Here is a 57,392-nt window from a genome sequence, read left to right as displayed (position 1 = left end):
CAGGGGATAAGGGATGCCATCAGGTATCAAAACAGGTCTGGAACTTCGTGATGTGCGGATCGGCCTTGACGGACGGGAACTGGTTGCGGTCGACCTTGTGATCGAACCGGGCGAAATCGTGACCCTTATGGGGCCAAGCGGGTCGGGGAAATCAAGCTTGCTTGGCCATATTTGCGGCACCTTGCCCGATCAGTTCAAGGTTGCCGGGCAAGTGATCCTTGATGGACAAAGCCTTGATGGGAAAGCGCCGCAGGATCGACATGTCGGTATCCTGTTTCAGGATGATTTGCTGTTTCCCCATCTTTCGGTTGGCGGCAACCTTGCCTTTGCCTTGTCAACCAATGTACGGGGGAAGGCAAACCGGCGGGCGCGTGTTGAGGAAGCATTGAGGAGTGCCGACCTTGACGGGTTTGCCGATCGCGATCCGGCGACACTTTCGGGTGGACAACGCGCCCGGATCGCGTTGATGCGGGTCTTGTTGTCAGAGCCCTGTGCGCTGTTGCTAGATGAACCGTTCTCAAAACTTGATAGTGACCTGCGTGGCCAGATCAGGTCATTTGTGTTTAACCTGTGTCGCAAGAACGGCTTGCCGACCCTGATGGTGACCCACGATCCCGAGGACGGGATTGCAGCAGGCGGACGGGTGATCAATCTTGCATAGTTGGTTATGAACTATGTCATGTCCGGCGGGTTCAAATTTGCTGGCATTGCGGATTATTTGGCCCTATAGCAGATTACCGCAAAGAATGGTCTTGGGTCTGAGACATTAAATCAAAAGGCCCGTGCGGCATGGAGAGTGTCGTCAATGTTCCCGGAAGAAATGTATGCTGTCGTCCCCAATGCGCTTGATGCGGCAACCTGTGATCGCCTGATCAATGGTTTTGCCCATGAAATGGATGAAGGCGGTCTGGTTCAGGGGCAAACGGCAACCCATATTCGCCGCTCAAAAATCACATGGTTTAACGAGGAACAGGAACCGGTCGTTTCACGACGGATCGTTGATCTTGTCGCCGATGTTAACCGCAACGTGTTTGATTTTGGCCTGACCGACTTTGCCGAGGATGCCCAGATTGCGTGTTATGCCGGGGACTTGCGCGGTCATTATGACTGGCACAGTGACGTCGGTGCATCCGAAGTCGCACGCCGTCGCAAACTGACCATGGTGATCCAGCTTTCCGAACCCGATCAGTATGAAGGCGGGCAGTTGCAGCTTAATCCGGCGGGACATTTCATTGACGCACCGATGGAACGCGGAACGGCGATATTCTTTCCAAGCTTTGTTCTGCACCGTGTGGCCCCGACCACAGCGGGCCTTCGCTATTCCCTGACCCAATGGGTGCACGGAAATCCGTTCCGCTAACCGGAATGAAGGGGTTCTTTGAGATCGGGCCTAATATCTTTCCAGACGATCAAGAAGACGGGGGTTGCCCCATTTCGGCTGACGGTCTTCAAGCGCGGTTTCGTGATGGAACACCTGATCATTGTCAGCCGTTTGCTTGTCCAGACGCAGGCTGATCCAGCGCGGGACAAGCTCGTTGTTGAAATCATCCATCAGAAGCACGGCAGCCGCTTCAAAGCTTTCGAACGGGATGCTTTTGATTTCGGCATAATAATCGGCCAGTGAGTCCGTTTTCAGGATCAGCCGGTCGGGCACATAGCGCAAGGTCATGCGGGCCGGAAAGACATTTTCAACACCGGTCAGGTTGCTTTGCAACGTCACGACGTAATCAACCTGCGGGCCGGGATTTACCTCGGTCAGGATCAGGTTTCGACGTTGATAGATTTCAAGCATGACGTTTAACCGGTTTGATGTTTCTGGATCATTCACGATACGCCTCTGTCACAGGCAGGAAAAGCATTCATTTCATAAGCTTGTTCTGAATTATGCTTCAATTCCATGATGGGAATTGGGGCCGCTACGGTGGCCCGGCGGGGCAATCTGGACAAAGCGTGATCCATCCTGAAACTGGATATGCCCCTTGTAGCCGGAAATCTGCAATGCTTCGCGGAAAATCCCGCGAATATCATCGCGATTATGGGATTGCAGCGGATTTTCCGTGCGAATGATCAGGTCAAACTTGCTGTCTTCTCCTTTGACCAGTCCGTCAAGCTGGGTATGACCCACACCGCTAAAGGACAAATCAAGCAGAAAGCGTGTGCCCTGATCATCCTTTTTGTCGGGATCATTGTCCCGATCTCCGTGGCGCCAGCCCAGTTGCAGCTGCTCGACCTTGCCGCCCATATTGAATGGCATGGCCATCACACGCCAGCCATCCGGGCGTTCGTCTGCGGCCATTGCACGTAACTGGCCAAAGTCGCCCTCCAGCCGTTTCAGGCCGCCGCCATCCGCATCAGAAAGTGACGACAGGCTGTTGGCAGCCCGATCACCGATCCAGCCACGCAGACTTCCGCGTTGTCCAGTCATGGCAGCAAAGAAGAACATCATCGCCGTGGTCAGTTTGGGACCGGGTTGAGGCAGATTGTTCAAAAGCGTCATCGCCGCACCCGGATCATGTTGCTGCAAGGCAGAGACGGCCTTTTGCAAACTGTCCCAGTCATGGGTAAGTGCTGCATTGTGGCCGCGCGCAATCAGCTCGGCCTCGGTCATTGGCATGCCGGTTGGCGCAACCCGGCCACTGGCAGTGGCATTGACGCTAAAGGACAGGGTGGCGCCCGTCGGCGCGGGAACCGGCAATTTGATCCCGACAATACCGGCTGAGGTCCGAAGGGCCGTATAGCCCTGTGGCAACATACGGGCTTCTGCACTGTCAGGCGGCAGAACCGTGCCGGTCAGAAGCAATGTTGGCGCAGGTTGTCCGGCCGTTGTCTGGGCGGCGATTGTCGGTGTGATACCGGCAGTCGGACCAGCACCCCCCGGAACGCTGCCAGGCGCCCCTGTTGCTGCGTTCAGGACGTTGCTGGCCTGCTGTGCGGTGACGGTGCCCTGACCGAGAAAAATGACCTGTGTCTGGCTGCCTGCTGGTAACTGTGTGCCATTTGGCATGGTGAGGATGGTGGTGGTAACCGCATTGAAGGTCTGACCGGGGGTAAGGGTGGTTGCCCCGATATTGCCGGCAGCAAGACTACCACCTGCGCCGGATGCACCCGACGTCAGCGTTTGTGGCAAAAGTTGCAAACGCAGGGCATCGGCAGGGCTGCCCGCCCCGGAAGATTGTGTCGCGGCATTGGATGTCGGCAAGCGCGCCCAGATCAGATCACCCAGACTGGTTGGCAACTGTGTTGGCAGCTTGACCGTAACCTGCCCGAGAGCAGTGGCAAGGGTAAGCTGATTTCCCGACTGGGACTGGATGGATGCCTGTAACAGGGTTTCCACCGGAAGCTTTGCCAGTGCCGCTGCGACCTGTGGCGAAGTGGCGTTGGTAACGGTTGCGGTTACCTGCGCCGGGACCGATCCCTGTGAAGGTTGTCCTGTTGTGCCGCCCGCCGAGGAGGCCTCTCCACCGACCGCGTTTCCGGGCGATATAGGCTGTGGCGGGATCGTCATGACAGGATTACTCCTCGAGAATGATCTGGGCGATGGCCTCTATGTCGTGGGCGGCATCGCAATTGGGATGACGGGTCAAAAGAGGAGTCTGGTTACGGATGCATTCAGATACACGTGCATCCGCCCGGATAACGCCAAGCAAAGGAGGCGAAATCTTGAGGAAACCCTCGCACGCCTTAAGAAGCTTGTTATAGATCGCCTGACCTTCTTTTTTATCCTTGGCCATGTTGATCACCACCCGGATATCGGTTTTCGGGCGGGCCATATGGGTAACCTTGATAAAGGCATAGGCATCGGTCAGTGACGTCGGGTCGCCATTGGTAATGACAATCACCGTATTGGCAAGACTGGTCATCTGACGCACGCCCTGATCAACACCGGCACCAAGATCAATCAGCACCTTGTCATAGGATTTCCCGGTCTGAATAAGATCGTCAGAAAGTGCCTGCAAACGGGTTGCCGGAAGATTGGCAAGGCTGCCCGATCCACTACGCCCGGCAATGATATCGAACCCGCCATCGGGGAACGGAGTGATGGCGTTCTTCAGGCTGATGCGCCCGGCAATGACGCCCCCCAGATCGTGCTTGGGCATCAGGCCAAGCTGAATGTCGATATTGGCAAGGCCCAGATCACCATCAAAGAGAAGTGCCTTGTGACCTTCGAGAACCATCGCATGGGTCAGGGTAATGGAAAACCAGGTCTTGCCCACGCCACCTTTACCAGACGCGACCGCAATAATATTGCGGCCTCTGGTACGCGGGGCAGATTTGGATGCAGCATCAGACTTGGTAGTCATTTCATGACCTCGGAGAAGCTCGGTTTCGCGGTATCAGCGCGATGGGACGGTATCAGAAGCTTTGCCAGGGCAAGGGGACTTAATGCGGTCAGTCCGTCCGCAACCTGGGCTGTCATACTGACATTACAAAGGGAAAGATTTCCTGAATCCGCCCCGTATAACGCACCGCCAAGGCGGGCGGCAACATCAAGACGTGAAATCATGACACGTGTTGCACCACCATCGGCAAACGCATTGGCAATATCGGCCGATTCATAAGCATCAATTCCCGCCGGGTTTACCAGAATGGGTTCACTCGGTATTGCCTTCATGAATTCACAAAGCGTGCCAATCTCGGTTTCAAGATAGGGATTGCAGCTTGCAGTATCGATCAGGATGACATCCGCGGTCCGAACATCGGTAAAGCGCGATTTCAACTCTTCGGGTGATTTCGCCTGAAGCAGGTTGACCTTGAGAATACGGGTAAAGGCTTCAAGCTGGGCGATCCCGCCCGCACGTTTGTAATCGGTTGAAAGAACGGCAACTTTACGCTTTTTCATCACCGCACGTGCGGCTGTCTTGGCAACGGCAAGCGTCTTGCCCGAACCGGGCGGGCCGACAAAGGCCAATGCACGTGGCGTGTTTTTTTCGGGCAAGGGCGAGAAATCAAAAATCTCGTCCAGAGCCCCGGCCAGTAATTGCTGTGCAGATGAAGCAGCCGTTTCGCGTGCCATGATGTCGCACAGACGGATACGCAACCGTTCAGGCAAATTGTGCCGGGTCAATGCCGCCTCTGCAGTATCAAGCTGTTCCTGCAAGGTCGGGGTGTGAGTGATTTCTGTCTCGTAGTCCGGGTCGCGATCAAGGGCAGCCGTCAGGCGCACGCCGCTTCCGGGGATATCCTGTGTCGATACAATGATGGCGTCGGCACCCATATGCTCTTTTACAAGCGCCATGGCTTCGGTCATGGTCGGAGCGGTAAAGGTCTTAAGACGCATTCATCTCCTCCCTGCAAGAATTGACCGCAACACGGGGTTTCTGCATGTATCCGTCATCAGATCTGCCCCAGTGTTTTGAGTTGTGCCTTGGGGTGAATTTCGTTTTGCGACATCACCACCGTGCTCGGACGGAAACGTTCAACGATGGAACGCACATAAGGACGAATACCCGGGCTTGTCAGAAGAACCGGAGACTCGCCCATCATGCCAAGGCGTTCAAAGGTCGTGCGCACCTTGTTGATGAATTCCTGAAGCTGGCTTGGCGGAATGGAAAGCTGCTTTTCCTCGCCTGAGCCAACAAGGCTTTCGGCAAAAATCTGTTCCCATTGCGGGGACATGGTCACCAGCGGAATGACGCCATCCTGATTGGTGTTCACATCCGACAACTGACGGGCAAGGCGCGAACGCACATGCTCGGTCATGAAAGTCGGATTGCGGGTAAAGGCGGTGGATTCAGCAATGCCTTCAAGAATGGTCGGCAGGTCGCGGATGGATACGCGTTCGGTCAACAGATTCTGAAGAACGCGCTGAACGCCGCCAACCGAAACCTGACCCGGTACGATGTCTTCGACCAGTTTCTTCTGATCGTCATCAAGTTCATCAAGCAGCTTTTGCGTTTCCGCATAGGACAGCAGTTCGGGCATGTGATCCTTGATCACTTCGGTGATGTGCGTGGTGATCACGGTTTGCGGATCAACGACCGTATAGCCACGGAACATGGCCTCTTCCTTCATGCCCTGTTCGATCCACATGGCCGGAAGGTTAAAGGTCGGTTCCATCGTCTTTTCGCCCGACAGGGTGATTTCCTCGCCCCTCGGGTCCATTACCAGCAACATGTTCGGGCGCAGATCGCCTCGACCTGCCTCGATCTCCTTGACGCGCAGAACATAGGTATTTGCCGGGAGCTGCATATTGTCCTGAATTCGGACAGACGGCATGACAAAGCCCATATCACCGGCAAGCTGACGACGCAGGGCCTTGATCTGATCGGTCAGCTTCTGACCGCGTTCGGTGCTGATCAGCGATAGCAGTCCGTAACCCAGTTCAAGACGCACATAGTCCATGCGCAGGGCATTGGCGATGGGTTCTTCGGGCGGCGGGCCAGCGGCATCTGCTGCGGCCTGGGTTTCTTTCATTTCCTTCTGGGTGATGGCGTCTTTCTGGCGCTTGCCCATGTAATAGGCGAGATACCCAAGTCCGATCGCAAGTCCCAGGAACCAGATCATCGGAATACCGGGCAGAAGCGACATCCCGGCCATCAGGGCTGCTGCAACACCGAGGGCCGCAGGATAGTTGCTGACCTGACCAAAGACGGCTTTCTCTGTCGCGCCATCAAGGCCACCCTTGGTGACCAGAAGACCCGCCGCAGTCGATACGATCAGAGCCGGAATCTGCGACACCAGACCGTCACCAACGGTCAGGATCGTATAGGTTTCAGTGGCCTCTGCAAGCGACAATCCCATCTGCGCGGTACCAATGATGATCCCGCCAATCACGTTGATGAAGGTAATCAGAATACCGGCAACTGCGTCTCCGCGAACGAACTTGGACGCACCATCCATGGACCCGAAGAAGGAACTTTCATCTTCAAGTTCCTTACGGCGGGCCTTGGCCTGTTCCTCGTTGATCAGGCCCGATGACAGATCGGCATCGATTGCCATCTGCTTGCCGGGCATTGCATCAAGGGTGAAGCGCGCCGCAACTTCGGCGATACGGCCGGAACCCTTGGTGATAACCACAAAGTTGATGATGACAAGGATGGCAAAAACAATGATCCCGATTACGAAGTTGCCGGAAATCAGGAAGCTGCCAAACGCCTCGATCACTGCGCCCGCTGCATGCGTGCCTTCGTGACCATGGCCCAGAATCAGACGGGTGGTCGCGATGTTCAACGCAAGCCTGAGCGATGTCGCCACCAGCAGGATCGTCGGGAACGAGTTGAATTCCAGAGGTTTTTGAATGAACAGGGACGTCATCAGGATCAGTACAGAGAAACTGATCGACAGAGCCAGCATGAAGTCCAGCAACCATGGCGGCATCGGGAACATCATGACGACAAGAATCATGATGAAGCCAAGCGCCATCGCAATGTCGCCACGCTTCATCGCAGAAGCCACACGGGCCTGCAATGCGCCGAAATTTATGCCGCCGGACGCACCGCCACCGGGGCCATCAGAGCCGCCAGATCCGGTCGGTGTGATTTCTTGACCTTCGGCCATGGTGTTTGCTTGTTATCCTGTTGGTTGCTTTGTGCCGTTTGCGCTTTTTGTTGTTTCCCATTGATATGGGGCGCCAGCGACAAGATGTCATGTTCAGTCCTGGCCGTCACCTGGTGCCGGAACAGCCAGACCTTCGTCGGTATATTGACGCAACTTGTTGCGCAATGTGCGGATCGAAATGCCCAGAATGTTGGCGGCATGGGTACGGTTGCCAAAGCAATGCTTAAGGGTGTCAATGATCAGATCGCGCTCTACATCGGCGACTGTGCGTCCGACAAGTGCTGCGGTTATCGAACCGTCATTGCCTTTGGTGCTATCGGATGCCGTGTCCTCGTGCGCACCCGGATCAACCTCGTCTGCGGAGGGTTCCAAAGGTTCGTGTTGGACTGGCGGCTGGGCTGCCGGGGCACCGGACTGATAAGCCGATGAAGCAGCACCATAGGCGGCATTTGCACTGGCATAGGCTGAGCTTGCCCGTGCCGAGGCCGATGACATCGGTGCAACCGGGGCAGGGCTGGGGGCCTGCGGTGCCGGGGCGCGGGCAGGTTCGCTGCTTGCAGAACCCGACAACATGATGGCTTCCGGGCCGATTTCGTCAGGACCGGCAATCAGAACAGCGCGGTGCATGGTATTTTCAAGTTCACGCACGTTGCCGCGCCAGTGATGTGAAAGCAGACGGGTAATCGCAAGCGGGCTGATCGGGCGGACCGGAACATCATTGGCTTCGGAGTATTTCTTGACAAAGAACTCGGCCAGAACCGGAATATCGTCGGGGCGTTCGCGCAGCGACGGGATGTCGAGATTGACGACATTCAGGCGGAAATACAAATCCTCACGGAAATTACCGGCATTGACTTCGGCCTCAAGATTGCGGTTCGAGGTCGCCAGAATGCGAACATCGACCTTGACCGGGCTTTTGCCACCCAGACGATCGATCTCCTTTTCCTGAATCGCTCGCAAAAGCTTGGCCTGAAGGCGGACATCCATTTCGCTGATTTCATCAAGCAGCAATGTCCCGCCATTGGCTTCTTCAAACTTGCCGATACGTCTGGCCTGTGCACCGGTAAAGGCACCTTTTTCGTGTCCGAAAAGTTCGGATTCAAGAAGATTGTCGGGGATCGCTGCGCAGTTCACAGCAACAAAGGGCTTGTCCGAGCGGTTGGACTTGCGATGGACATAGCGCGAAATGATTTCCTTACCCGTACCGCTCTCGCCGGTGATCAGGATGGATGCGGAACTGTTGGCGACCTGTGCTGCCAGACGCAAGGTTTCGGCCATGCGCGCATCACGATGGATCAGCGCGTGGCTCTCTTCGGTGACCGCTTCAAAGATTGCTGCGATCAGATCGGCTTCCGGCGGCAACGGGATGAATTCTTGGGCGCCTGCCTTGATCGCATTGACTGCACCATTGACATCGTTACCGATACCACATGCAACCACCGGCACAATGATACGTTCCTGTACCATGGCATCAATCAGGGCAGCGACATCCAGTGCGATGTCTGCCATCACCAGATCGATCCGGTTGCCGGCACGCAGGATATTAAGCGCAGTTGTTACGCTTTCGGCCAACTGGACCGAAGCGCCGCGCGCCATAGCGATCTTGCTGGCTGCGCCTATCTGTCCGCCCAGTCCACCAACGATCAGTACCTGCATAGTCTCATCTCTTTCCGATCAGTTCCAGTTGGCCCCGGTGACCGGATGAATTACCGGTCATCAGGGCCTTGCGTATTCACGTTTCAGATCAATCGAAATAGCTGACGCGTTTTGACGGCGGCAGGATCGAGTTGATCAGCATTTCCAGACGGCGCGGGTTTTCCTGACGACCGATGGAAACAGCGCCGACCATATAGACAGAATTCAGAAGTTCTTCGTCGCTTGAGTTGCGTTCAAGTTTACCGGCAAGCGGCATGAACACCATGTTGGCCAGAACCGCACCATAGAAGGTGGTCAGAAGTGCGACAGCCATAGACGGACCAATCGATGACGGATCATCAAGGTTGCCAAGCATCTGCACCAGACCGATCAGTGTACCGATCAGCCCCATTGCCGGAGCAACATCACCAGCCTTTTTCAAGATATTGGCACCTTTCTGGTGGCGACCAATGGTAGCGTTCATGTCTTTGCGCATGATCGCTTCGACTTCTTCGGCCGGTGTACCATCAACGACCAGAGACAGGCCTTTCCACAGATATTCTTCACTTTGCAGGCTGTCGAGATGCCCCTGAAGTGAAAGGACACCACCTTTACGGGCGATTTCTGCCAGTTGCAGGATTTGCAGTGCCGCGTCTGCCGGGTTGCGCGATTTATGGAAAATCGTGCGCATCAGAACCTTGCCCGAACCAAGGAACTCGCCCATTGCAAAGCTGACGGCCGTAATTGCCGCCGTACCGCCGATAACAATGAGGACAGAGGGGATATCGATAAACGCGCCTGGCGAGCCGCCAAAGATAATAGCAGCAATCACCAACGCAAAGCCGATGATCAGTCCCCCGACTGTCGCAATGTCAAACGACGTTTTAGTCCCCCCTTCGGCCATAGTCGCAAATCCTCTCTTACGTTAGCTTTTCTCTGATTTGATGATTTCCGTCATGGTCACCCCAAGACGGTCTTCGACAACCACCACTTCGCCACGTGCGACCAGACGGTTGTTCACATAGATATCAATAGCTTCCCCAACTTTGCGGTCAAGCTCTACGACAGCTCCACGACCAAGTTTCAGCAATTGGCTGACCTGCATGGTTGCTTTGCCAAGGACTGCGGAAACCTGGACGGGAATGTCATAGACGGCTTCTAGGTCCTTTGACGTCTTCATCTGTTCGCTGCCAGCTTCGGCAGCGGCAAGAAGTTCTGTCCCTTCGCCCTCTAGTTCGATGTGATCATCGTCGAGTTCCGAAAGTTCAAGATCGTCATCATCAGCCATTTTCGTCTCCTGCGTCTTTGGTTGGTTGCTTCACAGCAGCCATCTTTTCGGCATCGGTCGGGGGCGCGGTCGTTCCATTTGCGGCATTCGCGGTCTGTTGGTTCAGTCCCTGCGATACCGCGGATGCTGGTTGTGGTCCCGGTGATGGTGTTGCTGGCTGTTGTTGCCCCGAAACGCCAGCGGCTGCTGCACTTGGCGTGAGGGAAGCGGTACCAGCAGACCCGGTCTCCTGAGGTTTTGCATCCGTTCTTACGTCGCCTGTCCGTCCTGTTGCCTGTTGTGTATTCTGGGCAGATGCTTTTGCCTGATTTGCCGGGTTTTCCAGTGCGTTGTCAGGTTTTGGCATTGCATCATTTGTCGATGTTTGCACATTCCGTGCGTCGGTGCCATCGCCAACTGCATTACCGGTCCCGGGAGCCGGGGACCGCTGCTGGGGATTTGGGGGTGTAGTACCGGCGGATGGTGTTGGCGCATTTTGGACCGGACGCTGTGCCGGGGGCTGGACCTGTCCGGCATCCGGTGCCTGTTGTGTCTGGGCTGGTCGCTGCTGAGGGGCCCCTGCGCCATTCGATACAACGTCCCGAGGTGCCTGACTTGTGGTGGGTGTTGCCGGTCCTGACGCAACAGACGGTTGCTGTGGTGCCTGTGGTGCCGGCTGCTGTGCTGGTTGCATCGGGGCCTGTGACGCGCCCTGTGCCCGGGAATGAGCTGGCTGAGGTGGGGTGGGATCAGTTTGTGTCGTTGCAGCGGGCTTGGCTGGCGCAGGTGTTTCCTGAACTTTGGGATCGCCCATATCGCTTTTCGGCAATCCATGTTCACTGGCATGCAGGGCAAGGGCCGTTTCGACAATGCCGTTGATTTCCGACCAGAGGCGTGCACTGTCGCGCACAGCGGTGCCATCACCCCAGGAAACCGCACAATCACCAACCGCCACATCCGGCTCGGCCACGACAACAACCTTACCCGAGAACCCGCGCGATTCTGCAATGCGCTGGGTAACATCGGCCAGTTGTTTGGCGAGATCCGGATTGACCTTGATCATGACTTTGGGGGCGTCAAACAGATTGGCCAGACACTGACGGACAATGTCTTCGATTTCGACCAGATTATATTTCTTGGACCAAGCCGGGGCCAGTTTGCGGATGACGCCAAGTGCGACATGGATTGCATCTTCGTTGATTTTGGCATTGGCGCGTTTTTGCTGCTCGTCGATCTGGCCCAACTTCTCGGCAATGACGGATTCAACATCACCAATGGCTTTTTCAACCGACGCCATGACTTCCTGATACCCTTGTTCAAGGCCTTGGGCGTGACCTTCGGCAAGGCCCTGTGCATGGGCTTTTTGTTCGGCTTCGGCCACCATCTGGGCTGCCTGTTCTTCAGTATAGACAGCAGGAGGCGGAGGCGGTGTGTCGTCTTTTTTCTTTTTCTTCTTCTTGCCGAGTTCGTAATGCTCATCGCTATCGCCCGCAGAGCGAATAACATTGTCTGCGTCATCGAAGCTAAGAGCAAAGGTGAACTTTTCAATGGCCGTCATATCAAACCGTTAAACTGCCTTGTGCGACAAAAGGAAGGCAGCCACAGGGCTGCCAGTGAGCCGACGGCTGATCGGAGCGTTAATTCTCCTGATACAGCCAGTTGCGAATGATCGAGAGAGCTTCTTCCGGATGCTTTTCCACGATCTCGCCGATTTTCTTGACCGAGGATGCCTTAACACGACCTTCAACCTGCGACAGGTTGATCAGTTCCTCGCCGTCATCCATGCCCGGTGCCATCGGGACCGGTGCGGGGCCTTCAAGTGCCGGTGTGCCCTCGGCCGTCATATCATCGGCAAGAAGCTGACGTTGTGCCATATCTGCGGCACTTGGCAGCGTTTCGAAAGCACGGGTCAGAAGCGGGCGAACCACCAACAGGATGACCAGAATTGCGACGATGGCCAGTACCAGCATCTCGGCGATGCGGAAGATTTCGGCCTTATCGAGCCCGAGGAAGGTTTCAATTTCTTCATCCGGGAACAGATCGCCAGCATCGGCAAACTGCATGTTAATCACTTCAACCTGATCACTGCGCTGCGGATCATAGCCGATCGCGCTGCGAACGAGGGCGGCGATCTTTTCCAGATCTTCGGGCGAGCGTTCCTGATACTGGCGTTCACCGTTTTCATCGGTTGTGTAAGTACCGTCGACCAGAACTGCTACCGTTACGCGTGAAATCTCGCCAATTTCCTTGACCTGTGTGGTCGTGGTTTTGGAAATTTCGTAGTTAACCGTTTCTTCGGAACGGCTTTCCTGGCTTTGTGCCCCGGCACCGTTTGGATTGCCGAGATTCGGATCGGGCAGATTGTTTTGCAGGGTAACAGGATCGGTGCCTTCGGTCTCGGAATTGGTCGAGTTTTCTTCAATGGTCTGGCTGGAACGTACGACACGTTCATCAGGATTGAAGCGTTCATCCGCAGTCGTGACCTTGTTGAAGTTCATTTCAACGGCTACTTCAGCGCGGACTTCACCGTAACCAAGCGAACGTGACAGCAAATCTTCGATGGTATTGCGCAGGCGGCTTTCGGTACGAATGCGCATTTCATCGGCCGTCTGGGTCAGGAAGGTCGATGATTGCTGTTCGCCATCCCCTCGGGCCAGCAGGCGACCACGTTCGTCAATGATCGAAACCTTGCCAGGTTGAAGTTGGGGAACAGCGGCAGCAACAAGGTGCTGAATGGCGACAACCTGTTCGGGTTTAAGTTCGCCACCGGCCATTTTGACTGCAATCGAGGCGCTGGCTTCCTGTGTTTCACGCGAAAACATCTGGCGTTTCGGCAGTACAAGGTGAACACGAGCCTGCTGAATGGCTTGAATTGAAGCAATGGTTCGGGCCAGTTCGCCTTCAAGAGCACGAACATGATTGATGTTCTGTTCGAAGCTGGTCGCGCCAAAACCATCGGAATTGTCAAAAACTTCATAACCAACCGAGCCGCCAGCCGGCAGGCCGCTTTCGGCCATGGAAAGACGCATGCGGTTGACCTGATCAGACGGGACCAGAATTTCGGTGCCGCCATTGAGAAGCTGATATTGCACCTGCTGGTCTTCGAGGCGGTTTACGATCTGGCTGGCATCTGCAGGAGAAAGATCACGATACAACAGTTCCATGTTCGGGGCAGAAACACGCAATATCAGGAAGGCAAAGAACACAAGCAGCAACACACCCACGCCGCTGATGGCCATCAGGCGCGTAGGTCCAAGACTCTTGAGTGTCTGTAACAAGCCGCCCACTTTCGACTGCTCCGAAACCAATTTAAACCACTGTCCCCGATGCAGGTCGCTCCGTACGGAATCCGACCAGCATCAACAACGAATAGTTCTCCATGCTGAAGAACAGGTTAACAACCGGCAATTTTTGCCCAGTTGTCTGTTTCAATTTCACTAGCGATTTGAGTCATTTGTATCTTTGTTAACCAAGTTGGCCTGCGTTTAATGTAGTGAGTCAATGCGCCAAAAAGAAGCCCGGCACAAGTGCCGGGCGAGTCCCTGTAAACGCAGAACGTTGCAGGACCGGCTAAAGCCCTGCAACAGAAGTCAATTACCGTTTGATCCGGATCAGCTCGTCGAGCATTTCATCGGTGGTGGTAATCGTTTTGGTGTTCGCCGAGTAGGCACGCTGGGTCACGATCATGTTGGTGAATTCTTCACCTAGATCGACGTTCGAGCCTTCAAGGGCAGATGCCACAACGTTACCCGCACCGTTCAGGCCCGGTTCGCGCAGCAGATAGTCACCCGATTCACGGGTCTGACGATAAACGTTACCAGTGTGGTTTTCCATTTCATCAGGTGCTTCGAACGTTGCGATGGCCAGTTTGTAGACCGGACGCTTTACACCGTTTGCGAACTCGACCTGCAGGAAGCCTTCCTCGGTCAGGGCATAGTTCACCATGGTGCCGGCCTGTGCGCCGTTCTGGTTGATGAAGTGGGTGGTATAGTTAACAAGGTTGCCGTTGGCATCCGCACCGGCCGCAAACTGCGTTATGCCGTTGCCAAGACCGATTGTCCCGAAATCAAGAGTGAAGGAGCTGTCATCTGAGCCATTCGTCCATTCTGCCGAGATATTTGTATTAGCGAGGTTGCCGGTCGTACCAACGGTTACAGCGCCAATGGTTGCAGCAACACCGGTGAAGGTCTGAAGGTTACCTGAACCATCAAAGGTGACGATACCAGCCTGGATCAGGCCATTCGGGTGATCCGTTGCGTCAAGTTCTCCCGTGGTGGTGTTACCTGTCAGCTCAAAGCCCCAGCGGTTCTGACCAAGTTTGACAACCTGCAGGTTGACGGTGTGCGCCGAACCAAGAGAGTCATAAATGGTGACCGGCATGGTATTGTCTTCGGCAACGGTTCCTGTGGCAAGGTTACCAGCGACATAGGTTGGTGCAAGAGTGCCCGGAACACCTGGAACGGTGATACCGGTTGCACTGAAAGGCGTACCTGTCACGTTGGCAAAGGTCACACCCTGATCGGCAAATGCAGCGGTGAGAGTCAATGTATCGTTGGTGCCGGTCGTTGTTGTGGTGGCGTTGATGCCCGTGACCGCACTGATAGCCGAGGCCAGATCTTCAAGGGTGTCACCGGTATTGATTGTGATAGTTGTTGTCGTACCGTTATGGGTAATCGAGAACTGGTCACCGTTGTTGATACCGGCAAGCGTGGTCAGGTCGGTGGTGTCATAGTCAATGCCGGTTGTGGTCGAGGTGGCGGTGCCACCGGTCACAGCGGTTTCATCGGCATTCAGGTTTGCGCCGAACTCAATCGAGGTTGTCGATGCCGCCGCCGTCAGGATCGAGTTGATATCGAGAACCTGAAGGTCGGTCACAGCCGAGCTGTTTGACGTGGTTGTGTTACCGTTTGCGTCAAGAAGGGTACCTTCTCGGTCGGTCGCCCAACCCTGAACATAATATCCCGCAGTGTTGCGCAGGTAACCATCGTCATCGGGCTTGAAGTCACCGGCACGGGTAAAGAACAACTCGTCGTTCGTGCCCGGGTTCGCATTGTCGCGGACGATGAAGAAGCCATCACCGGAAATTGCTGCTGCCGTGGTGGACGAGGTTGCCTGAAGCAAGCCCTGCTTGCTGATCAGCGCCGTCGGATGGAACAGCACACCACCGGGTGTATAGCGGGTGTTAGATGCGGACTCAGTCACCAGGGTCGAGAAGCGACCGATGGTTCCCTTGTAACCGATCGTGTTAAGGTTCGAGATGTTGTCCGAAATGACGCCCAGGTTCTGAGACTGCGCGTTCAGGCCGGAAACACCGGAAATCATTGCACCAAAAAGGCTCATTTTTCTTCTCCTGCACTTACAGGGTGTTGATCAAAATCGGAAGAAAGCCCTCAGGCTGCTTCGTCCTGTACGTCACTTCCGGAATCATTTCCGCCATCGGTGGTATCGGTTCCGCTCGCGCCCAGTTTCACGTTGGTGAGGGTCGAGAACGGTACAGAAACATCGCCAATACGGAGATAAATATCGCGATCATCGATATCGACACTATCGACAGAGCCGATGATGCCAATCGCGACAGAGGCAGGTTTGCCTTTGTCTGTTTTGAAGGTGTCACCATTTGCGGCCATCGGTTTGACAACCAGGGTGTAGGCTCCTTCACCCTGTTCAACACCGCTGTTGTTCTTGCCATCCCAGGTGAAGGACTGGAGACCGGAAACGTCGGTGAGTTCTTCGGAATAGATCGTTTTGCCTTCCTGGTCCTGAATCTGCAGTTGCAGACGCGGAACTTCGGGCGAAACGTTGTATTTGTATTTGAGCTCGCCACCTTCTTCGAGCCAGTTGGTATCACCAACAGCTTCGATTTCTGCACCGACATACGAAAGTGCAGACAGCTGACGCTGCTGGCTTTGCATGGCAATCAGGTCTTCAAGGTTCTTGTTGCTCTGAATGCCCTGTTCAACCTGGGCGAACTGGCTCAGCTGGTCAGTGAATTTGTCACTTTCCATCGGCGACGTCGGGTCCTGGTTCTTGAGCTGGGTGGTCAGAAGCGTCAGGAACGTATCAAAGTTCTGCGCAAGCTGACTGGCCGAACTGCTGGACGCGGCGTTGTTATTTGACCCGGCAAGACCAACGTTGGTCAGGGATGAAATGGCCATGGGATTTTCCCTTTACCTTTCTAAATCCGAATATCGACAAGACCATTGGGATTAATCCCATAGCCAATGCCAACATGTTCGGCGAGTTCGGCTCCGCTCAGGATGTCGCCTTCGTCAGGGCTGCTGCCCTGATCGGCGATTACCCGAGATTGGCTTTGGCCTTCCTGACCTTGCCCACCTTGATCTCTGTGTTCAAAGGTGAAGCTCTGACTGTCTGCATTCAGGCCGGCATCCTTAAGAGCCTGCTGCAATGCACGTGAGTCCTGGCGCAACATGTCCAGTGTCTCACGTGTATCTGCCTGAATGACGCCCTGGATACGGCCATCGTGGCCGATCTCCAATTTTACATCCACGCGCCCGAGATGTTCCGGGCGCAGCTGGACAGAAATCTTGTCAACGCCGTCACTGGCGGCGTTTTTGATGGAAACCGCAACTTGCTGCTGGACCTGTTGTGCAGGGGCATGGCGGGCCGTCTGTGCCGTATGTCCACTGGTGTTGGTCTGGTGCAGGTTGTTGGTGGTATTAAGCTGACCGGTGCCAGCTTGCGGAGTGGCATCGGTTGCGCCAGTTGCCGTTACTGTGCCATTGGCAACCGTACTGGCAGCATTATTTTGCATATTCTGTGCACTTGCTGCTGCGGCCATGGCTTGTTGTGCCGCCTGGGCAGTTTGTGCCGGGTTACCCGTCGCAGTCGTTTGTGTTGTCGTTGCGTTCGATGACTGGCTGTTGGCCGTTGCATTGGTAACGCCCGATGCATCGGTTTTGGCTTTGCCGTCGCCACTCATGGAATCAACAAGGCGTGACAGGAACTTGTCAGCGGATGCGTCATCCCCGGTTGCTGCGTCAGCACCGTTCAAGGCGAGTTTTGCCGAAGATGCGGTTGCAGGCTGAGATAGTGCAGTTGAGCTCATAAGGCCGTCAGTGGTGCCGTCAGCGGCAGCACCATTCGTCGCCATGCCGGGATTAGCCTGACCATTTGCTGCTGCGCCGTCCTGAGCAGCATTCGTGCCCGCGATCGACTGGGATGCCACTGCTTTGGCTTTGGCAAGATCTATGGCTTGCTGGGATCCTGGCAGTGGAACGGTTGCTGCAGGCTGGTTCGGGGTTATGATGCCCGGTGCAGCCTGAGCGTTGGTGGCGTCGCTTGGCTCATCATCGGAAGATGCCGCTTTTTGCTGGCCTAAAGATTCGGCTTCGTCATCCGGGGCGGTCGCTACCTCTTCTGCGGAATTTTCGCTGTCGACATGCTGTGTGTCGTTGTCCGACGAGGCTGTGTCGCGGCTGCTATTTTCAACATCGCGCTTGTCTTCAGGCTTCGGATCATCAGTCTCTAAATGATCCTCGTGGTTGTTGCGATCCGCGCGGAGCGGTTCATCATCGTGGCGATCATCATTGCGTGCAGAGCTCTGCGTGTCGGTATCGTCAGTATTACGATTTGAACGCATTTCCGCGCGATGATCGTCCCAAGTGCTCTGGGCAGATTTTGCCGCGTCAATCTTGGTCTGATTTTTACGCTCAGACCAGTTTTCTGTAATTGAGGCCATGACGTCACCAAACCCGGAACCCGCGCTTTCACTGGCGGTTGAGCCCGGAATGGAGACAGTCGGCATAATGCTGTTTGTAATCGCAGAGCTGTTCATGACCTTGGTCCTTTTGGAAACAGTGTCAGAACAATTGCAAGTGCCGGGCCAGTTTTGCGCGTTAATAATTTATACAGGATTTCAGCGCGTTAGGATGTGACGTGCCATTGCTTGAAGCTTCTGGCGATATGTCACGCCTATGGAACCGGGCAAAAATGATCCTGTGGTTGCAAAGGAAAGCGCGATTGTTCCAAGCAAAAAGGCTCCCGCGTTTAAGCAGGAGCCTTTGAACAGGAGGGGTGTTTTGGCGAATGCGCCCGACAGGGGTTAGGCTGAAATGGACAGTCCGGTTTTTGCCGGTGCAGGAGCATTTTCAGCCTCAGAAGTTGTCGTCTGGCTTGCCTCGGCAACAGGAGCAGGGCGGTCTTGCTGGGCAATCATGATTGCCTGACGCAATTCACCTTCGCTGCGTTCGGCCAGCTCGGCCCAGGAATCACGCAGCGGGGTCAGTACCCGGGCAACGTCATCGGCGGCCTTCGGATCATTTTTCCGATCAACATCCATCAAACGGATCAGGCAATGCGCATAGATGCGCTCAAGATTGGCAGCAATTTCGCCACCCTGTTCCATATCCAGCGTATTTGAAAGATGGGCGATCAATTCCTGTGCGCTGCAATTGGCGTTGCAGCGCCCCTGGATATCGTTTCGCTCGATCGCGTTTTTCGCCTCTTGCAAGCGCGACAGGGTCTTTTCAAACAGCATGAACACCATCTTGGCTGGTGAGGCTGTATTTACCTGTTGGTGCTTGTATGTTTGGGCGGCGTGTTCATTCATGCGACACTCCTTGGTATGCGATACGTCTACTTAGTGTGCATGTATGGCATGGAAAAGTTAACTACTATCTTTACCTGCAGCCATCAATTCGTCGAGAGAACTCTGGATATTCTTCATACGTGCAAGGGCCGATTCCATCGCAATGAACTGATCCATCAGGACTTCTCTCTGCCGTGACAGTCGATCATCAATGCGTTCGACTTTTTCGTCATAAGACGTGTTTTGTGTCTCAAGATCGGAAATTGCCTGGGTAAGTGTACCGTTTTCTTCATCAAGAATTGAGTCGAGTTCAAAATAGAACTGCGCCCCGATACCAACAGAAGTTGTAACAGAGGCCGTGTCGTTGGCAGTCGCATCGCCACCGTAAAACAGACGCAGGCCATCGGCAGTACGGATACTGTTGCCCGATACAACGGCGTTTTTGCCCGTCGTCGTCACACCATCGACGGTGATGTCATAGGTCACGCTGGTAATCGAGCCAGCCGATGCATTGATAGTGAAATCATAAGTCGCAGCATTTGTACTGCTGTTGAAGCCGGTCACGGTCACATCAGAGTTATCCGATTTGCCGCGGAACAGGAACAGTTCCATGACTTCGTCAGGTTCGTTCAGAAGTGCAGCATTGAGTGCTGCTTCATCAATCTGGATTGTCTTTTTGACAAGTGGATCTTCGTTAGAGCCATATGCGACGAAGTCCAGACCAATTTCTGCCAGAACCGAATAATCGTCCTCACCTGCGCGGTCGGTTACGCCATTGGCGAATGAGCCGGCGATCTGCTGCAGGGCCGATTCAATGCTTTTAACCGACGTATTACCCAGAAGGATGGCATCTTCGGACGCTTCACCGGTGGTCGGATCGACAAAGGTTTTTTCGTTGATAAAGGTCTGAACCGCGTTATAGGCATCGACGAAATCCAGGATTGCCGTTTTCGCCTGATTCAGGTCCTGCTCAATCTCGATGGTGATTTCGGTTCCAGGTTCGGAATCATAGAGGCTGATGGTCAGGCCATCGATCAGATCGGAAAACTCGTTCGACCCGCGGGTGACAGAAATACCATCAAGCATGATGTTGGCATCATTGCCGTCATCAATCACGTTGGTCGCGTTGATTGTTGTCGCATCGGTCAGAACACCAAGGCTTTGAAGGACAGAGCCGGTATCGTCACTGAACGACATACGGTTATCCACACCCTCTTCGGTCGAGGTGAAGATGATCGTGCTTTCGGTATCAGATACCTTGACCACAGAAGCCTGTACGCCGGTACTATCCTTGACGTTATTGATCTTGTCGCGAATGTCCTGAAGCGTATCGCCAGCAGAAACCGTAATGGTCGAGTTTCCGGCGCCTCCAGTGATGGTAAAGCTGCCGGTGCCAGTGACGCCGGTGATATCTGCGCTTGCCGCAACGGCCTGGGTATCGCTTGAAAGCTTGTGTTTGCTTGCAACGTCGACGATCTCGAACTTGTAGCTGCCGGTCGCGGCAGCATTGGTTGCCGTAACACCCATAAGGGTACCGGCTTCGCTTCCGTTCGAGGAGGCGAAAATCTGTTTGGCCTCGAAGATGTTCTTCGAGTTATCGAAGCTGGTCGCACCGTAAAGGTTCGCCATCGAATCTTTAAGCGTACCGACAAGTGTCTGCAGCTCCTTGAGAGCCGCGATCTTCTCGTCGTTTGCTTCGATACGTTTTTGGAGATTGTCCGCAGGAATGCGACGAGCAGCAATCATCTTGTCGACGGTGTCGACGAAATCGATGTTTGACGAGCCGCCAGACAACTGGACGCGACCGTTGTCGCCAACATAGATGTTATTTAAATTCAAGCTGCTCATTGGTTTAGCTCCTTGGGCCCGCTCGGTCGATTTTACCTAGTTTCGGACTATAACATTCTACGAAATAGCAAAATTCGTGCCTAAGCCTGCCCGATCGTCCCGTTAAATTTCTTCGTCCACAAAGCTGCCCAGATATTCGCGCATCTGGGAAAACAGCTGCTGCAACTCTTTAGACGGAATTTCGCGAAGAACATCGCCGCTCACACGGTCGGTGACTTTGGCTATGACCCGACCTGTGTCCTGATTGAAGTTCAGTTCGACACGTGCAGAACCGTTTGCCACATCGGGTAGATCAAGGTTTGCAAGAGCATCCTGAAGCTTCTGCGAAACCGCAGACGGCTTGCTGGCGGCAGCGACCGCAGTGCTTGCTGCGCTGTTTGCCGCAGTATTTTCAATCTTCGGGGTCGGGGTAGCATAGCTGCCCGTAGAACCTGGTGAACTGTAATTGTTTACGACTTCCATTTTTCCAAACTCCCAAGCCGTCTTCCTGCAATTGCAGGACATCATGTTGAATTAAAGAGGCAATCCAACATGGACATGCCCAAGGTTAATTGAATTGCTTACTGCAACAGACGCAGCAAATTCTGCGGCATCTGGTTTGCCTGTGCAAGCATCGCAACGCCTGATTGGACGAGGATCTGCTTGGAGGTGAACGCTGTCATTTCGGCAGCAACATCAAGATCAAGCAGGGTAGAACGCGCTGATTCAGTGTTTTCCTGTGTGGTTGCAAGGTTCTGACCAGCAAAATCCAGACGGTTCTGCGAGGTGCCCACGGCAGCACGTGCACGCTGCAAGTCGTCAATTGCACGGGTAACGACTTCAACAGCAGATTGTGCTGATGCTGCGGTGCTGATGGCATTGGCACCAAGATCCTGAAGTGAAGTCTGCGTACCCAGTGCGCCGGCACCGAGTGTATCAGAATCAACTGCATTCAGGGTGATTGAAAGGCGGTCGTTTGCGGTGTTGCCGCCCCCAACCTGAAATTCGATGGAACTCTGCAACTCCTGTCCATTGTCCGCAGCCATCGTAACGGTGTTCGCCGTCGAGTTGTTGGTTGCGCCGCCATTGAACTGGGTATCGGTACCGAAGTCGGATGCACCAGTCGCATCAGCGTTGATTGAGTCAACAGAAGCAGTGAAGTTGCTGTTGATCGAAAATGACAGGCCGAGCTCGTCGAAGCTCAGTGTATCCTTGTCACCTGCGCTCATTACTTTGGTTCCGCCAGTGATATAGTCACTGACATCAATCGACTGGGTCCGGTTATCACCATCAACTGTGGCAGCAACGGTCATGATTACCTGCCCGCCAGCAGCATAGTTGATATCAACGGTAAAGCTGTTATCGGTAATGTCTGTATTGGTATCGGTTGCCCAGTAGTTGTTGTCGGTGATGGCAATGGCATCAAAACCGTTAACCGCCGAGAGTGCCGCACCTGTGCCGCCTGCATCGAGATCGGCGAAGTCCAAAGCAACATCACCGCCGTCCCCCAACAGCTGAATGCCGTTGAAGTTCGTTGAGGATGCTATGCGGTCTATCTCTTCGCGTAGCTGGACAAATTCGTCATTGAGGAAGCCGCGTTCAGTATCAGAAAGGTTGCCCGAGGAGGCCTGAACAGAAAGCGTTTTCATACGGACAAGAATATTGTCGATGGTTGCCATGCCGCCGTCAGCAATTTGCAACATCGAATTGGCTTGTCCAACGTTAACAGAAGCGGTTTTCAGAGCTTCGGTCGTTGCATTCAGTCGGGCACCGATTGCCATAGAGGCTGCGTCATCGCGCGCGGAAACAACACGCGTACCAGACGACAGCTTTGACAGAGAGCGTGTTGCCATCGTGTCAGAGGCCGAAAGGTTACGGTGTGCTACGTTCGCAGCATAGTTCGAAATAATATTAAGAGCCATGACGCATCTCCTACTTGGATAGCTCTGAACAACTTCTTGCTGTTCGAAATCCGGCACATCGCCAGAAGTGTTTTGATTACCCTATATGGGAACAAAAACGATATTACAGGTAAGATGAAATATACTTTTAGGTTAGTCCTGAGTCCAGAGAAAAAAACAGGTGGTAAATGTCAATATAAAACAAAAGGTTAACAGAGTCGGAAATTGTGATTGATGGAATTTTCCCTGTATTCTCAAGCGAATCCAAGTGTATGCCGTATGATTTTCTCAATGGCTTCCATATTGAAAATCCATTGGTATAGGTCGTTGATGAGGGGGGCTGCTGGGGATGACTCGTCTCATAGCATTGATATGGAAGCTTCGTGGAGAAGGTGCACCAAATGTGTGTGGCGGAGCTGCATATGATTGAGCGTGCGCAAAAACTGGTGAGTAAAAAACAAAAAAAGGCAGCCCGAAGGCTGCCTTTTGAAGGATTGTATGTCGCCAGAATTACTGGAGCAGACGCAGCAGGTTCTGCGGCATCTGGTTTGCCTGAGCAAGCATAGCCACACCCGACTGAACCAGGATCTGCTTGGAGGTGAAGGCAGTCATTTCAGCAGCCACATCAAGGTCAAGCAGGGTAGAACGCGCTGATTCAGTGTTTTCCTGCGTGGAAGCAAGGTTCTGACCAGCGAAGTCCAGACGGTTCTGCGAGGTACCAACCGCAGCACGTGCACGCTGCAGGTCGTCAATCGCGCGGGTTACAACTTCAACAGCATTCTGGGCAGAGGCCGCAGTGCTGATGGCGTTGGCGCCAAGATCAGCAAGCGACGTGTCGGTGCCGGCAGAACCGGTGCCGAGTGCTTCAGAGTCAACCGAAGTCAGGTTGATCGACAGACGGTCATTTGCAGTGTTGCCACCGCCAACCTGGAATTCGATGCTTGCTGCCAGGGTCTGACCGTTGTCAGCAGCCATCGTAACTGTGTTTGCAGTCGAGTCGTTGGTTGCGCCAGCGTTAAACTGGGTATCAGTGCCGAAGTCGGATGCGCCGGTGTTATCGGCAGCGATCGAGTCAACCGAAGCGGTGAAGTTGTTGTTGATGGTGAAGGACAGACCAAGCTCGTCGAAGTTAAGAGTTGATTTGTCGCCTGCACTCATCTCTTTGCTGCCGCCGGTGATGTAGTCACTGACGTCGATCGACTGGGCACGGCTTGCTGCGCCGTCGATGTTGGTGGAAACGGTCATGATGACCTGACCACCTGCAGCATAATTGATGGCAACGGTAAAGTCGTTGTCAGTAACTCCGCCGGCATTCGTGTCGGTTGCCCAGTAGTTATTGTCAGTGATGGCAATCGCATCAAAACCGTTGGCAGCCGAGATAGCAGCGCCTGTACCAGCTGCTTCAAGGTCTGCATAGTCCAGCGCCACGTCACCACCGTTACCCAGAAGCTGGATACCGTTGAAGTTGGTGGAGGAGGCAATACGATCAACCTCGTCACGCAGTTCGGTAAACTCGTCGTTCAGGAAGCCACGTTCGGTATCGGACAGGTTGCCCGAGGAGGACTGAACAGCAAGTGTCTTCATGCGAACAAGGATATCGTCGATGGTTGCCATGCCGCCGTCAGCAATTTGCAACATCGAGTTGGCCTGACCAACGTTAACGGTTGCCGTTTTCAGAGCCTGGGTGGTTGCGTTGAGACGTGCGCCGATTGCCATGGAAGCAGCATCGTCACGTGCGGAAACAACACGGGTACCAGAAGACAGTTTGGAAAGGGAACGGGTCGCCATCTCATCAGATGCCGACAGGTTACGGTGCGCTACGTTCGCAGCGTAGTTCGAGATAATATTGAGAGCCATATCATATCTCCTACTTGGATAGCTCTAACGGACTGTTCCGCCGAAGGTTACCGACTACGTGTCGGAAATGCCTTTAAGAATCGTCTTGATCACATAAGGCATAACTAAGTTTGCTAATCCTATACTTAGGGTTGGGTGGTTGTCCAGAAAAATCTTAACTGTCAGTTAATCTATATTCTCAATTGCTTAGTGACTATTGTTTGAACTTCTCTGATCTTGCTCGTTGTCAAGGCCGCAAGGAGTAAGAGCAAAATTGATCTGATGGAATATACGATTCGTGCGCGTTGGTTGACCTCGCGTTGCAGAGAGCTCTAGGGCAAAAAAGAAAAAAGGCAGCCCGAAGGCTGCCTTTTGAAGGATTGTATGTCGCCAGAATTACTGGAGCAGACGCAGCAGGTTCTGCGGCATCTGGTTTGCCTGAGCAAGCATAGCCACACCCGACTGAACCAGGATCTGCTTGGAGGTGAAGGCAGTCATTTCAGCAGCCACATCAAGGTCAAGCAGGGTAGAACGCGCTGATTCAGTGTTTTCCTGCGTGGAAGCAAGGTTCTGACCAGCGAAGTCCAGACGGTTCTGCGAGGTACCAACCGCAGCACGTGCACGCTGCAGGTCGTCAATCGCGCGGGTTACAACTTCAACAGCATTCTGGGCAGAGGCCGCAGTGCTGATGGCGTTGGCGCCAAGATCAGCAAGCGACGTGTCGGTGCCGGCAGAACCGGTGCCGAGTGCTTCAGAGTCAACCGAAGTCAGGTTGATCGACAGACGGTCATTTGCAGTGTTGCCACCGCCAACCTGGAATTCGATGCTTGCTGCCAGGGTCTGACCGTTGTCAGCAGCCATCGTAACTGTGTTTGCAGTCGAGTCGTTGGTTGCGCCAGCGTTAAACTGGGTATCAGTGCCGAAGTCGGATGCGCCGGTGTTATCGGCAGCGATCGAGTCAACCGAAGCGGTGAAGTTGTTGTTGATGGTGAAGGACAGACCAAGCTCGTCGAAGTTAAGAGTTGATTTGTCGCCTGCACTCATCTCTTTGCTGCCGCCGGTGATGTAGTCACTGACGTCGATCGACTGGGCACGGCTTGCTGCGCCGTCGATGTTGGTGGAAACGGTCATGATGACCTGACCACCTGCAGCATAATTGATGGCAACGGTAAAGTCGTTGTCAGTAACTCCGCCGGCATTCGTGTCGGTTGCCCAGTAGTTATTGTCAGTGATGGCAATCGCATCAAAACCGTTGGCAGCCGAGATAGCAGCGCCTGTACCAGCTGCTTCAAGGTCTGCATAGTCCAGCGCCACGTCACCACCGTTACCCAGAAGCTGGATACCGTTGAAGTTGGTGGAGGAGGCAATACGATCAACCTCGTCACGCAGTTCGGTAAACTCGTCGTTCAGGAAGCCACGTTCGGTATCGGACAGGTTGCCCGAGGAGGACTGAACAGCAAGTGTCTTCATGCGAACAAGGATATCGTCGATGGTTGCCATGCCGCCGTCGGCAATCTGGAGCATCGCGTTGGCTTGACCAACGTTAACGGTTGCCGTTTTCAGAGCCTGGGTGGTTGCGTTGAGACGTGCGCCGATTGCCATAGAGGCAGCATCGTCACGTGCGGAAACAACACGCGTACCGGACGAAAGTTTCGACAGCGAACGGGTCGCCATCTCGTCAGATGCTGTCAGGTTACGGTGCGCAACGTTAGCGGCATAGTTTGAAATAATATTGAGAGCCATTTTTCATCTTCCTACTTGGAATGCGCAGAATCGATCTGCGAAAAATACGGACCAGAAGTTCTTCTTGAACAACTCTATTTAGTCCAGACCTGCCGATTAGATATTCAAACTACGAATGAGTCCAGAAAAAAAATCAATTCATGTCAAAAAAATGCTGACTGTGGCCTGTGGTCGTTGATATCGTGAGGAAATTTTATTTTAAGATTGGTTGTTGTGCGGTGAAAAAACGACGTCTTTCTTACAAAAGAAGATAAGCTAACTTTTGGCTTGCGAATCCGGTCAAGGTCTAAGATTCGTCGATGAGGTAAACAAACTTTAGTGATCAGAAGGAAATAATCGGTGTACGCATAAGGAAACGGCGGCAAAAATAGTTTGCCGCCGTTGTCGCTGCGATAGCTGCTGCAGCTGTTAGCCCTGAAGCAGACGCAGCAGGTTTTGCGGCATCTGGTTGGCTTGGGCAAGCATCGCAACGCCCGACTGAACCAGGATCTGCTTGGAAGTGAAGGCAGTCATTTCTGCTGCAACATCAAGGTCAAGCAAGGTAGAGCGAGCTGATTCAGTATTTTCCTGCGTAGATGCAAGGTTCTGACCGGCAAAATCCAAGCGGTTCTGATAAGTACCGATATTGGCGCGTGCGCGCTGCAGGTCATCAATCGCCCGGGTTACGACTTCGACTGCATTCTGTGCATTGGCAGCAGTATCAATCGCGTTGGCGGTAAGATCGGCAAGTGATTCCTGTGTGCCAGCAGCGCCAGAACCGAGGGTTTCAGAGTCCACTGCGGTAAACTCAATCGCCAGACGATCATTTGCAGTGTTGCCGGCACCAACCTGGAAATCGACAGTCGCCTGCAATTGCTGGCCGTTGTCAGCGGCCATTGTAACGGTGTTCAAAGTAGAGTTGTTGCCGGCGACACCGTTAAAGGTTGTGTCCGTACCGAAGTCCGAAGCTCCGGTGTTGTCGCCAGCGATAACATCGACAGATGCCGTAAAGTTACTGTTTAGCGAGAATGTAAGGCCAAGCTCGTCAAAGTTCAGGGTCGCTTTGTCACCAGCACTCATGACTTTGCTGCCGCCAGTAACGTAATCACTTACGTCAATTGACTGGGTGCGGTCATTGGTGGTCACAGCACCATCAATATTGGCAGTGACGGTCATAATCACCTGACCGCCCGCCGCATAGTTTATAGCAACGGAGAAATCGTTGTCCGTAACGGTGTTGGTGTTGGTATCTGTCGCCCAGTAATTGTTGTCAGTGATGGCAATCGCATCAAAGCCGTTCACGGCTGACAGTGCAGCACCAGTGCCGGCAGCGGCAAGATCTGTGTAATCCAGTGCAACGTCACCACCATCGCCGAGCAATTGAATGCCGTTGAAGTTGGTCGAGGATGCAATGCGGTCGATCTCGTCACGAAGCTGAACAAATTCGTCATTAAGGAAGCCGCGTTCAGTGTCAGACAGGTTGCCCGAAGAAGCCTGAACAGCCAGTGTCTTCATGCGAACGAGGATGTCATCAATCGTTGCCATGCCGCCATCGGCAATCTGAAGCATCGAGTTGGCCTGACCAACGTTAACCGTTGCGGTTTTCAACGCCTGGGTCGTTGCATTCAGGCGCGCACCAATAGCCATCGATGCCGCATCGTCACGAGCGGAAACAACGCGGGTACCAGAAGAAAGCTTTGCAAGCGATCGGGTCGCCATCGTGTCCGAATTGGTCAGGTTGCGATGGGCGACGTTCGCTGCATAGTTGGAAATAATATTGAGAGCCATTTTTTTCCTCCTACACGGATAAGACAGAATGGCTCAGCCATTCAATCCTTCGGCTACATTGCCTTACGGGACAATAAAGCAATGCGCGTGCCAAATTTACTAGGCAAAAATTACAGGTCGTGCTGCACAGAGTATTTCTCGTTTGGCAGGATATGCTGCCAGGCGACCTGACGGCCGGTATCCACAAGAATTGGTGCACGCAGATTGGTCGACATTGTGATGCCCTGACCACCAGGTGCGCTGCGGATCGTGACAACCATCAGAATGGCCATGTCCGCAGCATCAATTGCGAGACTTTTCTGGGCATTCGTCAGGTCTTTTTCTGCATAAACGCCGCTTTCCATATTATAGGGTGCGACAATAAAGGAGAGGTTCGCGTCCGTCAGGCTCTGATAGAGCTTGAACTGATCCAGTGAGGTATTGGGAATATTTGCCAGTCCGAAGACATGGTGCTCGGGAAAGCCAAGAAGGCCGACCGGCATATAAATGCCTTTGTCCCAGCTGAATTCGATATCGCCAAAGCGTGTTTCCACTGTGACGGATTCAGGGGTTCCGTTTTCGGCGACGTTTTCGGTATCCATTCCCGTAATACTCCGACGGTCGAAAGGTTCTGTCTACTTACACATTTCGCGCTATTAAGCGGACAAAACAGGTAAAGAAGCAATTAAATATGTATGATAATCAACGCAAATAGTTAGCCAATGATAAATCCGAGGCCCGCGAAATGGCAATAAAACTTGCCTGCAGGGCGGTTTCATACTGCGACAGTTCCGCGAGCGTCAGCGGAACATCAACGGTTTCAATGTCACTAATTGCCTGGGCCGCGAAAACCTTGAAGTCTTGATGGCGCGTTTCGAACCGTTCGACGTTTGAAATATCAAGGCCGATCTGTCCCTGAACGTTTGGCAGATCGTTGATGGCGTCGTTGATAAAGCCAAGTGCAACGGTCATTGCGTCCTGGTCTTCCGTGCCTGCCGCAATCCCGAGGCCCTGAACCAGCTTCTGGAAAGCCGGGTTATCGGCAAGAATTCCGTATGAAACGTTATATTGTTCGTCGATACGGACTTCGAGGATCTGTTGATCGCCGTCATAATAATCTGCATCCGGGCGCGGGTTCGGGATCTTTTCCATGCCAAGCTGGGTCAGGAAATCGCCTGCACCGGTTTCGGTAATGGTAATGGACCCATTGCCGACATTTTCGATATTCAGAAGCGGATTTCCATTGCCGCCAAAACCGCGCAAGGAGGCGATTGCGCCATTGGTCGTGACACTGTTGATGGCATCAAGAATGTCATCAATGTCATCTGTTGCGGCATTATAGTTGACGTTGGTCGTCACGCTGTTGCCGTTGACATCGGTGCTGACAATCTGAAGCTGTCCGGTTGTGACCCCGAGGGAGGCCAGTGTGGTCGCACCGGTCAGAGCAACGTCCATGTCGCTCATATAGTTATCCGGTGCGCCAATCTTGTCGAGATCGACAGCCGGTTCTTCGGAACGGCCACCCGCAAACAGATAACGGCCATCAAGGTTCGTATTGAGCAGATTGGCAATCTGCTGCAAGGCCTGTTTGGCTTCGTCCTTGATGTTTACATCGTCGGCCTGCTGGGCCGAGCTTGCCTGAATCAGAAGCGACTTCATCTCTGTTGCGATGGTCATCATGCTGTCGACAGCAGATTCCATGCTTTGCAGACGGAGTTTGGCCTGCGTCGTGTTGCGCAGATACTGTTCAGTTCGGGTATATTCGCCTTCCAGATTAAGCAGGCGCTGTGCGCTGTCTGCAATACCGGCATAGTCGCGCGATTTATAGCCGCTCGACGCCTGATTCTGCAGATCCGTTACCTTTGCCGCGTTCCGGATGGCAAGATCCGAAAGCAGCGTATGGTTCGTATAGGTTGCGACACGAGATACCATGATATCCTCACTTCATAAGCCGAAGTTTAAACTGCATTGAGCAATGCATCAAACATTTCATCAACCGTAGAGATCACCTGGGCCGATGCGGTGTAGGCGCGCTGGAAGATGATCAGATCAGACATCTCTTCATCAAGGTTAACGCCGGCTTCATTCTGGATGCGGGTGGTCAAATCGGTGACCAGTCCTGACTGGAATTCATAAGAGCTTTCAGCAACCTTGGTCTTGGTCGCTGCGGTGGCGACGATGCCTGCTGCAAAGTCCGTCAGGGACGTGCGCTCGCCAGACAGGCCATCGGTAGCCTCGAATTCGATATCGGTTCGCTCAAAGGTATGGCTCATCATCAGGGCAGCACTGTTGTCGCCTTCATGAACGCCAAAATTGATCCCAAGACCAAGAACGGTGGTCAAGGAGTCCGTATTCGGCAGGCCATTATCACTGAAATAGAACGGATCGCCATCGGCGTCTGTCACGCTGAGTTTGTAGCCGCCAATCTGGCTGTCAAAAACCACTTCTGCCGTGATGTTGTTATCGGTCAATGTCGCGCTGTTATTGATCGCATCTGCAATGTCCTGCAGGGTTGTGTTGCTGTCATAATCAATATCGACATCGGTGAAATCACCGCTGACAGTCAGGGTATAGTTGAGCGGCGGCGGAACCAGCGGGCCAAGGTTCGGAATGGCATTGTCCGGATTGACCACGGCGTTCGAGGTTTCATAAGTGTCGGCATTCAGCTGTCCACGCACAATGCGTGACGGATCATTCTGAATAGCGGCCGAAACGCTCATATTTCCCGAAAGATTGGGCTGATCTTCGCTCAGGCCAAGCTTGCTCGACAAGGTGCCGGAATCTGTGACTGTCATATTGGCGTTATAGTCAATGACAAGACGATAACGATTGCCATCCTCGACAATGAACGCGGTTGTTTCTGAATCTGCGACCGTCATGCCGGCCCCTTGCAGGGCGGTGCGAATGTTATCGCGAATGTCTTCAAGAGAGTCCGTAGCTGTGTAGTTGACCGTAACCCCGCCAACCAATACGCCCGATCCCGCTGAAAGCGTAAAGGAGCTGGCGGTAATATTGAGTGCATCTGTCGAGTTGCGTTGTGCCGTGGTTGTGATGGTGTCCGACTGCTTGACTGTCGCAATAAAGTCATTCAGGCCGAAATAGTGGGACATACCCTGTTTGCGGCCATCACCGGTTGTAATCTGGCTGTCCATTTCATTGATCGAAACGCGGTTACCATCTGTGCCTTCGATAACCAGCTTGTTGTCAATCAGTGACGCTGTCAGATAGGTTCCGGCATCGGAGCTGTTGATGGCGTCAACAATCCCCTGAACCGTAGCAGGAGTGGTCGGCAGAGCAATATCGGCCCAGCTGTCGGTCGCAACAAGCTGCCCGTCGGCATCGAGGGCAGCTACACGAAACGCACCGGTTGCGGTGAGGGGATCGCTTGCTGCAACGACGCGGTTGCCTGAAAGGTTGGCTGGCGGCGGGAACGCAGTACCTTTGTTGTGTTCTTCGTTCAGGGCATCACGCAATTCGCCTGCAAGCTCGTTGATCTGATCGTTGATGGCGGGAATTTCAGAATCGCGCATTTCAAACAGGCCCTTAAGAGTGCCTGTACGCAGGGTGGCGGTGATATCTTCGCCATTAAGCGTAATTCCGGAGCCCCCGGTGCCCGGCTCGAAGCCTGCCGTCTGGGTAAAGGTCAGTTTGTTCGGGGTGCGATCAAGAAGGGTGTTTGCACCTGCGGCCGAATAAACCACCATCGACCCGTCACTGCGGGAAAAGGTGGTGATGTCAATGATCTTGGAAAGCTGGTTGAGCTTCTGGTCGCGCTGATCTTCAAGTTCGGTCGTTGGCTGTTCAAGGTTTTTCAGGCGGATAATGCCGGTATTCAGATCTGCGATCTGGCTGAGCAGCGTATTGGCGGTGTTGACCTCGTCGGTGATCTGATCGTCGATGTCATCGCGCATGTCCTGAAGCTGGCTTGAGAGCTTTTCAAAAGACTCAACAACCTGAATAGCGCTTTCAATGGCTTCGATGCGCGGCGAGTTCTGATCCGGGGTAACGCCAAGCTGTTCAAAAGCATCGGCCAGATCATTGATGCGCTGGCTGATGGCTGCATCCGACTGAACCGTACCAAACAGGGTCTGAACACGCTGGAAAAACTCGTAGCGGACTTCTTCACGCCCGGCTTTGCCCAGCTCGCCGCGAACTTCACGCAGGAGGCCTTCATTGACGTTGCGATAGATATCGGCGATCTGTGAACCGGCACCCGTACCGTCAAGTGTAAGGGTTTCTTGTCCGGCAATCTTCTTTGAATAGCCTTCAGTATTCACGTTCGAAATGTTCGAAGACGTGATGGCAATACGTGACTGAGCCGTATTGAGGCCGGAAATTGCCGTATTGAGTGCCTGGGTCAGTGACATGATATGTGCCTTTACCCCTAGAGCGTTTCATTGACGCTAAACGCGCCGCCGGATTTGTTCATCGTACGACCATAGCCGCCAAGGGTTGCCTTGCTGGTTTTGGCCGAGCGATTATAGGTGGTGCAATCTTCCTTGGCCTTGTCATTGACAGCACGGACGATCGCCTGAACCATGCGTTCATTGGTCGCCTTGGCTGCCTGAAGGGCCGTCATGTTGCGACGCGCAGTTTCCTGGAATTCGGCCTGGAGTTCACGTAATTCGGCACGGTCTTCTTCGGGCATAGCGCGCAATTCATCGCCGCGGCTGCGCAATTTCACAACCAGCTGCTCATACTGCATCGACAGGGCAGATTTTTCCGAGATGAACTGTTCGTACTCGCCATGCGACAGGGTGCGCAGGTCGGTCGTTTCACGTTCCAGCAGGGACATGAGGTCGTAAGTGACACTTTTCAGTTCAGTAACCAACTCTTGGGTGGTCATTTTTACCCCTCCTGGATTTTGAGGATTTCGCGTGTGACAGCATCTGCAATTCCGATGCCACCTGCGCGGGTCATTTCTTTGGCATATTCATCAACCAGCATGGAGCGCATCATCGTTTCGCCATGACCACCGCCAAACAACTCGTTGGTTTCGATCCCGGAAAACATGTGGCTCAGCATCTGGCCAAGAAACATGGATTCAAATTCTTTGCCGGCCTCGCGGGCTTCGGCTTCGGTTTTGATGTGACCGTCCGTAAGCGAGCTCATCTTGGCAGCCATATTGTTCTGGGCGCCATATTGTGCGCTGGCTTGCGCCTGTGCCATCAGGGCTGTTGAGCTGTCGGTCTGCATTACATCACCTCGATTTCGGCTTGAAGCGCGCCGGACGTTTTGATCGCCTGAAGAATGGTGATCATGTCGCGTGGTCCAACGCCAAGGCTGTTAAGGCCGTTCACCAGTTCCTGAAGGCTTACGCCGCCATCCATGATGCCAAGCTGATTGTCCTGGTCTTCATCAACTTCCACATTGGTCCGGTCCACTGTTTGGGTCGTGCCGGTCTGCGAGAAGGGCGAAGGTTGGGAGACCTGCTGGCTTTCAGTTACGCGGATGGTCAGGTTGCCCTGGGCAATTGCGACCCGGTTGATCCGGACATTTTCACCCATGACAATGGTTCCGGTATTCTCGTCGATCACAACGCGTGCAATCTGGTCGGGTTCAACGCGCAACTGTTCAATATCGGTTAAAAGGGCGACAACATTCTGATTGTAACGGTCCGGAATGTTCAGGCGAACCGTACCGGGATCACTCGGACGTGCTGCAACTTCGCCAAGATAGGCATTAATTGCTTCCGAGACACGACGAGCGGTGGTGAAATCCGGGTTGCGCAGCACAACAGACATGTCCTGCATCGAGTTCAGGTTAAAATCGATCTCGCGTTCAACAATGCCGCCATTGGCAATACGTGCGGAGGTCGGGACACCTTTGACAATGGTTTCGGCAGCGCCACCGGCAGAAAATCCGCCAACGGCAAGGTTGCCCTGGGCAACAGCATAAACTTCGCCGTCTGCGCCGACCATCGGGGTGACAAGAAGGGTGCCGCCCTGAAGGCTTTTAGCAGTACCAATGGCGCTGATGCTGACATCAATACGGGCCCCCTGACGGGAAAATGGTGGCAGGGTCGAGGTGACCATGACTGCTGCAATATTGTCAGACTCCAGATCTTCAATCTGGTCGCGGACGTTGATGCCAAGGCGTTCAAGCATGGCAACCAGGCTCTGGCGGGTAAAGTCAGCGTCGCCAAGATCATCGCCAGTACCATTCAAACCAACCACAAGACCGTAACCGACCAGCATGTTGTCACGCACGCCTTCGAAGTCGGCGATATCCTTGATGCGTGACTGTGCATGTGCCGGGGCAAGCTGCGTCAGGGCGAGCATAGCCAGTGCGACTGCGACTGTCGCTTTGCGCGCTGATTTGCCAAGACCTGTGATCATATTCTCAATTCCGCTTTGACGTGGGATGCATGGGCATCCGGCAAATGGTGCGATAGAAGACATTAATCGCGTTTGTCATATGGTTTGCGAAAATCATGCCAAGTCAGGCTTTCCGGGGCTTCTTGCGAAAGACGCCAAGGATTCCGCGAAAATGTGCCGTCAAATTCAGATATGGGGCCGCTTCACACATATCGGTGCCGTCTGCCCGGCATTTTTTTCCCGTTGCGCGGTTTCTGCGATTGAGGGAGACTCTTATATCGTAATCGACGCATGATTCAGTTCGGCGAACGGATTGGCATTGGTGGCCATGGGCCATATCTGACAGCTCATCCGTTGGGGATTGCGCAATGATCGTATCATAACGAGACGGAAACAGGTCATGAAGGTTAGCGGTTCCAAGGCAACCGGGACGAGCGGAACATCACGTAAGAAGGCATCTGGCGCATCAGGCGGCAGCGGCTTTGCAGATACCATGCGTTCGCTTGACGGTTCGGGGGATGCTGGCGGTTCGGTTGGCGTTCATAGTACGGGAAGTGTCAGTGCGCTTGATGCGTTATTGGCCTTGCAGCAAAGCGGTGACGCGCTCGACTCTCCGCGCAAGGCTGCTGTTTTGCGGGCCAAAAGCCTGCTTGAACAGCTTGAGTCCATTCGTGACGGCTTGCTGAGCGGGGCTCTGTCTGGGGCACGCCTGCAACAGCTTGTCGGCTTGATGGATCAGCAGCGCGAAACGATTGACGATCCCAAGCTTTCGGCGGTTCTTGACGAGATTGACCTGCGTGCCCGAATAGAGCTGGCGAAACTTGAGGTTTCCGGCCTGATCTAGCTTTTTAATTTGCGGTATTTGAGGGTGAAAGCCGCAGGTTTCTGCCCGTTTCAGGGTAAATCAAGATTTATTTGTTCAATCGGCTTGCACCACCCGCTGGCTCCCTCTATATTGCCGCGCGATCGATGAGTCCTGTATAGAGGGCATACATGACTATCACATTACCACCTGACTATCGTCCTGCTGAGGACGAAGAGTTCATGAACCCGCGTCAGCGGGAATATTTCCGGCAGAAACTTCTGACCTGGCGGGCAGAACTTCTGCACGAATCTTCGGAAACATTAGCGAACCTGCAAGATGGCGGGCTTCAAGAACCTGACCTGACCGACCGCGCGTCGGCGGAAACGGACAGGGCGCTTGAGCTTCGTACTCGTGACAGGGCGCGCAAGCTTATTTCAAAAATTGATGCTGCTTTGCGTCGAATTGAAGACGGATCATATGGTTACTGCGAAGAAACCGACGAGCCGATCAGCTTGAAAAGACTTGAAGCTCGTCCAATTGCGACCCTGAGCATCGAAGCCCAGGAACGCCATGAACGGATGGAGCGCACACGTCGCGACGATTGATCGCGCCGGGTGACAAAATCAGGAGCCGCAAAGTCGGCCCGTGCCATGCAACGATGTGGCCTTGTGGGAGATTACTGGTTAGGGATAACCAAATTCAAAAGCCCGGTCATATGACCGGGCTTTTCCCGTTTATACTGAGGCTCTAAAGAAAAAGACCGTCCGGAGACGGTCTTTTGTCAGGTTTACTGTGTGATGATCTGTCTGACAGGAACCCGGGCAACGGATCAGATCACAGCAGCTCCCTAGAATGGCAGAATGATATCAAGAACTTCACTGCCATAGCGTGGTTGCTGGACATCGGAAATTGTGCCGCGTCCGCCGTAGGAAATGCGTGCTTCGGCAATCTTGTCATATCCGACTTCATTGGCGGAAGTAATGTCGGCAGCGCGAATAACGCCAGCGATCTGAACTTCGCGGACCTCGCTGTTTACGCGAATTTCCTGACGGCCATGGATGACGTAATTGCCGTTCGGCAGAACTTGAATCACGATGGCGGCAACACGCAGATTGATTGCCTCGGTACGATCCAAAGATCCAGCGCCTCGGTTGGACGTTTTGCTGTCCATATCGAACATTGAACTGGGATTGATCGCTTCTGGCAACACCTTGGTGAATTCTGCTTCAAGGCCGAACAGGTTCGGGACCGCGAGATCCTCGGAATTTGTACGAGAACGCGTCGTGGTATTGGCAAGGGCTGCGCTGTCAGACATATTGACAACAACGGTCAGAATATCACCGACCTGATTGGCACGCTGATCCTTGAAGAAGGATCGTGCACCTGCACGCCACAATGAGTTCGGGTTGCTTTCGGCAACTTGCGGTGCTGGCATCGGCAGGCTGACCGGATGATAGTTTTCCGACTGGGTCGGATTGTCGATCGACGACAATTTTGGCGGTTCGCCGACTTCGGAAAGACGTTTCATCGCGTTGCAGCCTGAAAGCAGTACCGTTGCACCGATCAGTCCGCTGACAAGCGCGATACGCCGCCATGAAATCTGTGTGTTTTTACCGGGCATGAATTCCTCCTGGGTTCCTGCCGGTATCTACGCAAGGATCATGCCAGTTGTAGCGTGGAAATCTGGGAAAAGCTTGCCGGGTGCGAAGTGTGTCGTATCAGGCCTGAAGTCACGGGTTATTGTGACATAGCAGGCAGGGCCCGGACTTCATTTTCGGCAACGACTTCAACCTGAATGGTCTTGTTGCTGGTTTGATTGACGACACGGATGATGTCGCCCTTGGATCCGTTCTCAAGGGCTTTGCCGCGTGCGGTTAGCGACATATTGGCGGTGACCAGTCGAACGGTTACCAATGCGCCACGTCGAACGAGAATTGGATTGGTCAGGTCACGGAACAGCAACGGTTCGTTTGGGGTGCCTGCGCGGACAACTTCCTTTCCGATGACATCATTGATGTCCTGAATAGCGCCGTTTGGAACACGTTCTGTTCGGAAATCACGATATTCAACCTGGTCAGGACGAATGATTTGCCCCCGGGCAACCGGTTCAACCAGAACTGGAACGGTTGAAAGCGGGTAATATTTGCCGCTGATGCGATATGTGCGTTGTTGTGCAGTTTGTGCGCCGGTTGTCACGCTGGCGACAAAACGCTGGGTTCTGGAATTGAGTTCGACCGAACTGACGGTGACATCACTGCGAGCATCAACGGGCAAATGGATCTGGAAGTTGTCGCTCGAAAGGTCAATCGTGAAAGGGCGTTTTATCCCGTAATCAACAAGGGCAACTTCAACAGCGTCGCGAATTTCTTCGATCGTGATGATCTGGCTTGCCCGGGTGATCAGAACCTGATCGGCCGTGGTGCGGGGGCGCCAGTTAATTTTGTGCCGCTGGGCAATGCCATAAAGCCAGCGGTAATCAAGAACGACCTGTTTGCCGGGCTGCGGTGCGTGGGCAACGGCAATATCTGCCTGTTGCAGGTCGATGCCAGAAAAAATGTCCCCAAGCGTCACATATTGCCCTTCGATCAGCGCATCAGGTTTCAGCAGGATGTTTTCGTCAACCTGTTGGCTGGTGCGCGAACTGCTGTTCCTTGTCGACTGCGCAAAGGCATCCCCGGTCGAAAGGGCAAAGGACAAGATCGCGAACGAGAGGATTAATTTCTTTATCTTCATGCGCCTACTATACCACGGAACGGTATACATCGCGTAAATACAGTTCGCACAAGTCCGCGATCTTTCAGACCGCGACTTGTGCAAGCGAATAACTGTATTCAGAACGCAGGATTAACGCAGATTGCTGACTGCGCTCATCATTTCGTCGGTGGTCGAAATCGACTTGGAGTTCATCTCATAGGCACGCTGTGCCTTGATCAGGTTGGTGATTTCCTGAACCACGTTGACGTTCGAGGATTCCAGATAGCCCTGCTGGACCGTGCCATAACCGACATCACCCGGTGCGCCGGTATTCGCCTGACCCGAGGCCTCCGTTTCAAGGTAAAGGTTATCACCAAGGGCATCAAGACCGGCCGGGTTGATAAAGGTTGCGAGCTGAATTTGTCCCAGATTGGAAAGGGCAACCTGACCATCGATTTCGGCATAGACCTCGCCGTTGGTGTTGATGGTGACCGACGTTGCGTTGTTCGGAACGGTAATGCCCGGCTGAACGGCAAAGCCGTCCTTGGTGACAAGCGCCCCGTTGGCATCAAGCTTCAGCGTGCCATCGCGGGTATAGGCGGTTTCACCGCTCGGCAGGTCAATCTGAAGATAGCCGCGGCCCTGAATGGCGATATCAAGTTCGTTCTCGGTCAGGGTAAGTGTGCCTTGCCCCATATAGCGGCCAATTGCGGCGGTTTTGACACCCAGACCAACCTGGACCCCGGTCGGGACAATCGTTCCGGTATCAGATGACGGTGAACCGGCACGACGCAGATCCTGATAAAGCAGGTCCTGAAATTCCGCGCGCTGGCGCTTGTAGCCGGTCGTCGTCATGTTGGCGATGTTGTGCGATGTAACGTCCACGTTGGTGGACTGGGCCTGCATCCCCAAAGCGCCGATATCAAGTGACCGCATCTGTCTTCTCCTTCGATTGCGCAAGTTTTGCGCCAAATTTCTGTGGTACGGGTGTCAGCGGCCAAATCAGGCGCGAACATCCCCGAGTTTGCTGATCATGTTACGCATCCGCTCGTTCTCGCTTTCCAAAGAGCGGGTGACGGATTGATATGTTCGCAAGACGTCGATCATCTGTGTCATGGCGCTGATCGGGTTGACGTTGGATTTTTCAAGGGCTCCCTGAACAATACCGGGGTTTTCAACTTGCTGAACGGCGATTTCCTCGTCATCCCCAGCTTGCTCGTTGGGCGCCCGATAAAGCGTATTACCAGTCACGATCATGCGCTGAACATTATCAACCGTGATGACCTGCAATTTGCCAATCTGGCCAATATCAGTGGAAACGGTCCCGTCACCCTTGATTTCAATCTGCCCATCGGCCTGATTGAAAAACATAGGCTGACCGGCGTCGCTCAGGACTGGGTAACCGTCATTGGTGATGAGCTGTCCGCCGGGGTCGAGCGTGAAATTACCGTTGCGGGTATACTGGACGCCCGTTGGTGTCTCGACGGCAAAGAACATGTCGGGCTGACTTAGTGCAACGTCGAGCGGCCTGTCGGTATGCTCAATGTTGCCGACCGTCGTGTTGCGATACTGGGAAATATCCTGAACAAGGGAAATCTCGCGCTCGCCGCGGAACGGGGCGTCCTTGTTCTTCGCGATCCAGTCGGTGAACATCATCCGCTCTTCTTTGTACCCGGTCGTGTTCATGTTCGCCAGGTTCTGCGAAATGTTGTTCATCATGCTGCGAAGCGTCTTCTGACGGGACAGCGCGATATATGAAATATTTTCCATGGTCAGTTTCCCGGTTGGGGGCAATGATTTGCCAACACAAATGCGAAAGCCATGCCAGAACATTCAAGGCATTGAAAATAAACAAAAAATTTTGTGTTCGGCATTTGTTGCCGGGGTGTCTAACGTGGGGATTGGCAGAAACTGCCGCGACGTAAGCCGTTCAAATGGACAAAGTTTTCCGGGTCGGATTTTTCGAGGGGGCGGAGGAATGTCGTAAAATGCAGCAGGGCTATTTCTGCCAGGTCGAGGATCGCTTTGATGTTGTGGGGGAATTTCGTTTCAAGTCTTGGTGGCTGAATGGTCTGAAGGTACGTAAGCTGTCGGAAACGAAACGGATTTTTAACGTGATAGCGTTATGGCTGTTAATCCGGCACAGTGTTTGCTGGAGATGACGACATAACTTCAAGCGCGGGAATTGGCGAAGCTATGGGCGACGATGTCGACGAAATCGAAATGGACGAAGGTGGCGGCGGTCGCAGCAAAAAAATGCTGATCGTGGTCGTGCTGCTTGTGCTGCTACTGCTTGGCGGTGCGGCCGCGGCCTATTTCACCGGATTGCTTCAGCCGGTAATTGACATGCTGACCGGCGGTGATGGCCAGCAAACCGAAGAAGTGATTTCCGAAGATGCGATTGAGCAGGCACCAGGTGTGCCTGAGAATGTCGGGTTCGTGGATTTGCCGGAAATTCTGGTCAATCTGAATACCGGTGCAGGCAAGCAAAGCTATCTTAAAATTCGTGTCAGTCTGGAAGTGGCCGATCAGTCAATGTTGCCGCAGGTCGAACAGATGATGCCGCGCATTATTGACAACTTTCAGGTTTATCTTCGTGAATTGCGTCCGGAAGACCTTTCCGGTTCCGAAGGCATGTTCCGACTGCGTGAAGAATTGCTGATCCGGGTCAGTGCCGCGGCCAAGCCTGCAAAAATTAACGACGTTCTGTTCAAGGAAATGCTGGTACAATAAACTTGTAGCGGCCCGAATGCCAAAATCAGGAAGCAATCGCTGATGGCTGATGAAGACGATGATGATGCACTCGCTGCCGAATGGGAAGCCATGGCGGGTGGAGATGACGAAGGTGGAGACGACGGCGGCGAGGATATGGCCGCCGAATGGGAATCCATGCTCGGCGACGATGACGGCGATGACGGTGGCGATGATATGGCCGCCGAAATGGGCGGTGGTTCGGCACGCGTTCTGAACCAGGACGAAATCGACAGTCTTCTGGGCTTTGATGATGGTTCCGGCGCAGGCGACCAGTCCGGTATTCAGGCAATCATCAACTCGTCGATGGTTGCCTATGAACGTCTGCCGATGCTTGAGGTCGTGTTCGACCGCCTTGTCCGCATGATGTCGACATCTTTGCGTAACTTCACGTCCGACAACGTTGAAGTGTCGCTCGATAACATTCTGTCGCTGCGTTTCGGTGACTATCTGAACTCGATCCCGCTACCGGCGATGCTGGGTGTTTTCAAGGCCGAGGAGTGGGATAACTATGGCTTGCTCACCGTTGACTCAGCCCTGATCTATTCCATCGTCGACGTGTTGCTGGGCGGGCGTCGCGGTACGGCGGCCATGCGTATTGAAGGTCGTCCCTATACGACGATTGAACGTAACCTTGTCGAACGTATGATCCATGTGGTGCTTGGCGACCTTTCGGCTGCGTTTGATCCGCTAAGCCCGGTAACTTTCCGGTTCGAACGTCTTGAAACGAACCCGCGTTTTGCAACCATTGCCCGTCACGCCAATGCGGCGATTGTGGCCAAGTTGCGCATTGATATGGAAGACCGCGGTGGCCGGCTTGAGCTGCTGATCCCCTATGCGACGCTGGAGCCGGTTCGTGAACTTCTGCTTCAGATGTTCATGGGGGAAAAGTTTGGTCGTGACTCTATTTGGGAAAACCACCTCGCAAACGAACTGTGGCAAACCCATGTTAACCTGTTAGCAGTCCTTGATGAACAGGTGATGGCGCTGGGCGATGTGCTCAATCTGGAAGTTGGCAACCGTCTGGTTCTGAATACCAGTCCGACTTCACCTGTCGAGGTCCGCTGCGGCGATGTTCCGTTGTTCAAGGGCATGATGGGACGCAAGGGTGACCGGATCGCTATTCAGGTGCGTGATCGCGCGCGCATAAACGAGGAAGAGAAGTGATGGACTTCGCGTTCTATCTTGATCTTGTGATGATCGTGCTGCTGGTTGTGACGATTGTCTATGCCATCATTCTGAATCGCAAGCTCGCCGCATTCCGGCGCAGCCGGGAAGACATGCAGAACTTCCTGACAGCGTTCAATGCGGCCAATGAACGGGCGGAAACCTCGATCATGGCTCTCAAGGACATGGCCGAACAGTCAGGCGAAAAACTGCGCGAAAACATTGAAAAGGCCAGTGGCCTTAACGAAGACCTGAGCTTTATGGTCGATCGCGGTGAAAGCATCGCAAACCGTCTCGAAAAGGCTGCCAGTGATGTGAATGCTGTGCGCCGTTCGGGGGCGTCTGGTGCCGGGCAGGTGGCGGGTGGTGCTGACAGTGCGCCTATGCGTTCGGGCAAGGGTAGCGGCAAGGATCGCCACGATGTTATTGATGACCGGGACCGCCTCGGTGTGGAAACACGCGCCGAAGAACTGGCTGCGCGCATGGTGGGCGAATTCGAACGCGGCGGAAATGCGATGAGTGATCGTGACCGCGATGATGTGTCTCTTGGGGGATCATCTGCCGGATATGGTGATGCTGGTGGTGCAGACCCGTACGATCAGGACGAAGATGCCGGTCGTTCAGAGGCAGAGCGCGAATTGCTCGCGGCTTTGCGGTCCGTACGCTAGATTTGAAATTTGTTCGGGCTTCCGGTCCGGACTTGAGATCATGACATTTCTTTATATCTAAAGAGTGATCCGTCATTCTGATGGAATTAAAGATAATTGAAGCGTGAAGGAGCATGGGACAAGATGCCTCATTGCTTAGGTGAATAGATGTCTGGTGTGCGTATCTTGCCATTGGTTGTTCTGGTTGGACTGATGGTGTTGTCAATGCGGGTGGTGAACCTGTTTTCGGGAGGGGATGATGTCGTTGCGACTTCTGAGTCCCAGCCGACAGGTGTAAGCATGGTCCAGATGGCCCAGGCGCAGGCTCCTGCACCGGCAAGCGCACCTGCAGGACAGGATGCAGCTTCCCAGGCTGCGGGCCCCGGCCTTGATGATCCGGCGGCGATGACGATGGAAGGTACCCCGCTTGAGGGGGAGGCGAGCGCAAGTGATATTGCGCCGACCCTTGGCGGTGATCCGACCCTGTTTACCCAGGAAGAAATCGACCTTCTTCAGAACCTTTCGGTGCGCCGTGGCGAGCTTGATCGCAAGGAACAGCGTCTCGACGAACGCGAGAGCCTGATTGCGGCAGCCGAAGCCCGGATTGATGCCAAGATCGAAGAAATGAAATCCTTGAAAACGGCCATCGAAGGATTGGTCGAAACCAAGGAAGCCCAGGAAGATGACCGGATCAAGAAACTGATCAGCGTTTATGAGAAAATGAAACCGAAAGACGCTGCGCGGATTTGGAACGATCTGGATATGGATATCCTGTTGCAAGTGGCGCTGGGGATGCGCGAGGCCAATACTGCTGCTGTTCTGTCGCAAATGACGCCGGAACGTGCGCGGGCATTGACAGCTGAACTGGCATATAAGCAAGATATAAACATGCTGCCATTGCAATAGGGGTTACAAAAATAGGTTGGTTTCGATTTTCGTGCCTTTAAATAGAAAAACGGCCAATTTTTCGAGAATAGTCAATGTGATGGAATGATTTGATCTCTGGTTAAAAACCTTGATTAACCAATATTAAATATGTACATCACGATTATTAGGGGCCTTGTCTGTGTGCGTTGAAATATGCAGCAAGGGTGAGAGATCAGATAGCTGATGGAGTTGTGAATGGCCGTCGATCCGAATATGCCGATCCTGATTGTGGATGATTACAAAACCATGTTGCGTATCATCCGTAACCTTCTGCGGCAGCTCAACTTTACGAATATTGAAGAAGCGACAGATGGTAGCATGGCGCTTCGTAAACTGCGTGAAGCTCCGTTCAGTCTTGTGATTTCCGACTGGAACATGGAGCCGATGACCGGTCTTCAGCTTCTCAAAGAAGTCCGTGCAGATGCCAAGTTGAAGGACCTCCCCTTCATCATGATTACCGCCGAAGCCAAGACCGAAAACGTCGTGATGGCGAAAAAGGCCGGTGTCTCCAATTACATCGTGAAGCCGTTCAACGCCGAGACGTTGAAGGGCAAGATGAAAACGGTTATTGGCGATTTCTGATCAGGAGCGCGGGGCCTGCGTCCCGCGATACCGCTATGTCCAAAGCGTCCAAGGACGAACTCCGGAAGCTGCTAAATGACCTTCGAGCACGCCTTGATGGTGATGACCTGAAGGTTGAGCAGCTGTCTGATCTGATGGATCAGCTTTCCCGTTTCATGGGGGACGCGCCGTCTGACGATCAGAAACGCCTGTTTGGTGAACTTGATGAATTGTCCGGCATCATCCGCAAGATGAAGTCGGAGATTGCATCGCTTCGTCCGGACGATATCAAGGCCGAATATATCCCCAATGCCACCGATGAGCTTGATGCCATTGTGGATGCGACGGCCGGGGCAACCCACGAGATCCTTGACGCCATGGATGTGCTCGAAGAATTCGCATCGACCTTGCCCCCTGAACAGGGCAAGATTGTCACCGATGCGACCATGCGGGTTTATGAAGCCTGTAATTTTCAGGATATCACCGGGCAGCGCACCACCAAGGTGATCAAGGCCCTGAAATCCATCGAGGAACGCGTCGAGGGACTGGTCACCGCATTCGGCGACGAAATCGCCAAATATGCTGCCGCAAATCCAAAGCAGAAAAAAGAACCGGAAGGCGAGGAAGCTTTGCTCAACGGGCCTCAGCTTGAGGGTAAAGGCGTTTCGCAGGCTGACATCGACGCGATGTTCAATTAAGTGGCGTTGACATGGCGGAGATAGAGGACGACGGACCCACACCACCATCCCCCCCTGCCAACGGGGCTGTGGCGCTGTTTTTGGCTCTTTATCTTCTGCTGCTGGCGTTCTTTATTCTGCTCAATACCATTTCGACCTTTGAAGAGGTCAAAACGCGCGAAGTGCAGGAAAGCCTTTCCTCCGCTTTTGCCGCCATTCTGCCGCCAACGACCAGTTTGCAAACCGTGACCTCGATTGAGGGCCCGGTGGTTGCGGCCGAAGACATGCAGGAAAAGCTTGGTCAGTTGTTTGAGACCGCCATCAAGGTTGTCCGGGTCGAAGTCATTCAGCCCGGAAAGCTGATGGAAATCATCATGCATGTTGATCAGTTGTTTGATCCCAACTCCATTCTTATCAGGGAACGGCAGGCAAGCTTCATGAAGCAGCTCGCATCTGTCCTTGCCGATGATGAGGGCTATGCGTCCTATGAGATGGAAATGGTGATGGGCAGCCAGATTGAATCAAAAGGCGTGATCGAGATCGAGAACAATCTCCAGATCGCACGTGCCGGTTCCTTTGCACGAGAACTGATTGATGCAGGCGCGCCGGAAAATCATCTTTATGTCGGTATTGATCCGGGCGCGGATCCGTTTATCGCGACTTTCCGGTTTTTCTGGGATTTTGGCCCCAAAGAGCCACCAGCTCCGATTGAGAAAACCGGTGCGACCGGCACTGGTCAGAATGGCACCTCTACCAATGGCGGTACTGGTGCGGGGACAGGTGGGAACGGGGCGGCAAACGGGGCGTCTGGCCAGATGCTGATCCCGCCTAAAATGGCTATTCCGCTGCCGGGGGGCAATCAGCCCACGGTGAACCAGCCCATTCCGCTTGGACCGCAGGCCGGAGGAGGTGGCTGATGAGTGATGAAGTCAAAAAAGACAATGGTCCGAGTGGCCCGCCGGTCTGGATGCTCAGCCTTGCCGATCTGATTTCGCTGTTGCTGACTTTCTTTGTGATGCTGTTTGCGATGTCCAAGGTCAAGATTGACCGCTGGGACGAGGTTGTTGATGCGCTGTCGCAAAGCATCAAGCCCGCTCCCAAGGAAGAAAATGACGAGCCGATGGCAAGTCTGAACATTCCGCGCGTTTATCGCAAACCGGCGATGAACCTTGATTATCTGAGCGCTGTGATTGACGACGCCATTGATGACAACCCGGTTCTCGGTGACGCCAAGATGTCGCGTGATGCCGACAAGCTGGTGATTTCACTTCCCGGTGATATCCTGTTTGTCGCTGGCAGCTCTGAAATGACGCCAAAGGCCAAGCAGGCCTTGTTCGTGTTGGGCGGGGTGTTGCGCAATATCGGGAACCGTATTGGTGTTCAGGGTCATACCGATCCGCGACCACTTAGCGGGCGAGGCCAATATGCCTCGAACTGGGAGCTGTCTCTTGCCCGTGCCGGTGCTGTTGCCAACGAACTGAAAAAATCAGGCTACACAGATTACATAAATATTTACGGATTTGCGGCATCAAGATACGACCAGCTTCCCAAGCTGCTTGATGAGGAGGCGCGCTTTGCAATGGCGCGCCGGGTTGACATCGTCATCGAGCCTCATGGTGGAAGCGGGATCGGAGGCACGTAAGTATGGCAAAACTTGCCGTGCGCGTCCTGCTGGCGGTTGTTCTTGCGACCACCACGGCAATTTTGTTGCCCCTAGGCGGAATGCGCCCAGCAATGGCCCAGGCGGTTGATCCAGTTATCATCCGCTCCGGGCTGCATAGCGGTTATGGACGAATTGTTCTGCAATGGAGCAAGCCGGTCAATTACAGCGCCGAGATCATCGGCGACCAGCTTGTTGTGCGTTTTGACGAGCCGCTTGTTGCTTCCTTGCGCGGGGTGCTGACCCCGATTTCCAAATATGTTTCGGATGGGTTCTTTGATCCGGATGGTCGCACCGTCGCCTTTGTTCTGAGCGACGATTACGAAGTGCGCGCCTTTAATGTCGGAAGCAACGTTGTCCTTGATATTCTGGACAAGCAACCGCCGACACCGGTAGCTGCACCGGAACCGGCAGTACCATCGGTTCCGACCCCGGAACAAAAGCCGCAAATAACGCCCGCACCGACCAGCCCGGTTGAAACGGTGGCAACCGAAGATGCGACTGCTTTGGCAGATGCGTCAGCAGATCTTCTTGATGTTCGTGTCGGACGTCACCCGACGTTCTATCGGCTGGTTTTTGATTGGCCAACGCGTACGGATTATGCCCTGGAAGGCGATCAGGGATTGCAGACGGTTGCCTTTCAGTCTCCGGCGCGCATTGATGCCACGGGTCTGTCACGACGCCTGCCCGAAGGTGTGCGTATTCGCCAGGCCGCGACAAATCCGCTTGATGTTGTGATTGAAACCAGCCCGGCGCGCCAGCTGCGTCATTTCCGCTCGGGCAACAAGGTTGTCGTTGACATCATGGGCGCCCAGCGCGCACCCGCAAGTGAAACCGCACAGTCACGTTCAGCGTCGCCAGCAGAACCCCGGGACGAAGCGGTTGCCGTCGCCGCGCCGGATGCCCCGGTCGCCCCGGCACAGCAAAATGCGCAGCCGGATAGCCAGACAGGAACCAACACGCAGCCAGCTGCTTCAACCGGTGAGGTGCTGGATCCGAATTCACCCGAAGCACTGGCACGCGCAGCTGCCGCCGGGCAGGGCAATGGCGGTAGCACAGGCGGGGTGCCGCAGGAACGTACCAGCATCGGTGAAATGCCGGTTACGGTTGAACAGACTACGACAGAACTCACATTGGGCTTCCCGTTTGGGCAGCCCGGCGGGGCAGCGGTATGGTCGCGTGCCGGTTTCCTGTGGATGGCCTTTGATGTTCGGGCAAATCTTGATCTTGAAACCGTGCGTCAGGAAGCGTCACAGATCATCGGGGTAATCGAACAGATCGACAGTCCCTATGCCACCGTCTTGCGGATGACCATTCCGGACGGGGTTGGCCTTTACACAACCAGAACCGAAGTCGGTGACTGGCGTGTGACATTGCAGCAAGGCACCATGCAGCCGGTTGAAAAACTGGGTCCGTCGATTGAGCTTGATGACCAGACCCGTGCACGCCTGATTGTTCCGATTGAAGATGTCGGGCCGATTGTCCCGATTGATGATCCCGAAGTCGGTGATACCCTGCGCGTTGTGACAACAACACAATCGGGTTATGGCATCGAGGTCGCCCTGAATTATCCGGAATTCGAAGTGTTGCCGTCCGTGCAGGGGGTTGTTGTTGCGCCGATGAATGAAAGTGTTCAGGTGGCCGGTCGTGATGACGGGCAGGCCGTAATTGTTACTGCCGCCGATGGCCTGAACATTTCACCCGAAGGTGCGCGTCTGCTGGCCTCGGCAACCGGTGTGCGGGCAAGCACCGGTGATGGCCGTGAAGGTCTGATCTTTGATCTTGATACCTGGCGGCGTGGCGGACTTGATGATTTCAATGATGCCATTCGCGAGCTGCGCGGCAATATTGCCGAAAGCGGAGATGAACACCGCAACAAGGCCCGCCTTGAACTTGCGCAATATTATCTGGCCAACGGCCTTGGGCCAGAGGCCAATGCTGTTGTTTCCACAATGGAAGGCGACGATCCGCTGATTGCCCAGAAACTGCAATTCCGTGCGCTTAGGGCTGCTGTGAAGTTTCTGTATCGCGATTACGCCGAAGCAGAGCGTCTTCTTGAAGACGAACGGTTACGCGCCATTCCGGAAATGCAGTTGTGGCGGGCTGTGACCCTTGCTGCACTGGGGCGCCCGAATGAAGGTGCGCGTGATCTGCTTGAAAGTGTCCACATCCTTGATTTCTATCCGCCAGAGCTTCTGTCGCGGTTAGGGCCGCTTGCGACCGAGCAGGCCCTGATTGTTGGCAACCCGGAAGCGGGTATGGATCTGATCGACAAGATGCTGCTGACGGATGGACTTTCCGAGTCCAAGATCATGGATGTGCAATATCTCAAAGGGTTCTTTGAAGAAGAGGCCGGTGAACTCGAACAGGCGGTCGCCACCTGGGATCAGGTGGCCGAAGGAGATAACCGCAAGGCGCGCGCGCATGCAATTTTTGATCGTACCGAGCTTCTTATGCGTCTGGAACGCCTGACAATCGAAGATGCGATCGAACAGCTCCAGCAACTGCGTTTTGCCTGGCGTGGCGACGGTTTCGAGATGGCGTTGCTCAAACGCATTGGCGAGTTGCAAATCGAGAACAAGGATTTTCGCGACGGGCTTAATACGCTTCGACAGGTTGCGATTTTCTTCCCGAACAAGCCGGTCGCAACCGAGGCGACTGACATGATGCATACCACGTTCGAGAACCTCTATCTCGGCGATGACATCAACAATATTTCGGCGATCAAGGCGGTTGCGCTTTATGACGAATTCCGCGAACTGACCCCGGCGGGCGAGAAGGGGGATGAATTGATCCGCAGGCTTGCCGACCGTATGGTCGATGTTGAGTTGTTTGAACGTGCCGAGGACCTTCTTGAACATCAGGTCGATTTCCGACTGCAGGGGGTTGAAAAGGCCCGTGTCGGGGCCAGACTTGGTCTGGTCTATCTGCTTGATAGCAAGCCCGAGGAAACAATACGCGTCATTGACAATACGGAGACCCCCGATCTGTCCGACGAGCTGTCAACCCAGCGCCGCCACCTCAAGGCGCGGGCTTTGCTTGATACCGACCGGGGAGCTGAGGCAATTGCGTCTCTTGAAGGTGATTTTTCGAAGAATGCGGAGCTTTTGCGGGTCGATTATTATCGCCAGACGCGGGACTATATGTCGGCGGCTGAGACCTTCCAGCGTCTTGTCGGCGATGATGAAAAAAGCCCGACCGGTGAAATTTCGAATGAGCGCGCCCGCTATCTTTTGAACTGGGCGGTCAATCTTGCAATGGCTGGTCAGGAAAGAACACTTAACATGCTCAAACGCCGTTACGGCGAGGGCATGGCACAAAGCCCGTTCGCCGAGGCATTCAATCTGATTACGTCATCTCCGACGCAAGGCTTGATTGATTACCGTACCCTTGCCGACAAGGTCGACGAGGTTGAAAACTTTCAGGGCTTCCTTGCGACCTATCGCGACCAGTTGGAAAAGTCACAGCTTAGTGCTATAAATTAACGTTCGATAAATGTGTAACGTGGGTGATGTTCGCCAAAATGCGAGGTTTTCGCCCATTTTCTGCTGGTTTGAACGTGTGATAGCGAGTGTAGTGCTGTGATGGATCGTGCACTTAAAATGGTCTATTACGATGATGCGAATGTCGAAAAGGACATTTTTGCACAGCTTTCGCTTGCCCAGAAACATTTTCAAGGCGATGGAATGCCGCGCGACGAGTCTGCGACCCGTCGTATTCTGGACCAGATTCACCGCCAGAGCCGTGCATTTGCAGCCGTTTGCTATGGCTATATGCGTAGCAAGGGACTCGGTGTTTCCGAAGATCTGGGCGAGGGGCAGCAGTGGTACCGTGAAGCGGCCTACTGGTTCCATGAAGAAGCATCCTCTGGCGAACCGGTTTCGGCCAATAATCTTGGTTATCTGTATGCCAAGGGATTGGGCGTTCAGGAAAATGCCGAAACCGCCGCTCACTGGTTTGAAGAAGCCATCGAGTTCGGTTCGGTCGCAGCGCTTTATAATCTTGGTGTCTGCTATCTGAATGGCTGGGGCGTTGCCCAGGATGACGAAAAGGCAATCGAATATTTCGAACGCGCCAGCGATCTTAACGATCCGTCTGCGGCCAGCGTTCTTGCCTATCTTTATCTTGAAGGCCGCGGCGTGCGCCGTGATCCGGCAAAATCGTTTGAATTCAACATGCGCGCAGCACGCGCCGGCAGCATCGAAGCCGCATCCGCACTTGGCTATGCGCTGGGTGTCGGGCTTGGCGCGGAACGCAATATTGCCGAAAGCATCAGCTGGTTTGAGCTTGCCGCAAGCGAAGGCGATGCCTATGCGCAGGCAAACCTTGCTATGTATTTCTGTCATTCGCCGGATTTGAAGCTTTTCAATCGCGGCTGGACCATGTTGATGAATGCCTGCGATCAGGGCGATGCATCTGCGAAATATCAGATGACGCAAATCCTGATTTTCGGCGTGCCCCATCGCGAACCCGATTATTCCAGTGCGCTTGATCTGGCGATGGATCTGGCCGAGCTTGGGCATCCGGGTGGTTATCACCTGATCGGGGTGATGTATGAGCATGGTCTTGGCGTGCCGGTTGATATGGCGCGCGCTGCCACCTGGTATGAACGTGCGGCCCGCAAGGGTTCCGCGAATGGCCAGGCAGCCCTTGGGCGTCTCTATGCGATTGGCAGTGGCGTCGAACAGGATAACATTCTTGCCTATTACTGGCTGCGGATGTCGTCACCGACAGAAGGCAGTCAGGCCCAGCGCGAGATGGGGGCAATCCACGCCCGCATGACAGAGCGTGAACGTAACATTGCGGAGAAATTCGTGGCCGACAACCCTGGTCCGCGCCGGGGCAGCTTTGGTCTGAAACCGCTTGAACAAGATGTATTCAAGACCGTCAGACGACGGTCCTGACGGTCTTGCGCACGATGTGCGTATGGGGGATCTGGCAACTGCCAGAGTGCCTGAGTCTAGGGAAGTAAAGGGGTGAAACCCCGAAAAAAGCCGCCAGCTTGTGCTTGGCGGCTTTTATCATTGTGGTCGATGCTGAGTTACCCTGGCTAACGCCCGAAACTTTCGACAAGCGATCCGGCAATCAGGTACCAGCCATCGACCATTACAAAGAAGATAAGCTTGAATGGCAGGGAAATGATGACCGGTGGCAGCATCATCATCCCCATCGACATCAGGATACTGGCGACCACCATGTCGATGATCAGGAACGGAATAAACAGCAGGAAGCCGATTTCAAACGCGCGGCGCAATTCGCTGATCATGAAAGCCGGGATCAGGGAGCGCAGCGGAATGGTTTCGGGGGTGGTGACTTCAACGCCGGCCAGATTGACAAACAGCTGAAGGTCACGTTCACGCACCTGCGTCATCATGAAATCATGAACCGGTCTTACGGATCGCTCGAACCCTTCGAATTCGTCAATATTGCCGTTGATCATCGGCTGCAATCCCTCGTCCCAGACGCGTTCCAAGGTCGGCATCATGATAAACAGTGTCAGAAACATCGCCAGACTGATCAGGACCTGGTTTGGGGGGGATTGCTGAATGCCAAGAGCGGTCCTGAGCAGGCTGAGCACCACGATGATTCGGGTAAAGGACGTCACCATCATCAGGATGGCAGGTGCAATGCTCAGAACCGTGATCAGACCGATCAACTGAATAAGGCGACCCGATGACGTCACACCGGGGCCATCACCAAGATCAAAATTAAAGGTCTGTGCCTGAACCGTGTCGCCACCGGCAATCAGTGCGATCAAAGGGATCAGCGACCAAGTCGCACACAAGGTCAACCAGCGCGGCGCGTGCCATCCTGTTTTGCCCGGTTGTGTCTTGGGGGCAGTGGGTGTCTTTAGGTCGGTGCGGCTCATGCAGGGTTGTTCCTGTCGTTGGTCGTCGGGCGCGGACCGGTCGGGGTTGCTTCGGGTATATCTGATGACGTATCGGCTTTGTCTTTCTCGGGGGCAAGGTCGGTGGTTGATGTGTCGATCAGATCAACAAAATGGGTGCCGATATTGCGTTCAATCACCATATCGCCCTGCGGACCAAGCATGACAAGATGTTCGGTATCATCGCGACGCAGAAGAACAAGTCGTCTTTTTGTGTCGACCGGAACAACTTCAACCACGGACAGGCGACGCTTCGAACCCCGTCGGTTGATATTGCGCGCACCGGGAATAATCCGCCGTGCAACCAGTGCGAAGATGCCAATAATCCCCAGCACAAAAAGCAGAGCGGCAACAAACCGGTAATAGGCGCTTAAATCCATCAGGTCGCTTTCCCCGTGAACAATCCCGAACTCTGGTCAGAATGACCGATGTGATTGTTGTCTGTGTTTGCCATCGGTATTTCTGTTTACCGCGCCACCGACATACAGGCAAGTTGCCATCGAACAGATCATCGATGGCAGTTTGTTTGAAATCAGCCATTTGGCCGGTCACGGCCTATTTGGTGCGGGCAGCCTGCGCATAGGCATTTGTTGCCTGTGCGGTGTTACTGATGCCGCGCAACTGGCGCTGAATATCGGAATATTCTTTCTGCATGTTGGTTTCGAGCTGTCCGAGTTCGTCACCAAGAGCGGCCAAAAGCGGCGCAATGTCGCTACGCTGTTCGGGATCCATGGCGCGTGCCTGTTCACACAGATCGGCAATCCGGTGTTCAAGGGCCGATAACTCGACAACCTTGCCATCGTCCAGATATCTCTGTCCGGTCCGGATCAGGGACAGAACGCGTTTTAGATCCTTCTTGAACTGATCGGGCTTGAATTGTTCAGGGCTCATGACTGGCCTTCCCCGTTGCGATCAAAATTTCGATCAAATGATGTCGTCGCCTTGACCGTGTCTTGTGGTTCGGTCTTGCTGCGTGACGAACCACCGTAAATGCGGTTGATCCGATAGATGTAGTTCAGAATTTCGGCAACAGCCGCAAAGGCCTCCAGCGGGATTTCGCTATCGACATCGACTGCCATCAGAATTTCAGCAAGATCACTGTCCTTGCGGACCTTGATCCCGTTGGCAAAAGCGACTTGCAATATCTGTTCCGCAACGCTGCCTTCGCCCTTGGCACTTAATATGGGGGCATTGTCACGTCCATGTGCATACCGAAGTGCGACGGCTTTCTGGCCATCTTCGCCCGGTGCCGCAAGATTGCCTGTCCTGCCTGCCGGTTCGTCGGTGATGTCATAGGTGGTTTTTTTCCCGCTCATACGACCCTTCAATTCAGGACGCTGTTGCCTGATCTCTTCATCAAGCCTCGACCATAGATCAGAGATGGTCAACAAATCGTTGTCGAACCAGCATCGGACAGGCGAGGAAATTCTCGAAGAGAAAAAAGCGGGAGAGAGCCGGATCGGGGGTCAATATCCTGGCTACCTGCCCGGAAGATGACGGTGCCTGTTGCCAGGCAAAAGATATATTACAGGCGCCGGTCATTCCGGCCTTGCCCGGATCAATCAGCTGTTGCCGACATTCTCGTCGGTGTCTGCTTCTTTTTCGTTGGTGTCCTTGGCCGGACTGTTCACCCCGCCGAGATGGCGAATGATGTCTTCGCTAACGGCCGCCGAACGGTTTTCTTCCTGAATACGGTCATAGAGTTCGCGTCGAAGAACCTGAACATCTTCGGGGAAGGTAAAGCCAAGCTTGACGGTCTTGCCACGGACCTCAACGACGGTGACTTCGATATTGTCATCAATGACAACGGAGTCGCCAACTTTTCGTGTGAGATAGAGCATACAGTGTCCCGGTTTCGATAGATGGCAAACAAAATTTACCAGATCGGACACAATATGCCCGCTTTCAAACGCGGGGTCTAGTGCCCGCCGTTAATTGGGTGAAATGCCGTCAATTTCAAAGATCTTTTGGTCTTTGGCACGCTTCATGCATTTCAGTTTGCAAGGTCAATCGAGGCGGCAAAATCATCCGTCCGGGGGATCCGGTCCCGATCAGGGCGATGGCGTTAACGTCGGCTTTACCCGCGCAATCAATACTCGGAAAGCGCAGACAAGGAGCAGGAAATGGATATCGGCAAACTTGGCATGTTCGCCAACATGAAAGAAAAGATGGACTGGCTGACACAGCGCCAGGAAGTCATTGCGCAGAATATTGCCAACTCCGATACGCCAAACTACCGCGCCAGCGATCTCAAGAAATTCGACCCGAAGAATATTGGTCGTGACCGCCAGTTCATCCTTGCGATGGAGGCAACCACGCCGGGCCATAGTCAGGGGCTTCAAAAACCCCAGAACTTCAAGGACGAGGAAGTGCGCAAGAACTATGAAGTCGCGCCGGGCAAAAACGCCGTCATCCTTGAAGAACAGATGGTCAAGATGAACGAAAACCAGGTCGATTATCAGACCATGACCCGGCTGTATGCCAAACAGAAATCAATGTTCATTTCGGCCCTTGGTCGCGTGTAATCCGAAGCTGGAGAGTTAGAACCATGGAACTTTACAAGGCTTTTAAAATCTCGGCTGCCGGCATGCGCGCACAGGGAACCCGTCTTCGTATTGCTGCGGAAAACGTGGCCAACGCCGACAGTCTTCCGACCGCACCGGGTCAGGACCCGTATCGACGCAAGCTTCTGACCTTCAAGAACGTCATGGATCGTGAGGTCGGTGTGGAAATGGTCAAGGTCAATAAGGTAATGCCAGACCGTTCCGATTTTGGTATGAAGTACGAACCAAGCCATCCGGCGGCCAACGATCAGGGCTATGTTCAGACCCCGAATGTTGAAACGCTTGTTGAGATGATGGATATGCGTGAAGCACAGCGTTCCTACGAGGCCAACCTCAATGTGATCCAGTCTTCGCGCAGCATGTTGCTCAAGACCCTTGATATTCTGCAATAGGCAGTCGATATCCAAAGACAGTTAAGACGCTTAAGGAACAAGACCCATGGTCGCCAGCTTCAACGATGCCATTTCTGCCTACCGCAATGCGGCCTCGGGCAAGACCAATACCGTTGCGGAAACCGTAACCGGCACCGGTACGAAGGTGAATCCGGGGGAAAGTTTTGCCGACATGGTTCGTGGTGCTGCTCATGATGCGCGCGCGACCATGGCCAACAGTGAACAAATGACCCAGAAGGCCATCACCGGTGACGCGGAACTCCATGAAGTTGTCACGGCGGTTTCGGCAGCCGAGGTAACCCTGCGTACTGTGGTCTCGGTTCGTGACAAGGCTTTTGAAGCCTATCAGAGCATTTTGAACATGCCGGTCTGATCTTTTATGTGATCGACATCCTGTGACAGAACCGCACGTCAATCGTGCGGTTTTTTGTTTTGGGCAGTCGGGGATACAGGAAATCATGGCAATCATGTCGCCAAATCCTGTATGAATAACAGTGGTACTTCAATGTACTGCGTATGAAGGCGAGGCGGGAAGACCGATGGATCAAGCTGAAATCATGGATGTGGCCTATGACGCGGTGTGGACACTGCTGAAGGTGACCACGCCGTTGATGCTAATTGCGCTTGGTGTCGGTCTGATTATTGCGCTGTTTCAGGCCCTGACCCAGATTCAGGAAATGACACTGACCTTTGTTCCGAAAATCCTGGTGATTTTCATTGCCCTTCTGGTGTTGCTGCCGTGGATGATCACGGAGATGACCGAGTTTATGGGGCGGATGGTCGATCATTTCATCGGGTTACCCAATTAGCGACGAAACGGGGATGCTGGCCCAGAGCGCGTCCGGAACGCTTCTGATGCAAGGCGGTCAAAGACAAGATGGATCTTCAGGAGCTTCTTACGCTTAATGTCTATGTCGTCCTGATGACATTCGCCAGGGTGGGGGCGGCGTTTGCCTATATGCCCGGCATTGGCGCGCGTTCGGTTCCTGCACGAGCACGTCTTGTTTTTGCGTTCTGGGTTGCCGTGGTGATTTCACCGCTTGCCGGGCCGTTATTCCCGCCACAGCCGGCCGATGCACCATCGCTTTTGCTTGTGATCGGATATGAAGTGACGGTCGGGCTGTTTTTCGGACTGTTCGCACAGGTCATGATGGCAGGTATTCAGACAGCCGGGTCGATTATTGCCTATCTGTCCTCAATGGCGAACGCCTTTACTGCTGATCCGCTTTCAGGGGCGCAAAGTGCGGTGACGGGCAACCTTTTGATGCAGATTGGTTTGGTGTTACTGTTTGCAACCGGGATGGATCATTTGATGATTCAGGCGGTTTTTGAAAGCTATTCCCTGTTCCCACCGGGTGGAGTCCTTCCGGTAGGCGATATGAGCGAATTCTTTTCAAGGGCATTGAACGACAGTTTTGTGATTGCGATGCAGATGTCGGCACCTTTCCTGATCGTTGCCATCGTTTTGCAGATTGCCCTGGGCTTGCTCAATAAACTGATGCCGCAATTGCCCGTCTTCTTTGTTGCGATGCCAATTCAGATTGCGCTGGCCTTGCTTTTGTTGACCTTGGCCCTGCCATCCATGATGATGGCATATCTTGGATATTTCGAGAACGGGCTTGAGGCGTTTCTCAATCCGTAAGGCGGATTGGCCGGGCAAGGTTCCGGTATCCGCCCAGCATGAGTTTATGCATGGCAGAAGAAGACGACAGCCAAAAGACAGAAGACCCCACAAGTAAAAAGCTTGAGGATGCCCGAAAAAAGGGTCAGGTGCCGGTTTCCAAGGAAGTCGGTAACTTCATGCTGTTGTTTGGTGGTGGTCTGGTCATCCTGATGATGGGGCCGACCATGGCCCAGGGCGTGCGTGACCTTGCTGTCGGTTTTATCGAACATCCCCATATGCTTGATGTATCGAATGCCGGGATACCCTTGCTGTTCAAGGATGTCATTCTGGGCATGCTTTGGGTATTGGGCATTCCGTTTGTGCTTTTGGTGTTTTTTGCCGCTGCCGGGCATATCATGCAAAACGGTATTGTTGTTGCCGCTGAACGGATCGAGCCGAAACCCGACAAACTCAATCCGCTCAACGGGCTCAAGAACCAGTTTTCGCTAAAAACCCTTGTCGAGTTTGTCAAAAACGTCAGCAAGATTGTGCTGGTAGGGGTGGTTCTGACCGTCGTGATCATGCCCGAACTGCTTGATATCGAACTCTATCCCCAGATGTCGCTTGGCCTGACTCTTGAACGGCTTTACGACATGATTGTGATCTTGCTGATCGCGACAATTTCACTGACGGCGGTGATTGCCGGGCTCGACTTTGCCTATCAAAGGTACGAGTTCAAC

Annotated in this window: 56 protein-coding genes (2 of these 56 running past the window's edge); 21 read left to right on the top strand and 35 right to left on the bottom strand. The window is 53.8% G+C overall.

Going from position 1 to position 57,392, the window contains the following annotated elements:
• The 3 genes from ACTU44_RS18425 to ACTU44_RS18415 all read left to right on the top strand — a co-directional run.
• Positions 1-10, top strand: partial view of an ABC transporter permease gene (locus ACTU44_RS18425; RefSeq protein ID WP_258548749.1) — the end only. It extends 1,640 nt beyond the left edge of the window; 10 of the gene's 1,650 nt are visible here — the last part of the coding sequence; the start codon falls outside the window, past its left edge; its stop codon occupies positions 8-10.
• Between the two features lie 3 nt (positions 11-13).
• Positions 14-661: an ATP-binding cassette domain-containing protein gene (locus tag ACTU44_RS18420; RefSeq protein WP_114099018.1), complete on the top strand. Its 648-nt coding sequence runs from the start codon at positions 14-16 to the stop codon at positions 659-661.
• Positions 662-805: 144 nt separating this feature from the next.
• Positions 806-1,360: a prolyl hydroxylase family protein gene (locus tag ACTU44_RS18415; protein ID WP_114099019.1), complete on the top strand. Its 555-nt coding sequence runs from the start codon at positions 806-808 to the stop codon at positions 1,358-1,360.
• A 30-nt stretch (positions 1,361-1,390) separates the two neighbouring features.
• Here ACTU44_RS18415 and ACTU44_RS18410 read toward each other — a convergent pair whose 3' ends face one another.
• The 26 genes from ACTU44_RS18410 to ACTU44_RS18285 form a co-directional block, all read right to left on the bottom strand.
• The gene (locus ACTU44_RS18410; RefSeq protein ID WP_258548750.1) at positions 1,391-1,828 is read right to left on the bottom strand and encodes a hypothetical protein; all 438 of its coding nucleotides are present in this window, start codon (positions 1,826-1,828) and stop codon (positions 1,391-1,393) included.
• A 54-nt stretch (positions 1,829-1,882) separates the two neighbouring features.
• Positions 1,883-3,505, bottom strand: a complete 1,623-nt coding sequence (locus tag ACTU44_RS18405) for a hypothetical protein (RefSeq protein ID WP_114099021.1) — start codon at positions 3,503-3,505, stop codon at positions 1,883-1,885.
• A 7-nt stretch (positions 3,506-3,512) separates the two neighbouring features.
• Positions 3,513-4,301 (bottom strand): MinD/ParA family protein, encoded by a 789-nt coding sequence (locus tag ACTU44_RS18400; protein WP_114099022.1) that lies wholly within the window; start codon positions 4,299-4,301, stop codon positions 3,513-3,515.
• Positions 4,298-5,278, bottom strand: a complete 981-nt coding sequence (locus ACTU44_RS18395; RefSeq protein ID WP_114099023.1) for a flagellar biosynthesis protein FlhF — start codon at positions 5,276-5,278, stop codon at positions 4,298-4,300. Before ACTU44_RS18395 ends, ACTU44_RS18400 begins: the two co-directional genes overlap by 4 nt.
• A gap of 56 nt (positions 5,279-5,334) precedes the next feature.
• Positions 5,335-7,497: a flagellar biosynthesis protein FlhA gene (gene flhA, locus ACTU44_RS18390; RefSeq protein WP_114099024.1), complete on the bottom strand. Its 2,163-nt coding sequence runs from the start codon at positions 7,495-7,497 to the stop codon at positions 5,335-5,337.
• A 93-nt stretch (positions 7,498-7,590) separates the two neighbouring features.
• Positions 7,591-9,153 (bottom strand): sigma-54-dependent transcriptional regulator, encoded by a 1,563-nt coding sequence (locus ACTU44_RS18385; protein WP_114099025.1) that lies wholly within the window; start codon positions 9,151-9,153, stop codon positions 7,591-7,593.
• Positions 9,154-9,241: 88 nt separating this feature from the next.
• A complete protein-coding gene (locus tag ACTU44_RS18380; RefSeq protein ID WP_114099026.1) occupies positions 9,242-10,036 on the bottom strand; it encodes a motility protein A in 795 nt (264 codons plus the stop codon).
• 21 nt (positions 10,037-10,057) lie between these two features.
• Complete coding sequence (gene fliN, locus ACTU44_RS18375) at positions 10,058-10,420, bottom strand: flagellar motor switch protein FliN (RefSeq protein ID WP_044827611.1); 363 nt, start codon at positions 10,418-10,420, stop codon at positions 10,058-10,060.
• On the bottom strand, positions 10,413-11,957 hold the full coding sequence (locus ACTU44_RS18370; protein ID WP_114099027.1) for a FliH/SctL family protein: 1,545 nt from the start codon (positions 11,955-11,957) through the stop codon (positions 10,413-10,415). The genes fliN and ACTU44_RS18370 overlap by 8 nt, the downstream gene beginning before the upstream one ends.
• A gap of 79 nt (positions 11,958-12,036) precedes the next feature.
• Positions 12,037-13,638: a flagellar basal-body MS-ring/collar protein FliF gene (fliF, locus tag ACTU44_RS18365; RefSeq protein WP_258548751.1), complete on the bottom strand. Its 1,602-nt coding sequence runs from the start codon at positions 13,636-13,638 to the stop codon at positions 12,037-12,039.
• A gap of 355 nt (positions 13,639-13,993) precedes the next feature.
• A complete protein-coding gene (locus ACTU44_RS18360; RefSeq protein WP_114099029.1) occupies positions 13,994-15,739 on the bottom strand; it encodes a flagellar hook protein FlgE in 1,746 nt (581 codons plus the stop codon).
• Between the two features lie 50 nt (positions 15,740-15,789).
• Positions 15,790-16,554, bottom strand: coding sequence for a flagellar hook assembly protein FlgD (locus ACTU44_RS18355; protein WP_114099030.1), 765 nt, complete (start codon positions 16,552-16,554; stop codon positions 15,790-15,792).
• Positions 16,555-16,574: 20 nt separating this feature from the next.
• The gene (locus ACTU44_RS18350) at positions 16,575-18,194 is read right to left on the bottom strand and encodes a flagellar hook-length control protein FliK (RefSeq protein ID WP_114099031.1); all 1,620 of its coding nucleotides are present in this window, start codon (positions 18,192-18,194) and stop codon (positions 16,575-16,577) included.
• Positions 18,195-18,461: 267 nt separating this feature from the next.
• Positions 18,462-18,968, bottom strand: a complete 507-nt coding sequence (gene fliS / locus ACTU44_RS18345) for a flagellar export chaperone FliS (protein ID WP_114099032.1) — start codon at positions 18,966-18,968, stop codon at positions 18,462-18,464.
• A 57-nt stretch (positions 18,969-19,025) separates the two neighbouring features.
• Positions 19,026-20,795, bottom strand: coding sequence for a flagellar filament capping protein FliD (gene fliD, locus ACTU44_RS18340; protein WP_114099033.1), 1,770 nt, complete (start codon positions 20,793-20,795; stop codon positions 19,026-19,028).
• 102 nt (positions 20,796-20,897) lie between these two features.
• Entirely contained in the window at positions 20,898-21,257 is a 360-nt protein-coding gene (locus ACTU44_RS18335; protein WP_181850329.1) for a flagellar protein FlaG, read from the bottom strand.
• 98 nt (positions 21,258-21,355) lie between these two features.
• Entirely contained in the window at positions 21,356-22,696 is a 1,341-nt protein-coding gene (locus ACTU44_RS18330) for a flagellin N-terminal helical domain-containing protein (RefSeq protein WP_114099035.1), read from the bottom strand.
• Positions 22,697-23,185: 489 nt separating this feature from the next.
• Entirely contained in the window at positions 23,186-24,532 is a 1,347-nt protein-coding gene (locus ACTU44_RS18325; protein ID WP_462096090.1) for a flagellin N-terminal helical domain-containing protein, read from the bottom strand.
• 375 nt (positions 24,533-24,907) lie between these two features.
• Positions 24,908-26,254, bottom strand: a complete 1,347-nt coding sequence (locus ACTU44_RS18320) for a flagellin N-terminal helical domain-containing protein (protein ID WP_462096089.1) — start codon at positions 26,252-26,254, stop codon at positions 24,908-24,910.
• A 408-nt stretch (positions 26,255-26,662) separates the two neighbouring features.
• Positions 26,663-28,021 carry a flagellin N-terminal helical domain-containing protein gene (locus ACTU44_RS18315; RefSeq protein WP_114098476.1) on the bottom strand — a complete coding sequence of 453 codons (1,359 nt, stop codon included), beginning with the start codon at positions 28,019-28,021 and terminating at the stop codon, positions 26,663-26,665.
• Positions 28,022-28,131: 110 nt separating this feature from the next.
• Complete coding sequence (gene fliW, locus ACTU44_RS18310; RefSeq protein WP_114098477.1) at positions 28,132-28,602, bottom strand: flagellar assembly protein FliW; 471 nt, start codon at positions 28,600-28,602, stop codon at positions 28,132-28,134.
• A gap of 100 nt (positions 28,603-28,702) precedes the next feature.
• A complete protein-coding gene (locus ACTU44_RS18305) occupies positions 28,703-29,932 on the bottom strand; it encodes a flagellin N-terminal helical domain-containing protein (RefSeq protein ID WP_114098478.1) in 1,230 nt (409 codons plus the stop codon).
• Positions 29,933-29,958: 26 nt separating this feature from the next.
• A complete protein-coding gene (gene flgK / locus ACTU44_RS18300; RefSeq protein ID WP_114098479.1) occupies positions 29,959-32,367 on the bottom strand; it encodes a flagellar hook-associated protein FlgK in 2,409 nt (802 codons plus the stop codon).
• Between the two features lie 17 nt (positions 32,368-32,384).
• Entirely contained in the window at positions 32,385-32,846 is a 462-nt protein-coding gene (locus ACTU44_RS18295) for a hypothetical protein (RefSeq protein ID WP_114098480.1), read from the bottom strand.
• A 2-nt stretch (positions 32,847-32,848) separates the two neighbouring features.
• Positions 32,849-33,196, bottom strand: coding sequence for a rod-binding protein (locus ACTU44_RS18290; RefSeq protein WP_114098481.1), 348 nt, complete (start codon positions 33,194-33,196; stop codon positions 32,849-32,851).
• Complete coding sequence (locus ACTU44_RS18285; protein ID WP_114098482.1) at positions 33,196-34,338, bottom strand: flagellar basal body P-ring protein FlgI; 1,143 nt, start codon at positions 34,336-34,338, stop codon at positions 33,196-33,198. Before ACTU44_RS18285 ends, ACTU44_RS18290 begins: the two co-directional genes overlap by 1 nt.
• A 379-nt stretch (positions 34,339-34,717) precedes the next feature.
• Here ACTU44_RS18285 and ACTU44_RS18280 point away from each other — a divergent pair, with 379 nt between their 5' ends.
• Positions 34,718-35,161 carry a flagellar assembly protein FliX gene (locus ACTU44_RS18280; protein ID WP_114098484.1) on the top strand — a complete coding sequence of 148 codons (444 nt, stop codon included), beginning with the start codon at positions 34,718-34,720 and terminating at the stop codon, positions 35,159-35,161.
• 149 nt (positions 35,162-35,310) lie between these two features.
• Entirely contained in the window at positions 35,311-35,727 is a 417-nt protein-coding gene (gene dksA, locus ACTU44_RS18275) for an RNA polymerase-binding protein DksA (protein ID WP_008890403.1), read from the top strand.
• 242 nt (positions 35,728-35,969) lie between these two features.
• Here dksA and flgH read toward each other — a convergent pair whose 3' ends face one another.
• The 4 genes from flgH to ACTU44_RS18255 form a co-directional block, all read right to left on the bottom strand.
• Complete coding sequence (gene flgH, locus ACTU44_RS18270; RefSeq protein ID WP_114098485.1) at positions 35,970-36,743, bottom strand: flagellar basal body L-ring protein FlgH; 774 nt, start codon at positions 36,741-36,743, stop codon at positions 35,970-35,972.
• 116 nt (positions 36,744-36,859) lie between these two features.
• Entirely contained in the window at positions 36,860-37,855 is a 996-nt protein-coding gene (gene flgA, locus ACTU44_RS18265) for a flagellar basal body P-ring formation chaperone FlgA (RefSeq protein WP_114098486.1), read from the bottom strand.
• Positions 37,856-37,966: 111 nt separating this feature from the next.
• Positions 37,967-38,752 (bottom strand): flagellar basal-body rod protein FlgG, encoded by a 786-nt coding sequence (flgG, locus tag ACTU44_RS18260; RefSeq protein ID WP_114098487.1) that lies wholly within the window; start codon positions 38,750-38,752, stop codon positions 37,967-37,969.
• A 66-nt stretch (positions 38,753-38,818) separates the two neighbouring features.
• A complete protein-coding gene (locus ACTU44_RS18255) occupies positions 38,819-39,586 on the bottom strand; it encodes a flagellar hook-basal body complex protein (RefSeq protein ID WP_114098667.1) in 768 nt (255 codons plus the stop codon).
• Between the two features lie 426 nt (positions 39,587-40,012).
• Here ACTU44_RS18255 and ACTU44_RS18250 point away from each other — a divergent pair, with 426 nt between their 5' ends.
• From ACTU44_RS18250 to ACTU44_RS18205, 10 genes are all read left to right on the top strand, one after another.
• Positions 40,013-40,549 carry a flagellar basal body-associated FliL family protein gene (locus ACTU44_RS18250; protein ID WP_114098489.1) on the top strand — a complete coding sequence of 179 codons (537 nt, stop codon included), beginning with the start codon at positions 40,013-40,015 and terminating at the stop codon, positions 40,547-40,549.
• A gap of 42 nt (positions 40,550-40,591) precedes the next feature.
• Complete coding sequence (gene fliM / locus ACTU44_RS18245; RefSeq protein WP_114098490.1) at positions 40,592-41,734, top strand: flagellar motor switch protein FliM; 1,143 nt, start codon at positions 40,592-40,594, stop codon at positions 41,732-41,734.
• Positions 41,734-42,402 carry a DUF6468 domain-containing protein gene (locus ACTU44_RS18240; RefSeq protein WP_114098491.1) on the top strand — a complete coding sequence of 223 codons (669 nt, stop codon included), beginning with the start codon at positions 41,734-41,736 and terminating at the stop codon, positions 42,400-42,402. The genes fliM and ACTU44_RS18240 overlap by 1 nt, the downstream gene beginning before the upstream one ends.
• 147 nt (positions 42,403-42,549) lie before the next feature.
• The gene (locus ACTU44_RS18235; protein WP_114098492.1) at positions 42,550-43,287 is read left to right on the top strand and encodes a MotE family protein; all 738 of its coding nucleotides are present in this window, start codon (positions 42,550-42,552) and stop codon (positions 43,285-43,287) included.
• A gap of 216 nt (positions 43,288-43,503) precedes the next feature.
• Positions 43,504-43,890: a response regulator gene (locus tag ACTU44_RS18230; protein WP_114098493.1), complete on the top strand. Its 387-nt coding sequence runs from the start codon at positions 43,504-43,506 to the stop codon at positions 43,888-43,890.
• Positions 43,891-43,925: 35 nt separating this feature from the next.
• The gene (locus tag ACTU44_RS18225) at positions 43,926-44,567 is read left to right on the top strand and encodes a protein phosphatase CheZ (protein ID WP_114098494.1); all 642 of its coding nucleotides are present in this window, start codon (positions 43,926-43,928) and stop codon (positions 44,565-44,567) included.
• Between the two features lie 11 nt (positions 44,568-44,578).
• Positions 44,579-45,463 carry a flagellar motor protein MotB gene (locus ACTU44_RS18220; protein WP_114098495.1) on the top strand — a complete coding sequence of 295 codons (885 nt, stop codon included), beginning with the start codon at positions 44,579-44,581 and terminating at the stop codon, positions 45,461-45,463.
• Complete coding sequence (locus ACTU44_RS18215; RefSeq protein ID WP_114098496.1) at positions 45,463-46,188, top strand: OmpA/MotB family protein; 726 nt, start codon at positions 45,463-45,465, stop codon at positions 46,186-46,188. Before ACTU44_RS18220 ends, ACTU44_RS18215 begins: the two co-directional genes overlap by 1 nt.
• A gap of 2 nt (positions 46,189-46,190) precedes the next feature.
• Positions 46,191-49,691: a hypothetical protein gene (locus ACTU44_RS18210; protein WP_114098497.1), complete on the top strand. Its 3,501-nt coding sequence runs from the start codon at positions 46,191-46,193 to the stop codon at positions 49,689-49,691.
• Between the two features lie 99 nt (positions 49,692-49,790).
• Entirely contained in the window at positions 49,791-51,110 is a 1,320-nt protein-coding gene (locus ACTU44_RS18205; RefSeq protein WP_114098498.1) for an SEL1-like repeat protein, read from the top strand.
• 146 nt (positions 51,111-51,256) lie between these two features.
• On the opposite strand, the gene fliP is transcribed toward ACTU44_RS18205, so the two are convergent.
• The 5 genes from fliP to csrA form a co-directional block, all read right to left on the bottom strand.
• Positions 51,257-52,075 carry a flagellar type III secretion system pore protein FliP gene (fliP, locus tag ACTU44_RS18200; RefSeq protein ID WP_181850272.1) on the bottom strand — a complete coding sequence of 273 codons (819 nt, stop codon included), beginning with the start codon at positions 52,073-52,075 and terminating at the stop codon, positions 51,257-51,259.
• Complete coding sequence (locus ACTU44_RS18195) at positions 52,072-52,473, bottom strand: FliO/MopB family protein (protein WP_114098499.1); 402 nt, start codon at positions 52,471-52,473, stop codon at positions 52,072-52,074. The genes fliP and ACTU44_RS18195 overlap by 4 nt, the downstream gene beginning before the upstream one ends.
• A gap of 175 nt (positions 52,474-52,648) precedes the next feature.
• Positions 52,649-52,984, bottom strand: a complete 336-nt coding sequence (locus tag ACTU44_RS18190) for a hypothetical protein (RefSeq protein WP_114098500.1) — start codon at positions 52,982-52,984, stop codon at positions 52,649-52,651.
• On the bottom strand, positions 52,981-53,409 hold the full coding sequence (locus ACTU44_RS18185; RefSeq protein WP_114098501.1) for an EscU/YscU/HrcU family type III secretion system export apparatus switch protein: 429 nt from the start codon (positions 53,407-53,409) through the stop codon (positions 52,981-52,983). The genes ACTU44_RS18190 and ACTU44_RS18185 overlap by 4 nt, the downstream gene beginning before the upstream one ends.
• Before the next feature lie 246 nt (positions 53,410-53,655).
• On the bottom strand, positions 53,656-53,934 hold the full coding sequence (gene csrA / locus ACTU44_RS18180; RefSeq protein ID WP_114098502.1) for a carbon storage regulator CsrA: 279 nt from the start codon (positions 53,932-53,934) through the stop codon (positions 53,656-53,658).
• 282 nt (positions 53,935-54,216) lie between these two features.
• Between csrA and flgB the strand changes: the two genes are divergently transcribed.
• The 6 genes from flgB to flhB form a co-directional block, all read left to right on the top strand.
• Entirely contained in the window at positions 54,217-54,618 is a 402-nt protein-coding gene (gene flgB / locus ACTU44_RS18175) for a flagellar basal body rod protein FlgB (protein ID WP_114098503.1), read from the top strand.
• A 23-nt stretch (positions 54,619-54,641) separates the two neighbouring features.
• Positions 54,642-55,049, top strand: a complete 408-nt coding sequence (gene flgC, locus ACTU44_RS18170; protein WP_044829525.1) for a flagellar basal body rod protein FlgC — start codon at positions 54,642-54,644, stop codon at positions 55,047-55,049.
• Positions 55,050-55,095: 46 nt separating this feature from the next.
• Positions 55,096-55,422: a flagellar hook-basal body complex protein FliE gene (gene fliE, locus ACTU44_RS18165; RefSeq protein ID WP_114098504.1), complete on the top strand. Its 327-nt coding sequence runs from the start codon at positions 55,096-55,098 to the stop codon at positions 55,420-55,422.
• A gap of 166 nt (positions 55,423-55,588) precedes the next feature.
• On the top strand, positions 55,589-55,858 hold the full coding sequence (gene fliQ / locus ACTU44_RS18160) for a flagellar biosynthesis protein FliQ (RefSeq protein WP_068517466.1): 270 nt from the start codon (positions 55,589-55,591) through the stop codon (positions 55,856-55,858).
• Positions 55,859-55,926: 68 nt separating this feature from the next.
• Positions 55,927-56,691 (top strand): flagellar biosynthetic protein FliR, encoded by a 765-nt coding sequence (fliR, locus tag ACTU44_RS18155; RefSeq protein WP_114098505.1) that lies wholly within the window; start codon positions 55,927-55,929, stop codon positions 56,689-56,691.
• Positions 56,692-56,741: 50 nt separating this feature from the next.
• On the top strand, positions 56,742-57,392 hold the 5' portion of the coding sequence (gene flhB, locus ACTU44_RS18150) for a flagellar biosynthesis protein FlhB (protein WP_114098506.1). Its footprint extends 420 nt past the window's final position; 651 of the gene's 1,071 nt are visible here — the first part of the coding sequence; its start codon is at positions 56,742-56,744; the stop codon falls past the right edge of the window.

It is taken from the genome of Thalassospira sp. SM2505 (assembly GCF_054901115.1).
The sequence above is the reverse complement of the archived record's forward strand: the minus strand, read 5'-3'. Positions and strand labels throughout refer to the sequence as shown.

Excerpts from the sequence above, each read along its gene's own strand:
- ACTU44_RS18420 (WP_114099018.1), top strand. The coding sequence starts at position 14 with ATGCCATCAGGTATCAAAACAGGTCTGGAACTTCGTGATGTGCGGATC.
- ACTU44_RS18415 (WP_114099019.1), top strand. The coding sequence starts at position 806 with ATGTTCCCGGAAGAAATGTATGCTGTCGTCCCCAATGCGCTTGATGCG.
- ACTU44_RS18405 (WP_114099021.1), bottom strand. The coding sequence starts at position 3,505 with ATGACGATCCCGCCACAGCCTATATCGCCCGGAAACGCGGTCGGTGGA.
- ACTU44_RS18400 (WP_114099022.1), bottom strand. The coding sequence starts at position 4,301 with ATGACTACCAAGTCTGATGCTGCATCCAAATCTGCCCCGCGTACCAGA.
- ACTU44_RS18395 (WP_114099023.1), bottom strand. The coding sequence starts at position 5,278 with ATGCGTCTTAAGACCTTTACCGCTCCGACCATGACCGAAGCCATGGCG.
- flhA (WP_114099024.1), bottom strand. The coding sequence starts at position 7,497 with ATGGCCGAAGGTCAAGAAATCACACCGACCGGATCTGGCGGCTCTGAT.
- ACTU44_RS18385 (WP_114099025.1), bottom strand. The coding sequence starts at position 9,153 with ATGCAGGTACTGATCGTTGGTGGACTGGGCGGACAGATAGGCGCAGCC.
- ACTU44_RS18380 (WP_114099026.1), bottom strand. The coding sequence starts at position 10,036 with ATGGCCGAAGGGGGGACTAAAACGTCGTTTGACATTGCGACAGTCGGG.
- fliN (WP_044827611.1), bottom strand. The coding sequence starts at position 10,420 with ATGGCTGATGATGACGATCTTGAACTTTCGGAACTCGACGATGATCAC.
- ACTU44_RS18370 (WP_114099027.1), bottom strand. The coding sequence starts at position 11,957 with ATGACGGCCATTGAAAAGTTCACCTTTGCTCTTAGCTTCGATGACGCA.
- fliF (WP_258548751.1), bottom strand. The coding sequence starts at position 13,638 with ATGGCCATCAGCGGCGTGGGTGTGTTGCTGCTTGTGTTCTTTGCCTTC.
- ACTU44_RS18360 (WP_114099029.1), bottom strand. The coding sequence starts at position 15,739 with ATGAGCCTTTTTGGTGCAATGATTTCCGGTGTTTCCGGCCTGAACGCG.
- ACTU44_RS18355 (WP_114099030.1), bottom strand. The coding sequence starts at position 16,554 with ATGGCCATTTCATCCCTGACCAACGTTGGTCTTGCCGGGTCAAATAAC.
- ACTU44_RS18350 (WP_114099031.1), bottom strand. The coding sequence starts at position 18,194 with ATGAACAGCTCTGCGATTACAAACAGCATTATGCCGACTGTCTCCATT.
- fliS (WP_114099032.1), bottom strand. The coding sequence starts at position 18,968 with ATGAATGAACACGCCGCCCAAACATACAAGCACCAACAGGTAAATACA.
- fliD (WP_114099033.1), bottom strand. The coding sequence starts at position 20,795 with ATGAGCAGCTTGAATTTAAATAACATCTATGTTGGCGACAACGGTCGC.
- ACTU44_RS18335 (WP_181850329.1), bottom strand. The coding sequence starts at position 21,257 with ATGGAAGTCGTAAACAATTACAGTTCACCAGGTTCTACGGGCAGCTAT.
- ACTU44_RS18330 (WP_114099035.1), bottom strand. The coding sequence starts at position 22,696 with ATGGCTCTTAATATTATTTCGAACTATGCTGCGAACGTAGCACACCGT.
- ACTU44_RS18325 (WP_462096090.1), bottom strand. The coding sequence starts at position 24,532 with ATGGCTCTCAATATTATCTCGAACTACGCTGCGAACGTAGCGCACCGT.
- ACTU44_RS18320 (WP_462096089.1), bottom strand. The coding sequence starts at position 26,254 with ATGGCTCTCAATATTATTTCAAACTATGCCGCTAACGTTGCGCACCGT.
- ACTU44_RS18315 (WP_114098476.1), bottom strand. The coding sequence starts at position 28,021 with ATGGCTCTCAATATTATTTCCAACTATGCAGCGAACGTCGCCCATCGC.
- fliW (WP_114098477.1), bottom strand. The coding sequence starts at position 28,602 with ATGGATACCGAAAACGTCGCCGAAAACGGAACCCCTGAATCCGTCACA.
- ACTU44_RS18305 (WP_114098478.1), bottom strand. The coding sequence starts at position 29,932 with ATGGTATCTCGTGTCGCAACCTATACGAACCATACGCTGCTTTCGGAT.
- flgK (WP_114098479.1), bottom strand. The coding sequence starts at position 32,367 with ATGTCACTGACCCAGGCACTCAATACGGCAATTTCCGGCCTCAATACG.
- ACTU44_RS18295 (WP_114098480.1), bottom strand. The coding sequence starts at position 32,846 with ATGACCACCCAAGAGTTGGTTACTGAACTGAAAAGTGTCACTTACGAC.
- ACTU44_RS18290 (WP_114098481.1), bottom strand. The coding sequence starts at position 33,196 with ATGCAGACCGACAGCTCAACAGCCCTGATGGCACAGGCGCAAGCCAGC.
- ACTU44_RS18285 (WP_114098482.1), bottom strand. The coding sequence starts at position 34,338 with ATGATCACAGGTCTTGGCAAATCAGCGCGCAAAGCGACAGTCGCAGTC.
- ACTU44_RS18280 (WP_114098484.1), top strand. The coding sequence starts at position 34,718 with ATGAAGGTTAGCGGTTCCAAGGCAACCGGGACGAGCGGAACATCACGT.
- dksA (WP_008890403.1), top strand. The coding sequence starts at position 35,311 with ATGACTATCACATTACCACCTGACTATCGTCCTGCTGAGGACGAAGAG.
- flgH (WP_114098485.1), bottom strand. The coding sequence starts at position 36,743 with ATGCCCGGTAAAAACACACAGATTTCATGGCGGCGTATCGCGCTTGTC.
- flgA (WP_114098486.1), bottom strand. The coding sequence starts at position 37,855 with ATGAAGATAAAGAAATTAATCCTCTCGTTCGCGATCTTGTCCTTTGCC.
- flgG (WP_114098487.1), bottom strand. The coding sequence starts at position 38,752 with ATGCGGTCACTTGATATCGGCGCTTTGGGGATGCAGGCCCAGTCCACC.
- ACTU44_RS18255 (WP_114098667.1), bottom strand. The coding sequence starts at position 39,586 with ATGGAAAATATTTCATATATCGCGCTGTCCCGTCAGAAGACGCTTCGC.
- ACTU44_RS18250 (WP_114098489.1), top strand. The coding sequence starts at position 40,013 with ATGGGCGACGATGTCGACGAAATCGAAATGGACGAAGGTGGCGGCGGT.
- fliM (WP_114098490.1), top strand. The coding sequence starts at position 40,592 with ATGGCTGATGAAGACGATGATGATGCACTCGCTGCCGAATGGGAAGCC.
- ACTU44_RS18240 (WP_114098491.1), top strand. The coding sequence starts at position 41,734 with ATGGACTTCGCGTTCTATCTTGATCTTGTGATGATCGTGCTGCTGGTT.
- ACTU44_RS18235 (WP_114098492.1), top strand. The coding sequence starts at position 42,550 with ATGTCTGGTGTGCGTATCTTGCCATTGGTTGTTCTGGTTGGACTGATG.
- ACTU44_RS18230 (WP_114098493.1), top strand. The coding sequence starts at position 43,504 with ATGGCCGTCGATCCGAATATGCCGATCCTGATTGTGGATGATTACAAA.
- ACTU44_RS18225 (WP_114098494.1), top strand. The coding sequence starts at position 43,926 with ATGTCCAAAGCGTCCAAGGACGAACTCCGGAAGCTGCTAAATGACCTT.
- ACTU44_RS18220 (WP_114098495.1), top strand. The coding sequence starts at position 44,579 with ATGGCGGAGATAGAGGACGACGGACCCACACCACCATCCCCCCCTGCC.
- ACTU44_RS18215 (WP_114098496.1), top strand. The coding sequence starts at position 45,463 with ATGAGTGATGAAGTCAAAAAAGACAATGGTCCGAGTGGCCCGCCGGTC.
- ACTU44_RS18210 (WP_114098497.1), top strand. The coding sequence starts at position 46,191 with ATGGCAAAACTTGCCGTGCGCGTCCTGCTGGCGGTTGTTCTTGCGACC.
- ACTU44_RS18205 (WP_114098498.1), top strand. The coding sequence starts at position 49,791 with ATGGATCGTGCACTTAAAATGGTCTATTACGATGATGCGAATGTCGAA.
- fliP (WP_181850272.1), bottom strand. The coding sequence starts at position 52,075 with ATGAGCCGCACCGACCTAAAGACACCCACTGCCCCCAAGACACAACCG.
- ACTU44_RS18195 (WP_114098499.1), bottom strand. The coding sequence starts at position 52,473 with ATGGATTTAAGCGCCTATTACCGGTTTGTTGCCGCTCTGCTTTTTGTG.
- ACTU44_RS18190 (WP_114098500.1), bottom strand. The coding sequence starts at position 52,984 with ATGAGCCCTGAACAATTCAAGCCCGATCAGTTCAAGAAGGATCTAAAA.
- ACTU44_RS18185 (WP_114098501.1), bottom strand. The coding sequence starts at position 53,409 with ATGAGCGGGAAAAAAACCACCTATGACATCACCGACGAACCGGCAGGC.
- csrA (WP_114098502.1), bottom strand. The coding sequence starts at position 53,934 with ATGCTCTATCTCACACGAAAAGTTGGCGACTCCGTTGTCATTGATGAC.
- flgB (WP_114098503.1), top strand. The coding sequence starts at position 54,217 with ATGGATATCGGCAAACTTGGCATGTTCGCCAACATGAAAGAAAAGATG.
- flgC (WP_044829525.1), top strand. The coding sequence starts at position 54,642 with ATGGAACTTTACAAGGCTTTTAAAATCTCGGCTGCCGGCATGCGCGCA.
- fliE (WP_114098504.1), top strand. The coding sequence starts at position 55,096 with ATGGTCGCCAGCTTCAACGATGCCATTTCTGCCTACCGCAATGCGGCC.
- fliQ (WP_068517466.1), top strand. The coding sequence starts at position 55,589 with ATGGATCAAGCTGAAATCATGGATGTGGCCTATGACGCGGTGTGGACA.
- fliR (WP_114098505.1), top strand. The coding sequence starts at position 55,927 with ATGGATCTTCAGGAGCTTCTTACGCTTAATGTCTATGTCGTCCTGATG.